The sequence below is a fragment of the Pseudomonas sp. PD9R genome (assembly GCF_019200975.1).
Lineage (GTDB): Bacteria > Pseudomonadota > Gammaproteobacteria > Pseudomonadales > Pseudomonadaceae > Aquipseudomonas.
Window position 1 is genome coordinate 57,672 of sequence record NZ_JAHTMR010000004.1, and the last position, 57,671, is coordinate 115,342.

Here is a 57,671-nt window from a genome sequence, read left to right on the forward strand (position 1 = left end):
ACTCTCCATAAGTTCGGCGATGCGCTCTTGCTTCTGACTGCCCTTGGTCGCCAAGCCGAAACCGATATTTGCGGCCACGGTCATGTGCGGAAACAGGGCACCATCCTGGGGAACATAGCCAATCAGGCGTTGGTGCGCTGGCACTTCATGGGTACTGTCAACCAAGGTCTGGCCATTGAGCGAAAGGCGGCCGATATCGGGAAACTCGAAACCGGCGATCATTCGCAACAAGGTGGTTTTTCCCGAGCCTGAGGGGCCGACAATCACCGTACGGCTGCCGGTGGGCACCGACAGGCTGACGTTATCCAGGGCCCGTTGGGATCCGTAGGATTTGGAAATCGAATGCAGTTCTAGAGCGTTCATCGGCCAGCCGTTTTTTTCGATTGGTGGTAGAGAAGTCCGGTTAGCGGAAGCGACAGGACAATCATCAACAGCGCATAGGGCGCTGCGGCGGCGTAATCGATTTCGCTGGTCATGGCCCAGAACCCGGTCGCCAACGTACGCGTGCCGTTCGGCGCGAGCAGCAGGGTGGCGGTCAGTTCATTGGTGATCGCCAAAAACACCAGCGCGGCACCCGCGGCAGCGCCCGGTGCGGCCAGGCGCAGGGTGATCAGCCATAACGCCCGGGCAGGCGAGCGGCCCAGGCTGCGGGCGATGTTTTCCAGTTCCACCGGTGCCTGGGCGATACCGGCACGCAGGCTCACCAGTGCACGCGGCAGGAACATCAGCAGATACGCCAGCAGCACGGTGATTGTGGTCTGGTAGATCGGCCGCGCGAAATGGATAGTCACGGTGACCAATGCGAGTGCCACGACGATGCCTGGCAGCGAACTGGTAATGTAGTTGCAACTTTCCAGCAGACGTTGCAACCGGCCAGGCGAGCGGATCGACAGCCAGGCAATCGGAATGGCTGCGCAGGTGGTCAAGGCAGCGCCTGCTATACCGAACTGCAGCGTTTGCTGTAGCGCCGGCAACAACTCCGGCAGGTCCCAGACCTGCGCGCCACCGGCAATCAACCATTTGCCCAAGGTGATCAGCGGCACGCCCAGCGCCAGAATGCAGGTGACGACCTGCAAGGCCAGCGCCAGTACCGTAGACGTCGTGCTCAGGCAAACAACTCGTTGTTCACGGGCACTGCCTGATCCGACGCGGGCGTAACGCGCATGGCCCCGAGCGGCCGATTCTGCCGTCAACATGGCCAGGCAACACAGCGCCAGCACGCCGGCCAGCAGGTTGGCGGCAGGCCCGTTGAAGGTGGATTTGAACTGATCGAAGATCGCCGTGGTGAAAGTGTCGAAACGGATCATCGCGTACAGGCCGTATTCGGCCAGCAAGTGCAAGCCAACCAGCAAGGCGCCGCCGCAAATGGCCAGGCGCAACTGCGGTAGCACCACGCGGAAAAACACCGCCCAGGGCTTGAGTCCCAGTGATTCGCCGACGTCTTCGATAGCCGGGTCCAGTCGCCGCAGGGTCGCGGCAACCGGCAGATAAAGAAACGGGAAGTAAGCAATGACCGAGACCAGTACCCCGGCAAACAACCCGTGGATCGGTGGCACCAGGCTGACCCAGGCATAGCTGTGAACGAACGCCGGCACCGCCAGTGGCGCGGTGGCCAGCAAGGACCACCAACGCCGTCCCGGTAGGTTTGTGCGTTCGGTCAGCCAAGCCAGCGCCACCCCCAGTGCCACGCACAAAGGGATGGTGATGATCACCAGCAATACCGTGTTGACCAGCAACTCGCCGACCCGGGGCCGGAACACCAGCGGCACCAGGGCGGCCCAGCCGGTTTGCAGGTACACGCCGATGACGAACGCGATGGGCAGCAGCGCCAACAACGAAACCAGCACCGACAAACCGACCACCCACGCGCCACCACGGCTCGCGAACAGGCCGCGTGATCGGCGACGCAGGTTGGCGGGTATCGATTCGGCGACACCCGCCGGCAGGGTTTCAGGCATCAATTAAAGCAATCCGGCCTGAGTCATCAGCTCCACGGCTTTTTTACTGTCGAGCTTGGAGGCATCGACGGTTGGCGCGTCCAGCTGCTGCAAAGGCACCAGTTTAGGGTTGGATTGAGCGTCCTTGCCGACAGCGTATTCAAACGATTTGCCATTCTTGAGAATGGCCTGGCCATCCTTGCCGGTGATGTACTTGAGGAACGCCTGGGCTTGTTCCTTGTGTTGGCTGGAAGCCAGGACGCCGCCACCGGAGATGCTGACAAACGCGCCTGGGTCTTTGTGTTTGAAGTAGTGAAGGGCGGTGTTCTTGCTGTTTTCGCCGGTCTTGGACTGATCGACCAGGCTGTAATAGTGGTAGATCACGCCGCTTTCGATTTGCCCGGCATTGACCGCTTTAAGTACCGAGCTGTTGCCGCGGTAGGCGGTGAAGTTGGTTTTCATCGCTTTCAACCAGGCAAGTGTCGCGGCTTCGCCCTTTTGCTCCAGCATGGCGGCGACGATGGCCTGGAAGTCGGCACCGCCCGGCGACGCGGCCCAACGACCTTTCCAGCTCGGGTCGGCGAGGTCCATGATCGATTTCGGCAGGTTGGTTTCCGACAGTTTGCTCGGGTTGTAGACGAATACGGTGGAGCGCGCGGCGATCCCTACCCATTTGCCGTGGGCCGGGCGGTAGGCGGGGTCGACTTGCTCCAGGGTGGCTTTGTCGACCGGCGCAAACAGACCTGCGTTGTCGACCAGAACCATGGCCGGGGAGTTTTCGGTCAGGAACACATCCGCCGGCGAAGCGGCCCCTTCCTGCACGATCTGATTGCCCATTTCAGTGTCATCACCATTGCGCAGGGTGACCGGAATACCGGTTTCCTGGGTAAAACCTTCAACCCAGGACTTGGTCAGGCCTTCGTGCTGCGCGTTGTAAACCACGATGCCGACGGTGTCCGCTGCATACGCGTGGCCGGCACTCATGAGGGCGGTGGCCAGCAAGGCTTTTTTCAGGAAAGACGGGATACGGGAAATCATGCGGTGGCAGCTCCGGTTTTTTTAGAATCGAGCACGTAGAGTCGACGCGGGAAGGTCGTCGATGAGTGTAGAACAATACGAATCATTTGCATGTTTAAGGCGGGCGAATGTAGAGAGAAGAATGAGAAAAAAACGTCAAATAAACGGTTAATTCGTGTCATCGCACTGCAATATTGCGCACTTGAAACGCAAAAAACCGAGAGGCCTGCCAAGCCTCTCGGTTTTTTTGTATCTGTCGCTGTCAGGGCTGGCTTTGCGGGAAGATCAGAATCTGCAAATTACCGCGCTGATAACGCTGGCCGTCGATAGGGAGTTGCTCGACTTCCTGAATCTCATCGACGCTGTTGATCCGCATCACCACACCGACCGAACCCTTTTTGCGAGCCTCGATCATCCATTGCCCGACGTCCTCTTTGGTTACTTTGCGCGATACCATGGCCGGGTCGTCGAGGCCGTATTTCAATTCGCCGACGACATTATAGAGATCCACCTGTGGCCGCTTCACAAGCCAGGACACCGCCGAGGCTGCCCCCAGATCATTACTGAGCAACGACGTTGTCTGCTTCAGGCTATCCAGATGCTCTGCGATAAAACGGTCGGGCATTTTGCTGTCGACCATCTGGCCCGGCAATGCCGCCGGCAACAGCGCGACCAGTAGCCAGATACCGAGGGCCGGCATCGCCCAGAGCTCTAATGGACGCAGGATTTGCAAGGCGTTGGCAATAATCCAGCCGACCAGCACGATGTACACCATGGACAGGCTGAACATCTCGGTATTTTCATAGACTTCTTTGGTGGCTTGCAGGTACAGCAACGCTATCAAGGCGCTGGTGGCGATGACGACATTGAGCCAGCCGTTGAAGCGGATCGTCTTTCCCTGCGCCTGTTTCAGCAGCTCTGTCACTGCATGGCCCATCAGCAATGCCAGGGGCAACAGGCACGGCATGATGTAGGTCGGCAACTTGCCACTGCTCACGCTGAATACACCCAATGGCAACAACAGCCAGAGCAAAAGAAAGGCGAAGACTGGCTGGCGTTTGCTCTTCCATGCCTGGATGAATGTCGTCGGCAACAACGCAGCCCAAGGCAGGCTCGATACCACCAGCATTGGCAGGTAGAACCACCATGGGCGCGCGTGTTGCGCGTTATCGGCGGCGAAGCGCCGCACGTGCTCATTCCAGAAGAAGAAATGCCAGAAGTCCGGCTCCTGATGATTGATCGCCAGTACCCAGGGCAGGCAGACCGCTGCTGCCACGGCCACCGCCAATGCTCCGTAACGTAACAACTCGCCCTGACGGCGTTGCCACAGCATGTAGGGCAGGGCGATCACTACCGGCAGTAGCCAGGCAAGAAAACCTTTGGTCATGAAGCCCAAGCCGCAGGCAAATCCCAACAGTACCCAGGCACCCAACCGACCGCGTGTGGTACGGCTGTCGATGGCAAACCACAACGCGACCAGGCTCAGGTTGACCCAGAACGTGAATTGCGGGTCCAGGTTGGCATAACCAGCCTGGCCGGCAATCAGCCCGAAACTCATGTAAAACAGCGCGCAGGCGAAGCTCTTGCGTGGGTCGTTCCAGAATCGGCGGCCAATCAGATAAGCCAGCCAGACACTCAGGCCCGTGCTTAGCGCTGATGCGATGCGCACTCCGAACAGGTTGTCGCCGAACACCGCCTGCCCAATGGCGATCAGCCAGTAACCGGCGATGGGTTTTTCGAAGTAGCGAATACCCATGAAGTGCGGCGAGATCCAGTCGCCGCTGAGCAGCATTTCCTGGCTGATCTGCGCATAACGGGTTTCGTCGGGAATCCACAAGCCATGGGTCATCAGCGGTAACAGGTAAAACGTCACGAATGCCAGCATCAACGCGCACAGCGTCCAGCGTTCCGTCAGCGGTAGTGTTCGGGTGTAGCGACGGGACAAGCGGCCAGCAGATTCGGGCAACGGGGGAATGGACGTCATGACTTGGCCTTGGCGCGGAAGAAGTTGCTGGGTTCTGCAAATTAGTTGTTTGCGCGCAATTTGAATCTGCGCCAGTACATTGCAGTAATCATTCAATTAATGGTGTGGGTTAAATGGCTTACTTCACAACTACTGCGTGCCAGTCTTCGGCATTGATTATGCCCAGCACTTGAAGCTGGCCATCGTCTGCAATGTGGACAAATAACGAACTACCATACTCACTGGTAGCGGCGTGTTTGAAACCGGTCTGGGCTTCAAAGTCACCGATACAACCGCTATGCGTCACCAGCACCAGATTGTGCCCGGCACGCTTGTGCGCCACGACGTCGTTGCGCAACGTGCTGCCACAACTGGCCAGCCACTCCTGGGTTTGCGCGTCTTTGCCAAACATGTAGTGTGCGGTTTGCACCGTGCGGGTAACCGGACTGGTCAAGACCTCAGCCTGCGTCATCCCCAGGCGCAAAAAGCCTTGACCTACCGCCACGGCGGAGTCGCTGCCGATGCGGGTAATGCCGTCAGCAGGCCCCAGGCACGGGTGGCTGGAACGGTCGCAGCGCTCGGCATGGCGAACCAGAACCACCACCTCGCCAGCCTCCCATTGCTGCAACAGTTGAGCCCTGACGTGCGGGTCAACGCTCGCCAGGTTGGCGGGCGATCTCGGCCACCAGGCAAAACCTGTGACCAGCGCAATGACCAGCAAGGCGCCGACGATGACTACCAGTACTTTCAAGAGCCGCTGCGCCTTTGCAGGGCGGGGCGAACGTGCGTTCGATGTGGCGTTGACCAAGTTTTTTCCACCTGCCGGGGCGCATTTGAATGGTTGTAAAAGAACAGAATTCAAACAACGCTAAATGCTCGCCCTGAAACTAAGATGAGCGAATTAGATGCAGGAGAAACTAAAACTCTGCGGGTGGCGGAGGGGTGAAATGAATGTGAAAAAATTGCAATGACGGATAAGAGGGTTACTTAGTTAGTTATTGGTAACTTTTATCTTTTACTTGATTATGCAAGATGGGCTCAGCGACGATCGAGTCGTCGCTGAGCAAAGCGGAAGAAGTGAGGGGGCTCAGACCGATGGGCAACCAGAATGCGCGCCTGAAGCGCCTTGGCTGATCAGCGCAGCCAGGCGTTTAACGTTGGCCTGTTGTGCCACCACCAAATCATCGATGGATGACCCGGAAGGGGTCTGTAGTGTGCTGCGGCACGTCATCAAAATGTCCTCTCCACTGCGCAAACGCCATTTCACATCAATCAGCCCGTACTGCCCGGGAATCGAATCGAAGCGCTGTACCTCAATGCGCACTGACACTTTGCGTTGCGGGTTGCTGTTGACCATCTGATCGCGCAGGGCGCTGCGCAATTCATCCACCAGGCTCGCACCCCACCATTCGGTTTCGAGGATCGCCATGCCTGTATTGCCCTGGCGCACAACAATCTGTGGGCGATCGACCTGGGGCGGGACAATCAGGCTTTCGATCTGGATATCCGTCGTTGCCCTTGTATTGCCGCTCATCTGCGCCGGGGTCAAGGTGTGGAACTGGATCGGATCACTGCGGCAAGCGGCGAGCAATGACAACGTAGCGATCAGCGCAATCTTCAGCGGAAAAGCCATGGGTGATGCTCCTGTGGTCATTTGCTCGGTGGTCCTTGCATATCCATTGGCGCGGCATTGTCGGGGCGGCCGCGAATCAGCGATTCCGGATGCCGTCCCAGGTAGTCCGCGAGGTCACGCAAGGAGCGCGATGTACGCCCCAACTCTTCCAGGGTCTGGTTCAGCTTCTCCCGTTGGGGCGAATCGTCGGCAAGGGTAGAACCGGCCGATTTCAGCGTCGTATTGGCCGATTGCAGGGTCTTGCTCAAGTCCGACAGTGTGTTTTGCACGCCGGGCAGGGTCTTGGCGTTGAACTGCCCCAGACTTTTACGCAGTTCCACGAGGTTGCCGTCGAGGTTACCGGCAATACGTTCCACCGGCAGTTTGTTGATCCTGTCGACCATGGCTTCAAGTTTTTCCTGCAATTGCTCCAGGCTGCCAGGGACGGTGGGAATACGGATCGGGCGAGCGTTCTGATCGAAAACGACCTTCTCTGCTTTGGGGTAGAAGTCCAGGGAGATATAGAGCTGGCCGGTCAGAAGATTACCGGTGCGCGCCTGGGCGCGCAGGCCGTTTTCGATGAGCGTACCGACCACACGTACCGAGCCAGCTTCATCGTTGGGGTCATGATTCAGCGTCTCGAGCATTTTGGTGTGCGCCCGGCCCAGCCTCTGCGGATAAATGACTACACCAACGTTAAGCGGGAAACTGCGGGTCTGCTCGTCAAAATCCAGATTGACCGACACCACCCTGCCGATTTCCACACCCCGAAACTCGACCGGCGCATCAATCTTGAGCCCACGCAGCGCCTGATCGAAGCGCAAGGTCATGAACTGCGCCTTGCCATTGGGCGGGGCCAGGGCGGTTTGCTGGTCTTCGAACAGTTCGTAGGCATACTCTTCGGCGGCCGGCTTATCGTTGGGGTTGTAGTCGGGTGCGCGGAAGGCAATGCCGCCCACCAACAAGGCCGATAACGACTCGGTCTTCACCGCAAAACCATTGGCACCAACGTTTACGTCAATTCCGCTGGCGTTCCAGAAACGGGTGTTTTCGGTGACATAGGCATCATTGGGGGCGTGGATGAACAACTCAATGTTGACGCCTTTTCCGTCTGGGTCCAGCGCGTAGGCCACTACCTGGCCTACCGGAATCTTGCGGTAGTAGACCGGCGACCCAATGTCCAGTGACCCCAGATCCTGCGTATGCAAGGTGAAGCGTTTGCCCGGCTCGCCATAGGTAATGGGTGGCGGGTTTTCCAGGCCATTGAAATTTTTCGAGCGCCCATTGGCCTGGCCGATGTCAGCGCCGATGTAGTCCCCGGACAGCAGGGTGTCGATGCCCGACACCCCGCCAGCACCGATGCGCGGGCGCACCACCCAGTATTGCGAATCTTCGCGGGTGAAACTCTCCGCCTGTTTGGCCAGTTTGATCGTGGCGTTAACGCTCTTCTGGTCGTTACTCAGTTCCACGTCGGTGACTTGGCCGATCACCACGTTGCGGTACTTGACCTCGGTCTTGTTGGCGGTCAGGCCATCACCGGTCTTGAAGGTGATGGTGATGGTCGGCCCTTCCTGCAGCATGCTGTGCACCACCAGAGAAATGCCCACCAGTACGGCGACAATCGGCACAATCCAGACCAGCGATACGCTGAAACGGCTTGTCTTGACGGGGGCCTGACCAGGATCACGCGGCCCTTCAATGGCTTGTTGCTTCATCCTTGACCTCCTCAAAGTGTGGGTCTTCCTGCGCCCGATCCCAGATCAGTCGCGGGTCGAAACTCATCGCTGACAGCATGGTGAACACCACCACCAGGCCAAAGAACAGAATCCCCGGGCGCGGCTCGATATCGGCCAGCGCTTGAAACTTCACTAACGAGGCCACCAGGGCCACGACGATCACGTCGAGCATCGACCAATAGCCGATGACCTCGACGAAACGGTACATTTTTGACCGTTCCTTGAGTGCCCATTGGCTGTCACGCTGGACGGTCACCAACAACAGCGTCAGTGCGACGAACTTGATGCCGGGCACGGCGATACTCGCGATGAAGATGATCAGGGCGATGTCCCAGGCACCGGCCTCCCAAAACTCCAATACACCGCTCATGATCGTACTGTCGGCACCGTTGCCGACCATTTTGGTGTTCATTACCGGCAACAGATTGGCCGGTACGTAAAACGCCAGCGCCGTGAACATGTAGGCCCAGGTCCGGGTCAGGGAGTTGGTTTTGCGCCGGTGCAGCGGGGCATCGCAGCGCTCGCACTCGTGCGGCTGATGGGTCATGTCACACGCCATTCCGCAGGTGTGGCACAGGCAGAGGTTGAGTTCGCTGGCGAGGGGAGGCCTTTTCATATGATTTCCCACAGTTCACGGACATCGCGCCCGGCAATGCGGATCATCATCAGGCTGAGGATCGCCAGGGCAAACAGCCCGATACCGGGCAGGACGTCGAGCAAACCCGCCAGTTTGATCACCGCGACCATCGCTCCCAACAGACAGACCTCCAGCATGCTCCAGGGCCTCAGGGTTTCCAGCCAGCGCATGCAGAATTTGAACCCCGGCGAGCGGCGGTTGGAGAGGGCGAAACTCAGGACCCAGATCAGCAGCACCAGCTGGAATATCGGTGCGATGATCATCGCAATCGCCGCCACCATGGCTATGAACGTGATTGGCCCCAGACTCAGCGCCATTACCGAGTCCCAGAGCGTCGCGCTGTTTTTAAGGCCTTTGAGGCTGATGCTCATGACCGGATAGAAATTGGCGAAAATCCATAGCACCAGCGCGGTAAAGGTCAATGCCAGGCGCTGCTGCACGGTCAAACCGTTATAGCGCTGAAGCACGCCACCGCAGCGTGTGCAGAGTGTTTTTTGATGTTTGGCGAGCGTGACTTTTTCGTACACACAGTCGCAGTGCTCGCAGATGATCAGTGGGTCAGTCGTCGCCATTGGCCAAGCTCGACAGGATGCAGGAATTGATGAGCACCTCCTCAATATAGAAGTGACTCGCAATTGAGCAAATCGAAAGGCTGAACAAGGGGATGATCTTCATGTAGGAGTTGCCGAAGGCTGCGATCCTTTGATCTGGTTTTTAAAAACAAGATCAAAAGATCGCAGCCTTCGGCAGCTCCAACAGAGGTTTCAGCCGAGGACTTCACGCATGCGATACCAGAGCATGCCGAGGGCCAGCAGTGGCGAGCGCAGCGCACGGCCGCCGGGGAAGGTCATGTGCGGAACGGCGCTGAACACATCGAAACCTTTGCTGTGACCCGCATGGATGGCTTCGCCCAACAATTTGGCGCACCAGTGCGTCACGTTCAGGCCGTGCCCGGAGTAACCCTGGGCATAAAACACGTTGGGATGCTGGTTCAGGCGTCCGACCTGAGGGAAACGATTGGCCGAGATGCCAATCCTTCCGCCCCATTGATAATCAATGCGCACGTTCGCCAGTTGCGGGAAGACCTTAAGCATCTGCGGGCGCATATACGCCTCGATGTCCCGAGGATCACGCCCGGAATAATGGCAAGCTCCGCCGAACAGCAGGCGTCGATCCGCCGAGAGCCGGTAGTAATCCAGGCCGACTTTCTGATCGCACAGCGCCAGGTTGTTCGGGATCAACTGCGCGGCAACTTCCGCCGACAAAGGTTCGGTGGCCACGATGTAACTGCCCGCCGGCAGTACCTTGCCGCTGAGTTTCGGTTCGAGTTCTTCCAGATGCGCGTTACAGGCCAACACCAGGCTGCCGGCACGCACCGAACCGCCCGCACAGCGCACCTGGACAGTGCTGCCATGGATCAATTCCAGTACCGGGCTCTGCTCGAAAATCTGTACGCCCAAGGATTGTGCGAGTCGGGCTTCGCCGAGCACCAGGTTCAGTGGGTGCAAGTGGCCCGAGCCCATATCGACCAGCCCACCGGCATACACACCGGAGTTGACCACCTGTTCGCGGATCTGCTGAGGTTCCACCAGCCGTGTTTCATGGGCGTAACCGGACTCTTTGAGCGCCGCCTGTTCGGCCTTCAGCCCGGCGAACTGCGCCGGGGTGTTGGCCAGTTCGCAAAAACCCCAGCGCAGGTCGCAATCGATACCGTGCTCACGGATGCGCTGACCCACCAGTTCCACCGATTCAACGCCAGCGCGCTCCAGATAGCGTACGCCCTCGGCACCGACATGCTTGGCGAAACCGCTGACATCATGGCCTATCCCGCGAATCAGCTGCCCACCGTTGCGACCGCTGGCACCCCAGCCAATGCGCCGCGCCTCCAGCAGAATCACCGAGAGTCCGCGCTGGGCCAGTTCGATTGCCGTGTTGACGCCTGTAAAACCACCGCCAATCACACAGACATCCGCAACCAGATCGCCTATCAGCTCAGGCCGGGGCGTCATGCCCTTGGCCGAGGCGGCGTAATAGGAGTGTGTATGTTCCTGGGTGTGCTGATTCATTTGTTGGACTTCACTTTGCTCCAGGACCGGGTCATCAGGCGCATGATCGACTGCGGCGGTGTGGTCGAGATGTAGAGCTTGTCGAGTACTGCCTGGGAAGGGTAAACCTCAGGGTTATTCACCAGTTCCGGGTCCATGAACTGCTTGGCGGGCGGGTTGGGGTTGGCGTAGCCGACCGAAGCGCTGACCTTGGCAATCACTTGCGGGTCAAGCAGGTAGTTAATGAACGCGTGGGCTTCTTTCGGGTTGCTGGCGTCAGCCGGAACGGCCAGCAGGTCAAACCACAAATTGGAGCCTTCCTTGGGAATGGCATAGGCGATGTTCACGCCGTTCTTGGCTTCCTTGGCCCGGTTGGCGGCCTGGAACACATCGCCCGAGTAACCGAACGCCACGCAAATGTCGCCGTTGGCCAAATCCGACACGTACTTGGACGAGTGGAAATAGGTGACGTACGGGCGAATGCTCAACAACTTGGCTTCGGCTTTTTTGAAGTCTTCAGGGTTTTCACTGCGCGGGTCCATGCCCATGTAGTTGAGTACCGCCGGGAACACTTCATCCGCCGAGTCCATCATCGACACGCCGCACGCGCTCAGCTTCTTGATGTTTTCCGGCTCGAACAGCACGGCCCAGGAGTCGATGTGGTCGATGCCCAGCACTTGCTTGACCTTGTCGACGTTGTAACCGATGCCGTTGGTGCCCCACAGGTATGGTACGGAGTGCGAGTTACCCGGATCGTTTTTCTCCAGCAAGGCGAGCAGTTTCGGGTCGAGGTTTTTGAAGTTCGGCAGTTGTTCGCGATCCAGTTTCAGGAATGCGCCGGCCTTCACCTGGCGGGCCAGGAAGTGGTTGGATGGCACCACTACGTCATAGCCGGTGCGCCCGGCGAGCAGTTTGCCTTCCAGGGTTTCGTTGGAGTCGAAGACGTCGTAGATCACCTTGATCCCGGTTTTCGCCTGGAAGTCGGCGAGGGTGGTCTCGCCGATGTAATCGGTCCAGTTGTAGACACTGACCTGTGGCTGAGCCTGGGCAACTGCGCTGAACACTACGGCCAGCGCGACCGGGACCACGGATTTCAATAGACGCATTCGACACCTCTTGGATTTATTGGATTTTTTTTGTGCGCGTGCCCTCTGTAGGAGCTGCCGAGTGAAACGAGGCTGCGATCTTTTGATTTTCAAAAGCAAGATCAAAAGATCGCAGCCTCGCTTCACTCCGCAGCTCCTACAGACCGACCGCAGCGAGGGGGGTTAGACGCTCAGCAACAGGAACTCACGCTCCCACGAGCTAATCACCCGCTTGAAGTTCTCGTGTTCGGCGCGTTTGACCGCGACGTAACCCCGCACGAACTTGTCACCCAGGTAACGGCCGATGTTTTCGCACTCTTCCATTTGCGTCAGCGCGTCTTCGATGGTGATTGGCAGGCGCAGGTTGCGGCGTTCATAGGCGCGACCTTGTACGGCAGCGCTCGGTTCGATGCCTTCGACCATGCCGATGTAACCGCATAACAGGCTGGCGGCGATGGCCAGGTACGGGTTGGCGTCAGCACCTGGCAAACGGTTTTCCACGCGCATCGCGTCCGGGCTGGAAGTCGGTACGCGCAAGCCGACGGTGCGGTTTTCTTCGCCCCATTCGACGTTGACCGGTGCCGAGGTGTCCGGCAGGAAGCGGCGGAACGAGTTGACGTTCGGCGCGAACATCGGCAGCACTTTGGGGATGTATTTTTGCAGGCCGCCAATGTGATGCAGGAACAACTGGCTCATCTGGCCGTCGGCGTCGGCGAAAATCGGCTGGCCGGTGGCGATGTCGACCACGCTCTGGTGAATATGCATCGCGCTGCCGGGCTCGTCGCCAATCGGTTTGGCCATGAAAGTCGCGGTCACGTTGTGCTTGAGCGCCGCTTCACGCAGGGTGCGCTTGAACACGGTGATCTGGTCCGCCAGGTCCAGCGCGTCGCCGTGACGGAAGTTGATTTCCATCTGCGCCGGGCCGTCTTCGTGGATCAGCGTATCGAGGTCCAGGCCCTGAAGTTCGCACCAGTCATAGACGTCTTCGAACAGTGGATCGAATTCGTTGGCGGCATCGATGGAGAACGACTGACGTCCACTTTCCGCACGGCCCGAACGGCCCAGCGGCGCCTTCAACGGCAAATCCGGGTCTTCGCAACGCTGGGTCAGGTAGAACTCCATTTCCGGCGCGACGATTGGCCTCCAGCCTTTGTCGGTATACAGCTGCAGGACTTTTTTCAGCACGTTGCGAGGCGACAGTTCGATCGGGTTACCGAACTTGTCGAAGGTGTCGTGGATCACGATGGCGGTCGGCTCGATGGCCCATGGCACTACGTAAACGGCGTCGGCATCGGGCTTGCAGACCATGTCGATGTCAGCCGGGTCGAGCAGGTCGTAGTAGATGTCGTCGTCGACAAAGTCCCCGGTTACCGTTTGCAGAAGGACACTTTCCGGCAGGCGCATGCCTCGCTCATGCAGGAACTTGTTGGTGGGTGCAATTTTGCCGCGTGCAATGCCGGTCAGGTCGCTGACAACGCACTCGACTTCGGTAATCTTGTGATCTTTCAGCCAAGTGAACAGCTGATCGAAAGGGACATTCATAAAGACCTCGTTATTGGTTTTATTAACGCCAGGAGAGGCCAGTTTCATCCGCCGGACACTTCCCCTGTAGCGCGTTGACGTCTATCTTGGGCGAGCCTTGCGGTTCCATCTATCCACTTTAATCAGCACAAAGCGCACCAAAAGAGTGCGCAAGGTCACCCATGACAACGTGCAATTCATTACAGGTTCAAGCGTTCAATACCGCCGATGTCGCCGAGCAAATCCGCGCCACACCGGGTTGGGTCCAGCATTACCAGCAGATGTCGCCGGGGCATTTCGCGGGGTTGGTGCGTTATCTGGACTTGCAGGGTGTAGAGATTTACGAAGAACACATGAACACCCGGGTCGAGCAGAATTTCAGCGCGCCGCAAGGTTCACTCGCGTTTTGTTTCGATCGCAGCGACAACGCGCTGTATGTGTTGAATGGTGAAAGCCGCAACATCTGGATCACCCCGGAGAACTATCAGGAAATCGCCGTGGTATTCGGGCCGGCGTTTGTCCAGCGCCATGCGTTGGACGTTGCCAGGCTTGAAGGTCTGTTCATGGCGCCGCTCAATTCGCAGCAGAACGCGCTGTTCAGTCGCTGGCTTAGCGGCACCCTGACGCGGTTGTCACAGACCTTCGACCCGCCAAGCCGCGAGGCACTGACCGAGCAGTTGCTGGACGATTGCCTGTTCATCCTCGACAACGCTTGCGTCTGTCTGGACCAAGGCGCGCTGCAGCGCCGGGCGGGGGAGCGCGCGATCATGAAACGGGTAGGGGAATGGGCGGCGGATACGCCTGAAGAACAGCTCAACCTGCTGGAGTTGTCTCAGGTTGCCGGGGTTTCACTGCGGCAATTGCAACACGCCTTCAAGACCTACACCGGCATGGCGCCGACCCAATGGCTGCGCCTGCGCCGACTCAACAGTGCCCGCCGCGAATTGCTCAGCCGCACGCCATCACAAACCACCGTGGCCGAAGTGGCGATGCATTGGTCGTTCTGGCATTTGGGGCGGTTTTCCAGCAACTACCGCGCACTGTTCAAGGAATTGCCGAGCGACACCCTGAAACGCGCGAGCGTCGTGCAACCGAGTGGACGCGGACGCCGTTAAAAGGTCGGCGGGGTAATCACCCAGATCACCACCGCATCGACTTCGCCGGGATTGCCGTAGCGGTGCGGCTCCTGGCTGGAAAAGCTGAAGCTGTCGCCTTCATTGAGTTGAAAGTGACGATCGCCCACCCACAATTCGAAACTGCCCGACAGCAGATAACCGGCTTCTTCGCCTTCGTGGCTGTAGCTTTGCTGGCTGTAAGTGCCAGGCGGAAATCGCGAGTGGAGCATTTCCAGTTGGCGATTGGGGGTTGGGGTCAGCAGGTGATCGACGATGCCGTCTTCGTAATGCACGCTCAGGCGAGCGTTTTTGCGCACCACCACGCCGTCGTCTTCAGGGGCGGTGTTGGCTTCGCTGGCGAAGAACCACTGGATCGTTACCCCGAGGCTGCGGGCAATGTTGAACAACGCCGGAATCGACGGGTAGGCGAGGTTGCGTTCGAGTTGGCTGATGTAGCCGGCGGTCAGTTCGCTCTGTTGCGCCAGTTCCGCGAGGGTCATGCTCCGGCGTTTGCGCAGGCCGCGAATCCGCGTGCCGAGAAAATGCGGTTCGGCGGTGCCGGTTGCGGGCTGTGACTTGCTGTTGTTGCTCATGGAAAATTCCGAACCGTGGGACTACGCCCCTGTAGGAGCTGCCGAAGGCTGCGATCTTTTGATCTTGATCTTCGGCGGTCTTTAGATCGCTAAAAAGACGAGGTCAAAAGATCGCAGCCTTCGGCAGCGCCTACAGGGTGAATGTAAGGTCCCGGAGTATAAACAGGCTTAAAGCTCCCACGCGACTTTCAGGCCCTCATAAATCGCTTCTTCGGCGGTACGCGGTGCCAGGCAATCGCCGATACGTCGAAACTCCACCAACCCTTGCAGCTCCGCACCGAGGGTATCCACCGGTTGATGCCCCTGGCACAGCACCAGCGTGTCGATGTTTTCCAGCAACATCGGTTCGCCGCTGGCGGTGTGTTGCAGGTACACGGTGTTGTCATCGCAACCGTACAACCGGGCGTAAGGCGTAATCGGAATGCCCAGTTTGTGCAGCTCACCAGCCAGTTGATCGCGCACGTACAGTGGCAGGTTTTCCCCGCAATGGGTGCCGTTGACCGCGAGTTGTACCTGATGGCCGGCGCGGGTCAGGCGCTCGGCGATGCCGGGGCCGATCCAGTCACAACGCCAGTCGACCACCACCACCGAACGGCCGATTTGCACCTCGTCACGCAGCACCTGCCAGGCATCCACCACCTGCAATTCACCACCGCGTTCGAACTGCGGCCAGTAAGGTTCGGCACCGGTGGCGACGATCACCATGTCCGGTTTTTCCTGCTCCACCAAGGCGCGATCAACACGGGTGTTGCGCACCACGCGCACGCCGGCCAATTCCATTTCTCGTTGCAGGTTGGTGCTGGCACCGCCGAACTCGCTGCGCCGGGGTAGCAATTGCGCCAGAAGCACCTGGCCGCCCAGTTGCGAACTGGCTTCGTACAGCGTCACTTCATGCCCGCGTTGCGCCGCCACGGCCGCCGCTTTCATCCCGGCAGGGCCACCGCCGGCAATCATGATGCGTTTGCGTTTTGTCGTTGTTTGCCGCTCGCCGAAAATTAACTCGCGACCGGTTTCCGGCGCCTGGATGCAGGAAATCGGCAGGCCTTTGTGGAAGTGGCCGATACAGGCCTGGTTGCAGGCAATGCAGGCCCGCACATCTTCGACATGCCCGCTGTCGGTCTTGTTGGGCATTTGCGGGTCGCAGATCAGCGCCCGCGTCATGCCGCAGACGTCGGCCTGGCCACGGGCCAGAATCAGTTCGGCTTCCTGCGGCTGGTTGATGCGCCCGGTGACGAATAACGGAATGTCCAGGCCCGCCTTGAAGGTGCCGGCCTCCTTGGCGAGATACGCCGCCTCAATCGCCATCGGCGGCACGATGTGCACGGCACCACCGAGTGATGCAGAGGTGCCCGCGACGATGTGCACATAATCCAGTTGAGCTTGCAGCGATTGCACGGCGGCCAGCGATTCGTCTTCAGTCAGGCCTTCTGGGTCGCGCTCGTCGGCAGAAATGCGCAGGCCGACAATGAACTGTTCGTCGGTACTGGCCCGAATCGCGTCGATGACTTCCCGCAGGAAACGCAGGCGCTGCTCCAGGTCGCCGTTGTAGCCATCGGTGCGACGGTTGACCCTTGGGTTGATGAATTGCGCCGGCAAGTAACCATGACTGGCGACCACCTCGACGCCATCGATTCCAGCCTGATGCAGACGTCTGGCGGCAGCCGCATAGCCGGCAACGATCTCGTCGATCATTGCTTGATCGAGTTCACGAGGCATCACCCGAAAACGTTCGTTGGGCACCGCCGAAGCGGAGTAGGCCACGGCCAGCAAGCCATCGCTGGACTCCATGATTTCCCGCCCCGGATGAAACACCTGCGACAACACCACGGTGCCGTGGGCATGGCAGGTTTGCGCAAGTTTGCGATAACCCTCGATGCAGGCATCGTCGGTGGCCATCAGCACGTGGGAGGTGTACCGCGCACTGTCGTGCACGCCGGCCACTTGCAGGACGATCAATCCGGCACCGCCTTCGGCCCGCGCCCGGTGATAGGCGATCAACTGATCGTTGACCAGATTATCGGTGGGCATCGAGGTGTCGTGACCGCTGGACATGATGCGGTTTTTCAGGCGCTTGCCGCGGATCTGCAACGGTTCGAACAGGTGTGCAAAAGCAGGGGTCGGGCTCGGCATGTTCCGGGTACTCCAGGCAGGCTGACCTGTAGGAGCGAGCCTGCTCGCGATAGACGTTAACGATAACGCGTGTTGTCTGGATGAACGCGTTGCCCTCAGGTCCATCACGAGCAAGCTCGCTCCTACAGAGGTGTCAGGATTTCAGCGTTGTTATTATTGCGCTATAGAAATTTACCTGTAGTAAAAAATCAACTTGTTTTTTTACTATGGCTTGCAGTAGTTTCGTTTCGAGCCCGCTCCCGGGGCGAACCTCACCAACAATAAAAAAGGGCGAAACGGGCACGAGTCCGGCTAGCACCTGTACGAGGAACCACTGATGAAATCGAATACGCTCAAGCACGGTTTTTATCCCTTGGTGCTGAGTCTGGCCATGGGCCTGGGCACCGCTCAGGCCGGGTCGGAAATGGTCATCGTCGCTTACGGCGGAGCCGGACAAAAAGCCCTGGATGCGGCGTTTTTCCAGCCCTTCAGCGTCGTGGATCAAAGCAAAGTGATGCAGAGCGAGTACAACGGCGAAATGGCCAAAATCAAAGTCATGGTCGATACCGGCAACGTCGATTGGGACGTGGTGCAGATCGAAGGCCCGGACCTGATGCGCGGCTGCGAAGAGGGCATGTACGAGCGGCTGGACTGGACGCGCCTGGGCCATACCGATCAGTTGATTCCCGAAGCGGCGCAAGATTGTGGTTCCGCGGCAATGGTGTGGAGCGTGGCCATCGCCTACGACACCGACAAACTGGCCCAGGCGCCAACCTCTTGGGCGGATTTCTGGGACGTGCAGAAAACCCCCGGCAAACGCGGACTGCGCAAGCGCGCGGTGTACAACCTGGAGTTCGCCTTGCTGGCTGACGGGGTGAAAGTCGAGGACGTGTACAAAGTGCTCAATACGCCGCAGGGCGTGGATCGGGCGTTTGCCAAGCTCACACAACTCAAACCGTATATCCAGTGGTGGGAAGCCGGGGCGCAACCGCCGCAATGGCTGATGGCCGGCGATGTGGTGATGACCTCGACCTACAGCGGACGCATCGCCGCTGCTGCGCAAAGCGGCAGTCATCTCGGCCTGGTATGGCCCGGCAGCCTCTATGGGATGGACTACTGGGCGATCATCAAGGGATCCAAACATGTCGATCAGGCCAAGCGTTTCATCGCCTTCGCCAACCAGCCCGATCCTCAGGTCAACTTTGTGCAATTGATCCCTTATGGCCCGACCAACACGCAAGCCGCCGCACGGCTGGACGACAAGTTGGCGAAGTGGGTGCCGACGGCGCCACAGAACCTCAAGGGTGCGTTGTCGATGGACGTCGGTTTCTGGGTCGACCATGGCGAAGAGCTTGAAGAACGCTTCAACGCCTGGGCCAGCAAATAACCGATTCTGGCTGGACGTCCGAGCACGTCCAGCCGTACTGTCTGCCCAGCCGTCCAGCCTGGAGAACCCCAACAATGAATAAGATCGCGAGCCATCTGCCTGTGCGCAGCGCAACCGAACAGCGCCTGCGTGAAGAACTGACAGCCTGTTATCGCTTGATTGCGCACTTCCGCATGACCGACCTGATCTTCACCCATATTTCGGTACGCCTGCCGGGGCCGGAACATCACTTTTTGATCAACCCCTATGGGCTGATGTTCGATGAGATCACGGCGTCCAACCTGGTGAAGATCGACCTCCAGGGCCACGCCGTGGAATCGTCGCCGTACCCGGTGAACCCGGCCGGTTTTGTGATTCACAGCGCCATTCACGCTGCCCGTGAAGACGCGCAATGTGTGCTGCACACTCACACCAAGTCCGGTTGCGCGGTCGCCGCGTTGAAGTGCGGGTTACTGCCGGTGAATCAGATTTCCATGGAGTTCTACGGTCGGGTCGCTTACCACGACTACGAAGGCGTGGCGCTGGACTTGAGCGAGCAACAGCGACTGGTGCAAGACATCGGCGACAAGCCCGTATTGATGCTGCGCAACCACGGCTTGCTGACCGTTGGCGAAACCGTGAGCCAGGCGTTTTTGCGCATGTATTACCTGGAGAAAGCCTGCGAGATTCAGCTGGCTGCGCAAGCCGCCGGTGAATTGGTGCTGCCGTCGCACGAGGTTTGCGCCCACACCGAGCGTCAGTTCAATGACCCCGGCCGGCCGCTGGAAGAAGGCGAGCTCAACGACCCGGATGCGATGCAATTGGCCTGGGCGGCCATGTTGCGGTTGCTGGATCGGGTGGCGCCGGGGTATCGCGATTGAATCCATCGTGAGCAGCACGCTTGAAATGTAGGAGCTGCCGCCGGCTGCGATCCTTTGATGTTGATTATTCAAGAATCAGAAGATCGCAGCCTGCGCAAGCTTCTACATGAGATTTGTGGTGCCACTGGTTATTCGGCAAGCAACCGACTGGAGACTTGCCACGCTCTTGCTGTACAGTCGTTCAGCTCGCAACCACAAACGAGCCCCAATGACGAATCCAGGAGCGTGTCGCCGATGAATCAGGAAGCCCGTTTTTCCCGCATGGAACCGGAGTTGCGCAAGGCCAATCTGATCGAGGCGACGCTGGTGTGTCTCAAGCGCCATGGCTTCCAGGGTGCGTCGATCCGCAAGATTTCCGCTGAGGCGGGCGTTTCGGTGGGGCTGATCAGCCATCACTATTCCGGCAAGGACGAACTGGTGGCCGAGGCCTACATGGCGATCACCGGACGGGTCATGACCCTGCTGCGCGATGCCATGGAACAGGCGGCGCCCAGCGCTCGCGAACGGTTGTCGGCATTTTTTCGCGGTTCGTTCTCCGCCGAATTGCTCGACCCGCAACTGATCGATGCCTGGCTCGCGTTCTGGGGCGCGGTTAAAACCGCCGAGGCGATCAACCAGGCGCACGATCATTCCTATGGCGAGTACCGCGGTATCTTGCGCAAGGTGCTGACAGAACTGGCGCAGGAGGAGGGCTGGGAAAACTTCGACGCCGACCTCGCGGCCATCAGCCTCAGTGCGTTGCTCGATGGCTTGTGGCTGGAGTCCGGGCTCAACCCCGGCACCTTTACCCCAGAGCAGGGCATGCAGATTTGCGAGGCTTGGGTCGATGGGTTACAGGCCGGTGGCCGTCAGCGCTTTTGCATGAAGACAACGTGAGTGCAGACGAGCAGCTGTTGATCACCTGTTCAGCTATGGCTACTCTCTGGCGCTGATGCAGCAAAACACTCTAATAAGAAATACGCCTTCGGGCACGTGCAGGACACCAAGTAATGACGCCTCGGGTACTGATCGTCGATGACGATCCGCTGATTCGTGAACTGTTGCAGGCCTACTTGTCCCAGGAAGGCTACGAGGTCCATTGCGCCGCCACGGCGGAACTGGCCGAAACCTTTCTGGCCGGCCAGACCGTTGACCTGGTCATGCTCGACATCCGCTTGCCGGGCAAGGACGGCCTGACGCTGACCCGCGAACTGCGGGTGCGGTCGGAAGTCGGGATCATCCTGATCACCGGGCGCAACGATGAAATCGACCGCATCGTCGGCCTGGAATGCGGCGCCGATGATTACGTGATCAAACCCCTCAATCCACGGGAACTGGTGTCCCGGGCGAAAAACCTGATTCGTCGGGTTCGTCACGCACAGACGCCTGCGCCGGTTGCAGCCGCCTCCAAACCGGTCAAACAGTTCGCCGATTGGGCGCTGGATACCGACCGCCGGCGCCTGATCGACGCGGCGGGCGGCGAAACCCTGCTGACCCACGGCGAATACCAACTGCTCAGCGTGTTCCTGCGCAACAGCGGCCACACCCTGAGCCGCGACCAACTGATGGACCAGATCCGCAACCGTGAGTGGGTACCCAACGACCGTTCCATCGACGTGCTGGTCGGACGCTTGCGCCGCAAGTTGCATGACGACCCGGCCGAACCGCAATTGATCATCACCATTCACGGCGCGGGCTACCTGTTCACTGCCAGCCTGGCGGCCTGATGACCGTGGGGCGACTGCTCTGGCTGCTGCTGGCGCTGCTGGCGGGCAATGCGCTAGCAACGGAAAAGGTTCGCTATTGCGATTATCCGGTGTACCCGCCGATTTCCTGGAGCGACGGCAAACAGGTCCGAGGCCTGGCGCCGAGCGTGGTGAAAAAACTGTTCGGTGAACTGGGCTACGAAGTCGAAATCGTGGTGCTCGGCAACTGGAAGCGTTGCCTGCTCGACGCCGCCGAAGGCCGGGTCGACGTGGTGCTGGCCTACAGCACCGTGCAACGGGAGCAGAGCATGCTGTTTTCCTCGGTGCCAGTGCTGCGTGAAGAAGTCGCGCTGTTCATCAATCGCCAGCATCCGGTGACGTTCGAACGCCTCGAGGACCTGGCCAAATACCGTGGCGGATTGCTGTTCGGTGAAAGCTATGGCGTGGAGTTCGATCGTATGGTCGCGCTAAACAACAACATCGAATGGGTCTCCGACAGCCGCCAGAATTTCGGCAAGCTGATTCGCGGGCGCATCGACTTCATCACCCAGGAACGCCGCACCGGCCAGCTGTACATTGAGAACCTGCCCGGGGCGCAAGACATCGTGGCGCTGCCCACCGCCCTGAGCGTGGACTATCTGCGGGTCGCGGTTTCACGTCTTTCGCCACTGGCCACCCGCATGCCGCAGATCAACGCGCAGTTGCAGCGCATGGTCGATGCTGGCGACATCGAACGACTGCTCAATGAAAGCGAAGTCACTTACCGCGACATGATCAACCTGCCGGCGAACGAGCAATGATTCGCGCCCGTCCCGGTGGATTGTTGCGACGCCTGTTGCTGTTCATCCTGCTGTTCAGCCTGTGCTTCACCGTACTCGCCAGTACGGTGCAGTTGTACATCGAATATCGCCGGGAAATGCGTGATATCGACTCGCGCATGGAACTGATTCGTGCCGGCTATTTGGCGAGTCTGGAGCGCAGTCTGTGGGACTTGAACCAGGAACAGTTGAACGTGCAGTTGCGCGGTCTGGTGGATTTTTCCGACGTCGCGCGGGTGCACCTGACCAGTCCGGACTACGACTTGCTGCAAGGTAATCCGGACCCGGTCGGGCCGTTGCGCATCGAGCGTTTTGCCCTGGATTATCAACCGCCGTCTGGCCCGTTGCGCCACCTTGGGGAACTGGAAGTCAGCACCGATCTGGGCGCGGTGTATCAGCGTCTGTATGCCACCGGGTTGACCAGCCTGTTGTGGATGGGCGTGTTTCTCTGTGGTCTGGCCGTTGCGCTGTCCGGATTGTTTTACCGTTTGGTGACCCGTCACCTGCAAGTCATGGCCGTGTTCGCCCGGCGCATCGCCGCCGGGGAATGGCAAGAGCCGTTGCGCCTGGAGAAGCACCGTGGCGTTTTTCAAGATGAAATCGACACCGTGGCTTACGCGCTGGACGACATGCGTCGGGCAATCCTCAGCGACATCGACCGCCGGGAAACCGATCGCCTGGCTTTGCAGGACAACCGCGATGAATTGCTGCGCATGGTGCAACGCCGCACCGCCAGCCTGATGCGCGCCAAAGATGAAGCCGAAGCGGCCAACCAGGCCAAGTCGCGGTTTCTGGCGACCATGAGTCACGAACTGCGTACGCCGCTCAACGGCATCCTCGGCATGGCCGAATTGCTGCGCGGTGCCAGCCTGGACGAACGTGACGGCAAACGTCTGGATGCGCTGCACAAGGCCGGCGAAGGATTGCTGACCATCCTTAATGAAGTGCTGTATTTCGCCAAACTGGAGGAGGGCACCAGCCTTCCCGAACCCGTTGATTTCTCGATTCGCCAATTGCTCGACGAAGTGCTGACGCTGCTGGAACCCAAGGCGCTGGACAACGACACGGTGCTGCTGTGCCGGGTCGACCAGCGGGTGGCCGAGCATCACCACGGTGCCGAGCAATTCTTGCGACAGGTGTTGAGCAACCTGTTGGCCAATGCGATCAAGTTCACCGAAGGCGGCGAGGTCCGCGTCGAAGTGGCGTTGCTGACTCAGCCTGAAGAGCAGCGAGGGCAACTGCTGCGGGTGAGCGTCACTGACAACGGCATCGGCATAGCCCCGGCGATGCAGGCGAAGATTTTCGAACGCTTCACCCAAGCCAGCGAAGAGGTGTCGCAACGCTTCGGCGGCACGGGTTTGGGGTTGGCGATCTGTAAGCATCTGGTGGAGCAGATGGGGGGCAGCATCGGCGTTACCAGCGAAGTCGCGCAGGGCAGTTGCTTCTGGTTCGAACTGACGTTGCAGCCCGCCATTGGCCAAATGCCCGTCGCACCGCTCGCTGTTGCGGGGCCGGCGTTGAACGTGCTGGTGGTCGAGGACGTAGCGCTGAACCGGGAAGTGGTCCAGGGTCTGCTGCAACGGGACGGGCATCAGGTCTGGCTGGCGGAAGAGGCCGAGCAGGCATTGGCGCTCTGCGCCGGGCAGGTGTTCGATCTGATTCTGTTGGATGTGCACCTGCCGGGTCTTAGCGGCGTTGTGTTGTGCAAGTTGATCCGCCTTAACCTGGGGCCGAATCGCCAGACGCGCATCTTCGCCCTCACCGCCAGCGTTCAGCCGGCGTTGGTGCGCGGTTACCTCGACGCGGGCATGGACGGCATCCTGGCCAAACCGCTGAAGCTGGACAACCTGCGCCAGGCCCTGGCCGGACAAGTGCCGATTCCAGAGCCGGTGCGGGAGGACGACGCCATCGAATGGCCATTGCTGCAAACCCATCGCAGCTTGCTTGGCGAACAGAAGGTTCAGGGCTTGCTGGCGGTGTTGCGCGATTCGATCCTGCAACACCGTGAGACGCTGAGGGAGGCCATTGAGGCCGACGACAGCACCGAGGTCGCGCACCTGGCCCATCGTTTGGCTGGCAGCAGCGACTCCCTGGGTTTTCGTGCCTTGGCCAATAGTTTGCGATTGCTGGAAGAGGCGGCGCTGGCTAGCGACGAATCGGCGATACGCGCACTGGCAGCACCGGTGGATGCGCAGCTTGAGCGCTCGCAACAGGCGCTGGACGAGTTGCTGGCGCGCTGACGTACAAGTTTGTTACGACTTTTTACATCTTTGATCTATACGTACAACGCGACCTTACATGGCTTTCCAATAATCGACGTAACCGCCGCAGCGCGGTCTTCGAAGCTTATTGGAGATAATAATAATGAATTGCCGTAAAGCTGATCCTTCCTTGCGCCATGACGCTCTGTCTTGCGCCGCGCCCCTCACAGACTGCTGAGGTGCCGACATGAGTGAAAACATCGATCGTAAAGGCATCCAACTGACCCGCGCCCTGAAAAGCCGACACATCTTCATGCTGTCGCTGGGCGGTGTGATCGGCACCGGGTTGTTCATGGGCTCCGGCGTAACCATCAATCAGGGCGGCCCGGTGGGGGCAATTCTGGCCTACTTGTTCGCCGGGTTCTTGATGTACCTGGTGATGGTCTGCCTCGGTGAACTGTCGGTGCAGATGCCGGTGTCCGGTTCGTTCCAGACCCACGCCACCCAATTCATCGGCCCGGCCACGGGCTTCATGATCGGCTGGGTGTACTGGATGAGCTGGGCCACCACTGTCGGCCTGGAGTTCACTGCCGCCGGCATGCTGATGACCCGCTGGTTCCCGGCGGTGCCGATCTGGTACTGGTCAGCGCTGTTCGTGGTGGTGCTGTTCGGCATCAATGCCATGGCAACCCGCGCATTCGGTGAGGCGGAATATTGGTTCTCGGGGATCAAGGTCGCGGCGATTCTCGGTTTCATCGTCGTAGGTGTGCTGGTGATTTTCGGCGTGATGCCACTGAGCAGTGGCGCACCGGCGCCGATGGCAACCAACCTGATCGGCGATTCATTGTTCCCCAACGGCATGTCGGCGGTGTTCGCGGTGATGATGACCGTGGTCTACGCCTTCCAGGGCTGCGAGATCATGGGCGTGGCCGCCGGCGAAACCGATCAGCCGGAAAAGAGCATCCCGCGTGCCGTGCGCAACGTGGTGTTCCGCGTACTGATCTTCTATGTACTGGCAATCATCGTGCTGTCGGCCATCGTGCCGTGGCAGCAGGCTGGCCTGATGGAAAGCCCGTTCGTGCAAGTGTTCGACATGGTCGGCATTCCCTACGCCGCGGACTTGATGAACTTTGTGATCCTGACCGCGATTCTCTCGGTCGGTAACTCCGGCCTGTACGCCTCGACCCGTATCCTGTGGGCGATGTCGAAAACCGGCATGGCACCGAAGAGTCTTTCGCCGTTGAGCAAGCGTGGCGTGCCATTGCGCGCCTTGAGCATCACGTTGTGCTTCGCCCTCGTGTCATTGATGACCAGTTTTGTCGCGGCAGACACCTTGTTCATGGTGCTGATGGCGGTGAGCGGCATGTCCGGCACCGTGACCTGGATTGTTATCGCACTGGCGCAATACAAGTTCCGCAAAGCCTACCTGCGTGACGGCGGCAAACTCAGCGACCTGAAATACCGCGCCCCGTGGTTCCCGGTGTTGCCGCTGATGTGCATCGCGCTGTGCTGCTCGTTGTTCGTATTCCTGGCCCTGGATGAAACCCAACGGCCGTCGCTGTACTGGGGCTTTGGCTTTATTGCCCTGTGCTATGGCGCTTACTTTGTGTTCCATCGCAAGCGCGAGGCGGTGTTGGCGCCGAGCATGCCGACCGTGTAACGGTTGGCGGCAAGCAAAAAAACGCGACAGCCAACTGTCGCTTTTTTTTATGCCCGGATTCAAACCGGAAGATCAAAAGATCGCAGCCTTCGGCAGCTCCTACAGGGAAACGCAAACCCCTATGTAGGAGCTGCCGAAGGCTGCGATCTTTTGATCTTGATGTCCACAGTTGTTCAAAGTTGTAACAAACCAACCGCAACACACGCTTGCCAAAAAAATAAAACTAATAAAAACAACACGTTGAATGTGTTTTTCAGCTGTTACAGCTCATTTCATTCTCCGATTGCCGCCTTACTGAACACTCGTTTAGTATGGCCGCAAGTCGCAACACCTCAAGACAACCAAAATAATTCGAGGCCCCCATGACTACTCATGATTCTTTGCTCAGTCAGGTCGAAGCAGGCGTTGCCTGGATCACCCTCAATCGCACCGCTCAGCGCAATGCGCTGGACATTCCGACGCTGAAAAACATCCACGCGTTGCTAGACGCACATAACGCCGATCCTGCAGTGCGTGTGGTCGTGCTGACCGGCAACGGTCGCAGTTTCTGCGCCGGTGCCGACCTCGATGAGTGGGCCGCCGCCGAAGCACGCGGTGCATTGGAAAGCTACGGCTGGACTGAAACCGCCCACGCCCTGATGACTCGCCTGTACACCCTGGAAAAACCCACCATCGCCGCCATCAACGGCACCGCCGTCGGCGCCGGGATGGACCTGACCCTGTGCTGCGACCTGCGCATCGCCGCGCAGTCGGCACGCTTCAAGGCCGGCTACACCAGCATGGCCTACTCGCCGGACGCCGGTGCCAGTTGGCACTTGCCACGCCTGATCGGCACCGAGCAAGCCAAGCGCTTGCTCTTCCTTGACGAATTGTGGGGCGCCGACCGTGCCCTCGACGCCGGCCTGGTCAGCGATGTCTGCGCCGACGATCAGTTGCTGACCGTCGCCAGCGAACTCGCTGCACGCCTGGCCGCCGGGCCGACTTTCGCCTTTGCCCAAACCAAAAAACTCATGCGTGAAGGCGCCGATCGCAGCCTGCCGGAGCAACTGCAAGCGGAACTCGCCGCCGGCCTGCTCTGTGGCCGCAGCGAAGACGGCAACGAAGCCCTGCGCGCCGCCATGGAAAAACGCCCGGCGAATTTCGTCGGTCGCTAAACCCGGCACACCTCTTTCAGCACACGAACAACAGGTAGCACCATGAATTTCCAACTGACCCAAGAACAAGAAATGTTGGTGGACGCGGTACGCAGTTTCGTCACCAAGGAACTGCTGCCTCATGAAGACGAAGTCGACCGTGCCGACGAAGTCTCCCCGGAACTGGCGGCACAGATTCGTGGCAAGGCGATTGCCGCCGGTTTCTATGCCTTCAACATGCCGGAAGAGGTGGGCGGTGGCGGTCTGGATTACCTGTCCCAGGCACTGATCGAGCGCGAGCTGTCGAAAGTGTCCTGGGCGCTGCATGTGTTTGTCGCACGGCCATCAAAAATCCTCATGGCCTGCACCGGCGACCAAATCAACGACTACCTGTTGCCCTGCATCCAGGGTGAGAAGATCGACTGCTTTGCACTGACCGAGCCGGGTGCCGGTTCCGATGCCAACGCGATCAAGACCCGCGCAGTACGTGACGGCGACGACTTCATCCTCAACGGCAGCAAGCACTTCATCAGCCACGCTGGCCACGCCGATTTCGCCATCGTGTTCGCCGTGACCGATACCTACGAGAAAAACGGCAAAAAGCGTAATGCCGTGACCTCGTTCCTGGTCGACCGCAACACCCCGGGCATGACCATTCGCCGTGGGCCAAAGTGCGTGAGCAACCGCGGCTACCACACCTTCGAAATGTTCTTTGACGACTGCCGCGTACCGGCCTCCAAAGTGCTGGGTGAAGTCGGCAAGGGTTGGGACGTGGCCAACGCCTGGCTGACCGCCGGCCGGGTGATGGTCGCTGCCAACTGCGTCGGCCAGGCGCAACGCGCGCTGGACGTAGCGCTTCAATGGGCGGCGGATCGCAAGCAATTCGGCCAGCCGATCGGCACCTATCAAGGCGTGTCGTTCAAATTGGCGGACATGGCTACGCAGATTCGTGCAGCCGAACTGCTGACCCTGCACACCGCATGGAAAATGGATCAGGGCACCATGACCGATGGCGAGGCCGGCATGGCCAAGCTGTTTGCCAGTGAAGTGCTGGGACGCGCGGCCGATGAGGCGGTGCAGATTTTCGGCGGCATGGGCCTGATGGACGAAGGTCCGGTGGAACGCATCTGGCGCAACGCGCGGATCGAACGGATCTGGGAAGGCACCTCGGAAATCCAGCGCCACATCATTTCCCGCGAGCTGTTGCGGCCGCTGCTGCGCTGATTGCCCCGGAGAACTCCCATGTCTCAAACCATTCGTGACAACCTCAAACGCATGCTCGCGCCACGCCATGTGGCGTTTGTCGGCGGCCGCAGCATGGCGCGCGCCCTCAAGCGCTGCGCCGAGGGCGGCTACCAGGGACAAATGTGGCTGGTCAATCCGCAACACGACACCCTTGAAGGCGTGCCGTGCGTGCGCAGTATTGCCGAGCTGCCATGCGGCCCGGACGCGGTGTTCATTGCGACCAACCGTGACCTGACATTGACCTGCGTTGCCGAACTCGCTGCCATCGGCACCGGCGGCGCTATTTGCTACGCCTCGGGTTTTGCCGAAACCGGCGCCGAAGGCCAGGCCCTGCAACAACAATTGATTGAAGCCGCGGGCAACATGGCCTTGCTCGGCCCCAACTGCTACGGCCTGCTCGACTACCTGCACAGCTCCGCGCTGTGGCCGGTGGCCCACGGCGGCAAAGCGGTGGAGAAGGGCGTAGCAGTGCTGACCCAGAGCGGCAACTTCGCCTACAACCTGTCGATGAGCGACCGCTCGCTGCCGGTGGCCTACATGGCCTCGGTCGGCAATCAGGCGCAATTGGGCGTGGCTGAATTGATGGACGTGCTGCTCGACGAGCCACGGGTCACCGCCATCGGCCTGCACCTCGAAGGCCTGAAAAACGTGCCGGGTTTCGCCCGCGCCGCGCACAAGGCGCTGGAGAAGGGCATCCCGATCATTGCCTTGAAAACCGGCGTATCGCAGATCGGCGCCGAACTGGCCTTGAGTCACACCAGTTCGCTGTCTGGTTCCGATGCGCTGTACGACGCACTGTTTGATCGCCTCGGTGTGATTCGCGTCAGCGGCCCGGTGAGCTTTGTCGAAACCTTGAAGGCCGCCGCCTGCGGCAATCTGCCGGCGGGCAATAGCCTGATCGCCCTGGCCTGTTCCGGTGGCGATGCAGGGCTGATCGCCGACTACGCCGAATACAACGACCTCGGCCTGCCCAAACTCGACGACGGACAAGTCGGCGAATTGGCACAGGTGCTACCGACCTACGCCAACCTGGTCAACCCGCTGGATTTCACCACGGCAATCTGGGGCGATGGCGACGCATTGAATCGCATGCTCGACAGCGCCCTGCGCACCGAGGCCGACGCGGCGATGCTGGTGCTCGACTACCCGGCGGAATTCACCGGCGAACGCAAAGAATGCGACTTGCTGCTGGACCTGTACTGCAAGGCGCTGGTGCGTCACGGCAAGACCGGTTTTGTCACCTCGGCGTTCCCGGAGTTGCTACCGGCTCATGCTCGCGAGCGTTTGCATGCGCAAGGCGTACCGGCCTTGCAAGGCGTTGAAGATGGTTTGGCGGCCTGGGGCCGTATCGCCGGTTATCAGCGTAATCGCCAGGCGCTCTTGGCGCTGGGTGAATCGGCACTGGTGCCGCTGTGCCCGCAAGCCCTCGGTGGCGAAGGCCAGTTGCTCAATGAGTGGGACTCCAAGCAGGCTTTGAAAGCGTTTGGTCTGCCAATCCCCAACGGCGCGCTCAGCACGCCAGGCAACGCATTGAAGGATGCCAGCTCACTCGGTTATCCGCTGGTACTCAAAGCCGTCAGCGCTCAACTGCCACACAAAACCGAAGCCGGTGCCGTGGCGCTGAACCTCAAGGACGACACAGCCCTGAGCGCGGCGCTGGAAAAAATGCGCGTGAGCATCGCTGCTTATGCGCCAGACGTGGCCTTCGATCAACTGCTTCTGGAACCAATGGCCAAGCCGCCGTTGGCCGAGCTGATCGTCGGCATCAAGCGCGAAAACGATTTCGGCCTGGCCCTGGTGATTGGTGCTGGCGGCATTCTGGTGGAGTTGCTCAAGGACAGTCGCAGCCTGCTGCTGCCGACCACCGACGGTGCGATTCGCCAGGCCTTGCTGAGCCTGCGCAGTGCCGCGTTGCTGCAAGGCTTCCGCGGTCGCGAGGCGGCGGATCTCGACGCCTTGGTCACGGCCATCCGCGCCGTGGCTGACTACGCCTGCGAAAACGCCGCGCAGTTGCTCGAACTCGATGTGAACCCATTGTTGGTCGGTGCCGATGGCACGACTGCGGTCGATGCGTTGATTCGCCTCGGCCATGCGTGAGGACATGAACATGCAAAGCAAAACCTTGACCGGTGGCCAGGCGCTGGTGCGTCTGCTGGCCAACTACGGCGTCGACACCGTGTTCGGCATTCCCGGCGTGCACACGCTTGAGCTGTATCGTGGCTTGCCCGGCAGTGGCATTCGTCACGTGCTGACCCGCCACGAGCAAGGCGCCAGTTTCATGGCCGACGGCTACGCACGGGTCAGCGGCAAACCCGGCGTGTGCTTCATCATTACCGGCCCCGGCGTGACCAACGCCGCCACCGGTATCGGCCAGGCTTACGCCGACTCAATCCCGATGCTGGTGATTTCCAGCGTCAACCACACCGCCAGCCTCGGCAAAGGCTGGGGCAGCCTGCACGAATGCCAGGACCAGCGCGCCATGACCGCGCCGATCACTGCGTTCTCGGCCGTGGCCCTGACCGCCGAAGACCTGCCGGAACTGATCGCCCGAGCCTATGCGGTGTTCGACAGCGAGCGGCCGCGCCCGGTACACATTTCCGTGCCGCTGGACGTGCTGTCGGCACCGATTGCCCGTGACTGGAGCAACGAAGTCGTTCGTCGTCCGGGTCGTGGCCCCGCATCTGCTACTGCGCTGGATCAAGCGGTGGCCAAGCTGCACGGCGCAAAGCGACCGATGATCATCGCCGGCGGTGGCGCCTTGAACGCCGCTTCAGAGTTGCAAGAAATCAGTACTCGACTGGCCGCGCCGCTGTTCACCAGTGTTGCGGGCAAAGGCCTGCTGCCGCCGCACGCGCCATTGAACGCGGGTTCGTCGCTGTGCGTTGAGCCCGGCTGGAACCTGATCGCCGAAGCCGACGTGGTGCTGGCGGTTGGCACAGAAATGGCCGACACCGATTTCTGGCGCGAGCGCCTGCCACTCAACGCCGAATTGCTGCGAGTGGACATCGATCCACGCAAGTTCAACGATTTCTACCCTTGTGCGGTGGCGTTGCACGGCGATTCACAACAGACCCTGAGTGCGTTGTTGGAGCGCCTGTCGCCTGACGTGCGTGATGCCGGTGCAGCGATTGCATCGGTCGCAGCCCTGCGTGACGCGGTGAAGACTGGTCACGGCCCATTGCAGTCGATCCATCAGGCGATTCTGCAGCGCATTGCTGCCGAACTGCCGGAAAACGCTTTCATCAGCACCGATATGACCCAACTGGCCTACACCGGCAACTACGCCTTTGACAGCCTGGACATCCGCAGCTGGCTGCACCCGACTGGCTACGGCACGTTGGGTTACGGCTTGCCGGCCGGGATCGGCGCCAAGTTCGGCGCGCCGCAACGCCCGGGTCTGGTACTGGTCGGCGACGGCGGTTTTCTCTACACCGCGCAGGAACTGGCGACGGCAGTCGAGGAACTGGACAGCCCGCTGGTGGTGTTGCTGTGGAACAACGACGCCCTGGGGCAGATTCGTGACGACATGATCGGCCTGGATATCGAGCCCATCGGCGTGCTGCCGCGCAACCCGGATTTTGCCGCCCTCGGTCGCGCCTTCGGTTGCACGGTGACTCAGCCGCAGAACCTCACGGAACTGCAAACTGACCTGCGCCACGGCTTCAACCGCAACGGCGTCACCCTGATCGAACTCAAGCATGCCTGCGTTCGCTGACGTTCAACCTTTGTGTAGAGGGATAGAGCCATGCGCTTTTCCGATCTGACTCAACGTATCGCCGGTGACGGTGCCGCCGCCTGGGATATTCATTACCGTGCGCTGGCCAAGCGGGAGCAGGGCGAAGACATCCTGCTGCTGTCGGTCGGCGATCCGGATTTCGACACGCCGCAGCCGATCGTGCAGGGTGCCATCGACAGTCTGTTGTCCGGCAATACCCATTACGCCGAGGTACGCGGCAAGCGCGCCCTGCGTGAAGCCATTGCCAAACGTCACCAACAACGCAGCGGCCAACAGGTCTCGGCAGATCAAGTCACGGTGCTGGCCGGGGCGCAATGCGCACTGTTCAGCGTGGCCCAGTGCGTGCTCAATCCGGGCGATGAAGTCATCGTCGCCGAACCGATGTACGTCACCTACGAAGCCGTATTCGGTGCTTGCGGTGCCGTTGTCATCCCCGTGCCGGTGCGTTCGGAGAACGGTTTCCGTGTACTGCCGGAAGATATTGCCGCACGCATCACCCCGCGTACCCGTGCATTGGCGCTGAACAGCCCGCACAACCCGTCGGGTGCAAGTCTGCCGCGACGCACCTGGGAGGCGGTCGCCGAACTGTGCATCGCCCACGACCTGTGGCTGGTTTCCGATGAGGTCTACAGCGAACTGTTGTTTGAAGGCGAACACGTCAGCCCGGCGAGTCTGCCGGGCATGGCTGAGCGCACTGCGACCCTCAACAGCCTGTCGAAATCCCACGCCATGACCGGCTGGCGCGTCGGCTGGGTGGTGGCGCCGCCATCCCTGTCCGCGCACCTTGAAAACCTCGCGCTGTGCATGCTCTACGGTTCGCCGGATTTCATTCAAGACGCTGCCGTGATCGCACTGGAAAGCAACCTGCCGGAACTGGAAGCGATGCGCGAAGCCTATCGCCAGCGCCGTGACCTGGTGTGCGAAAGCCTGGCCGATTGCCCCGGCGTGCGCGCGTTGAAACCCGATGGCGGGATGTTCGTGATGGTGGATATTCGCGAAACCGGGCTCAGCGCCCAGGCATTTGCCGACCGCTTGCTCGATCACCACGGTGTCTCGGTGCTGGCCGGCGAAGCCTTTGGGCCGAGCGCTGCCGGTCACATTCGCCTCGGGTTGGTGGTGGGGGCAGCGCCGTTGCGTGATGCCTGCCAGCGCATCGCCCGTTGCGCCGAAGCATTAATGGAGGCTCAGGTACATGCTTAACCACACGTCACTCTTTATTGATGGTCGCTGGCAAACCCCATCGGGGCAGGGCATCGCCGAGGTGATCAACCCGGCCACCGAAGAAGTCGCTGGCAGCGTCCCGCTGGGCGATGAGCGCGATGTCGACAGCGCCGTCGCCGCTGCACGCAAAGCCTTTGCTTCATGGGCACGCACGCCTTCCAGCGTGCGTGCCGGTTACATCCGCGCACTGGCCGAACAACTGCGGGCCCGCGCCGACGAAATGGCCGCGGTGATCACCACCGAACTGGGCATGCCAGTGCAGTGGAGTCGCTCGGTGCAAGTGGACGGGCCGATCATGGGGCTGGAGCAGTACGTCGAACTTGCCGGTTTGATGGATGAAGTGCGTGAAGTCGGCAACTCGCTGGTGGTCCGCGAGGCGGTGGGCGTGTGTGCGTTCATCAACCCGTGGAACTACCCGCTGCACCAGTTGATCGGCAAGCTCGCTCCCGCCTTGGCCGCCGGTTGCACAGTGGTGGTCAAGCCGAGTCAGGACACGCCGCTGCATGCGTTTTTGCTGGCACAGATGATTGAAGACATCGGGCTGCCGGCCGGCGTGTTCAACCTGGTCAGCGGACCGGGTTCGAAGGTCGGCGAAGCCCTGGCCAAGCACCCGGACGTGGACATGGTGTCGTTCACCGGTTCCACCGGCGCGGGGGTGCGGGTTGCGCAAGCGGCTGCACCGTCGGTGAAGCGCGTGTGCCTGGAGCTCGGTGGTAAATCGGCGTTGTTGATTGCCGAAGATGCCGATCTGGACGCGGCGGTGCGTTACGGCGTGCAGGACGTGATGATCAACTCCGGGCAGACCTGCACCGCGCTGACTCGCATGCTGCTGCCGGCCAGTCGTTATGCCGAGGCGCTGGAGATCGCGCTGGAAGAAACCCTGAGCCTGCGCATGGGTGATCCACTCGATCCACAGAGCTTTCTCGGTCCGATGTGTTCGGCCGGGCAACGCCGCACGGTGCTGGACTACATCAAGATCGGTCAGGAAGAAGGCGCACGTCTGCTGTGCGGTGGCGACTCGGCCTCGTCGTTCGAGCGTGGCTTCTATGTCAGCCCGACGCTGTTCGCCGATGTCGACAATTCCATGCGCATCGCCCAGGAAGAAATCTTCGGCCCGGTGCTGTGCCTGATTCCCTACGACGATGAGGCACAGGCAATTGAGATTGCCAACGACTCGCCGTTCGGCCTGTCCAGCGGCGTCTGGGCCGGCAGCACCGAGCGTGCCCTGCAACTGGGCCGGCAACTGCGGGCAGGCCAGTGCTTTCTCAACGGCGCGGCATTTAACTATCAGGCACCGTTCGGCGGCTACAAGCAGTCGGGCAATGGCCGGGAGTGGGGGGAAGAAGGGCTCAACGAATTCGTCGAAGTGAAGGCGATCCAGGTGTGACGGTTAACGTTTCAAAGGGTATTAGCACCGGGCCTTGGCCCGGTGTTTTGCGTGGTTTTGAACGGGTATTTCATTAGCTTTTATCAGGGGCAATGCAATGAGCGATAACAAAAACAAGATTACTCAAGCGAACCACGAATTCAGTTTTCCGCGTCGAGACTTCTTGAAATACAGCGCAGCGGCTGCAGCAGTGGCCGGGGCGTTCTCCATGGGCCTGCCGTACGGTGCGTTTGCCGAAGAAGCCACGCCGAAAGCCGGCGGCGTACTGCGCCTGGGCCTGGCAGGTGGCAGCACCACCGACTCCAAGGACCCGGGTTCGTGGGCCGATACCTTCACCTTCGTGGGTTTCTCGGCGGTCTATAACACCCTGACCGAAATCGCCGTCGACGGCACGGCGATCCCGGAACTGGCTGAAAGCTGGACCTCGACCCCGGACGCCCGCGTCTGGACTTTCAAGCTGCGTCAGGGTGTGACTTTCCACAACGGCAAGACCCTGACCGTTGATGACGTGGTGGCTTCGATCCAGCATCACCTCGGGGAAAAATCCACCTCGGCGGCCAAGACCGTGTTGGGTGATGTGGCCAAGGTCAGCGCCAGTGGCAGCGACAGCGTGGTGTTCGAACTGCATTCGGGTAACGCCGATTTCTCTTACGTGGTCGCCGATTATCACGTGGTGATCATGCCGAGCAAGGATGGCGTGGCGGACTGGCAGGCCGGCGTCGGCACGGGCGGTTATCGCCTCAAGGACTTCGAACCGGGCGTGCGCATGACCCTGGAACGCAGCCCCGATTACTGGAAGCCGGGCCGCGCGCACTTCGCCAGCGCCGAGCTGATCGCCATCGCCGATGGTGCCGCGCGGGTCAACGCGCTGGTCACCGGCCAGGTGGACGTGATCAACAAGGTCGACCTGAAAACCGTGGCGCTGCTCAAGCGCAATCCGAACCTGGTCATTGAAGAAACCAAGGGCGCGCAGCACTACACCTTCCCGATGCTCACCGACAGTCAGGCGTTCCTGAACAACGATGTGCGCATGGCCATGAAACACGCGATCAACCGCGAAACCCTGCTGGCCTCGGTGCTGCACGGCTATGGCCTGGTCGGTAACGATCACCCGATCCAGCCCGGCAGCCGCTTCATCAACACTGCGCTGGAACAACGCACCTACGATCCGGACAAGTCGCGTTTTTACCTGAAAAAGGCCGGCATGGATTCGCTCAAGGTACGCCTGCAAGCGTCCGACGCGGCTTACACCGGCGCCGTCGACGCTTCGGTGTTGTTCAAGGAACAGGCGCGTGCGGCCGGGATCGAGATCGATGTGGTGCGTGAACCGGCCGATGGTTTCTTTTCCAACGTCTGGAACAAGCAACCGTTCACCACCTCGTTCTGGTACAGCAGCCTGACCGCCGACCGCATGTTCAGCATCGGTTACGCCAAAGGCGCGGCGTGGAACGAAACCCACTGGGACAACCCGCGCTTCAACCAGTTGCTCAATGCCGCTCGTGGCGAGATGAACGATCCATTGCGCCGCGAGATGTACAACGAAATGCAGTCGCTGTGCCGCGATGAAGGCGGCGCGATTGTGCCGCTGTTTGCCAGTTCGGTGGCAGCCCGTTCCAACCGCGTCAACCACGGCGGCCAGACTGCGCCTTACGGCGAACTGGATGGCCTGCGGGTGATCGAGCGTTGGTGGCAGGCGTAAAGAGTGCCGTTGCAGGAGCGAGCTTGCTCGCGATGGAGCTTAACGATAACGCTGGAAACCTGAATCACCCCAGTGCCCTCAGGTTTTTCGCGAGCAAGCTCGCTCCTACACAAGGCTCCCCGATCCATCTCAAGGAACTGCACGATGAAGAGTATTTTCAAGCTGTTGGCGCAGCGTTTGGCATTGGGGCTGTTATCGCTGTTTGCGGTGTCAGTGATTATTTTTCTCGCGGTCGGCATGCTGCCGGGCGATATCGCCCAGGCCATGCTCGGCCAATCCGCTACACCGGAAACCGTGGCGGCGTTCCGTGCGCAACTGGGCCTGGACATGTCGCCATTGGTGCGCTTCGGCCACTGGATGTGGAATCTGTTACACGGTGACCTCGGCGTGTCGCTGGCCAACCAGCGGCCCATCGCCGAACTGGTTGGCAGTCGTTTGGGCAACACCTTCAGCCTCGCGTTGCTGGCAGCGTTGGTATCGGTGCCATTGGCGTTGCTGCTGGGGATGCTCGCGGCGTTGTATCGCAACAGCTGGTTCGACCGCTTGCTCAACACCTCGGCGTTGAGCGCGGTGTCGTTCCCCGAGTTCTTTGTCGCCTACATCCTGATCCTGGTGTTCGCGGTGAAGCTCAACTGGTTCCCGAGCATTTCCAATATCGCGCCGGACGCGACCCTCGGCACGATACTCGACCGCTCGGTACTGCCGGTGGCGACGCTGAGCCTGGTGGTGATTGCGCAAATGATGCGCATGACCCGCGCCTCGCTGATCAACCTGCTGGCCAGCCCGTACATCGAAATGGCCCGGCTCAAGGGCATCAGTCAATCGCGAATCATCTTTCGCCATGCCCTGCCGAATGCCTTGGCACCGATCGTCAACGTGGTGGCGCTGAACCTGGCGTACCTCGTGGTCGGCGTGGTGGTGGTTGAAGTGGTGTTTGTCTATCCGGGGCTCGGCCAGTTGCTGGTGGATTCCGTAGCCAAACGCGACATCCCGGTGGTGCAGGCCTGCAGCCTGATCTTTGCCGCGACTTACATCCTGCTCAACACCAGCGCCGATGTGCTGTCGATTGCCAGCAACCCACGCCTGATGCATCCGAAGGGGTAGACCATGAGCTTGTTTAAACAATTGGTCCGGGCGCCGCTGAGTGCGAAGTTCGGATTGCTGGTGATTGTTGTGTACGTCCTGGTAGCGCTGTTCGCCCCGGTGTTGGCACCGTTCGGCGAAACTCAGGTGGTGGGTGATGGCTTTGCGCCGTGGGGCGGGCAGTTCCTGTTGGGCACCGATAACCTGGGGCGCGACATGTTCAGTCGTCTGGTGTACGGCGCGCGCAATACGTTGGGCATTGCCTTCCTGACCACGGTATTGGCGTTCCTGCTCGGTGGCCTCAGTGGTCTGGTCGCGGCGATCAAGGGTGGCGCGGTTGATCAGGGGCTGTCGCGGGTGGTGGACATCCTGATGGCGATTCCGCAGCTGATCTTCGCCTTGCTGATCCTCAGTGTGGTCGGCACCACCGCGACTTCGCTGGTGTTGGTCATCGCGCTGCTGGATGCGACCCGGGTGTTTCGTCTGTCTCGCGCGGTGGCCATGAACGTGGTGGTGCAGGACTTCGTCGAAGCGGCGCGCCTGCGCGGTGAAGGCCTGTGGTGGCTAGTGACCCGCGAAGTATTGCCGAACGCGGCGGCGCCGTTGATTGCCGAATTCGGCCTGCGTTTTTGCTTTGTGTTTTTGTTCATCAGTGCGCTGTCGTTCCTCGGCCTGGGCATCCAGCCGCCGACCGCCGACTGGGGCAGCATGGTGCGCGACAACGCCGTACTGATCACCTTTGGCGACATCAGCCCGTTGCTGCCCGCCCTGGCCGTGGCGTTGATCACGGTCAGCGTCAACTTCGTCGTCGACTGGATGCTGCACAAATCCAGCGGCCTCAAGGAATGCTGAACATGACGACATCAAAACCTTTGCTGGAAATCCGCGACCTGCACATCGAAGGTCATTACGAAGACGCCTGGCATCCGCTGATCAAGGGCATCGACCTGACCCTGCAACGCGGCGAAGTGCTGGGGCTGATCGGTGAGTCGGGGGCGGGTAAATCGACCCTCGGGTTGTCGGCGATGGGCTACACCCGTGATGGTTGCCGGATCACCGGAGGCTCGGTGCATTTCGACGGTATCGATCTGCTCAAGGCCAAACCCGAAGCGCTGCGCAAGTTGCGCGGCTTGCGCATCGCCTATGTGGCGCAGAGCGCAGCGGCTTCGTTCAACCCGGCCCATCGTTTGATCGATCAGCATGTGGAAACCGCTGTGAAAAACGGAGGCATGAGCCGTTCCCAGGCCATGGCCGAAGCGGTGGAATTGTATCGAGTGCTGCGTCTGCCCAATCCTGAGCAGATCGGCCAGCGCTACCCGCATCAGGTCTCCGGTGGCCAGTTGCAGCGGGTCATGACCGCCATGGCAATGGCCTGCCACCCGGACCTGATTATCTTCGACGAACCGACCACCGCGCTGGACGTCACCACCCAGATCGAAGTGCTGGCGGCGATTCGCGATGCGGTCAAGACCTACGGCAGCGCGGCGATCTACATCAGCCACGACCTGGCGGTGGTGGCGCAAATGGCCGACCGCATCATGGTCCTGCGCCACGGCAAACTGGTGGAAGAGGCCGAGACCCGCAAGATGCTCGGTGACCCGCAGGAGGAGTACACCAAGTCACTGTGGGCGGTGCGCAGTTTCCGCACCGAACCCAAGCCGTGCCCGCAAGCCGAAAAACCGCTGCTGGAATTGCGCGGCAGTTGCGCCAGTTACGGTCATCAACCGGTGCTGCATGACGTGTCGTTGAAGCTGTATCGCGGCCAGACATTGGCTGTGATTGGCGAATCCGGCAGCGGTAAAAGCTCCACGGCACGCTTGATCACCGGGCTGCTGCAGCCCACTGCTGGTCAGGTGTTGTACGACGGTGAGCCGCTGCCGGCGGACTTTCGTCAGCGCAGCAAGGAGCAATTGCGCCGCGTGCAGATGATCTACCAGATACCCGATACCGCGCTGAACCCACGCCAGCGCATCGTCGATATCATCGGCCGGCCGTTGACGTTTTATCTCGGGCTCAAGGGCAAGGCCATGCGCGCGCGGGTTGCGGAGCTGCTGGAGATGATCGAACTGGACCCGGCAACCTTCATGGAGCGTCAGCCACGAGAACTGTCCGGCGGGCAGAAACAACGCATCTGCATCGCCCGGGCATTGGCCGCCGATCCTCAGCTGATCATCTGCGACGAAGTCACCTCGGCACTGGACCAACTGGTAGCCGAAGGTGTACTCAAGCTGCTCAACCGTATTCAGCAGCAACTGGGCGTCGCCTATTTGTTCATCACCCATGACGTCGCCACCGTGCGTGCGATTGCCGATGAAGTGTTGGTGATGCAACGGGGCAGGGTGGTCGACCATGGCTCGCGCAGCCAGATTTTCACCCCGCCGCACCAGGACTACACCGGGTTGCTGTTCTCGTCCGAACCGCAAATGGACCCGGACTGGCTCGACCAATTGCTGGCCAGTCGCGCTTCACAACATTCAACCCATACGCTGGAAAAAGTCTAAGGAATCACCATGAAAGTACTGATCGTTCATGCTCATCCAGAGCCACAATCCTTCACCGCTGCCCTGCGTGACCAGGCGGTTGCGACCCTTGAAGCCCAGGGCCATGAAGTGCAGGTCAGCGACCTGTACAAGATGAATTGGAACCCGGTGGCCAGCGCCGATGACTTTTCGTCGCGGGAAAACCCCGAGTACCTGGTCTATGCGCTGGAGCAACGCCTGGGTGTCAAAAGTCAGTCGCTGGCAGCGGACATTCAGGCTGAACTGGACAAACTGCTGTGGGCCGACCTGCTGATTCTCAATTTCCCGATCTTCTGGTTCTCCGCCCCGGCGATGCTCAAGGGCTGGATTGACCGGGTGCTGGTGTCCGGCATCTGCTACGGCGGCAAGCGTTTTTACGATCAAGGTGGCTTGAGCGGAAAAAAGGCGCTGGTCACCGTGACGCTGGGCGGCCGAGAGCACATGTTCGGTGAAGACGCGATCCACGGTCCGTTGCAGGACATGCTGCGGCCAATTCTGCGTGGCACGCTGGCCTACGTTGGTTTCGATGTGCTGGAGCCGTTCGTGGCCTGGCATGTGCCGTACATCAGCGCCGAAGCCCGCCAACAGTTCCTGGTTGATTACAGCCAACGCCTGCAACACCTGAGTGACGAACAACCGCTGGCATTTCCGAAGCTGTCGCAGTTCGATGAACAGCTCTACCCACTGACCCAGCCCGCCATCGCCTAAAAACACTACAAACCCTGTAGGAGGCCGCAGGCTGCGATCTTTTGATCTTGGTCTTTAAAAAGCAAAGTCAAAAGATCGCAGCCTGCGGCAGCTCCGACAGAGGTTATGTGTTCACCGCGAATCCCCGCTGGATTGTTCTGAATACGCAAACACTGAAGTCGCCGAGAATGGAATTGTTGGTGTGGTGGCGGGCTTGTAGCCTCCATCACGCCGAACACCACGATCTGCCAACGATTGGGTGGAGCTCTAGCCAGGGCTCATCAAGACAGACACGTCAACGTCATACCTTGCTTTCGGCCTTTTGCCCCTTCGGGGGTTTGGCGCCTAATAAAAATAAGGAAGGCAGGTATGAGTATTCGTGCATGGGTTTGCGCAGCAACCCTGTTCGCGCCCGTTCTGGGTGTCGACGTATTGTTTCCCTCCATGGCTTCGGCAGCAGACGACCCGATGGGCTCGCTGGTGCGCAGTGTGTTCGGCGACAGCCTTGAGCGCGAACATGGCATCAAAGTCTACGGCTGGGCCCAGGCAGGTGTGATCTACAACAACAACGGCACGGATGACGTCAGCAAGCAGAGCTTTTTCAATACCGACGAAGGTGTGAACCTTAACCAGTTCGCCCTGGCCGTGGAAAAGAAACCCAAGAGCAATGTGGTCGGCCGTGTCGGGCCGTTCCCCGGGCCTATGCCGCAAGAGGCCGATTGGGGTTTCAACGTCACGGCGGTGTACGGCAAGGATGCGCGCTACTTCAAGACCTACGGCTGGGACGAAGACCTCAGCGCCAATCGCAGCAACAAACCCGAAGAGCCCGCGCTGACCATCGCGCAGGCCTACGCCGACTTCTACTTCCCGGTACTCGGCGGTTCAGACCTGATGTTCGGGATTTTCCATACGCCGCTGGAAAACGAAATCGGCTTCGCCTTGCCATCACCCGCGCCGACTGACTTCTATTCGCACACCTATTCCTTCATGCACGGCCCGGCCAAACACGCCGGTGCGCTGTACTCGTTCAAGCTGCCTTCGGCACCGGGTGAAAGCATGCTCGGCTTCGAACTGGGCGTGGTGCAAGGCTGGAACAACCTGCAAGACCCCAACCACTCACCGGATGCCATCGCCAACGTGCGCTGGCGCTCGGCTGACTTCAGCACCTGGATCGACTGGGAAAACATCTACGGCAACGGCGCAGGCGACAGCTTTGCCGATTGCAGCTGCGGCTCGCCATTGCCAGCCGGCACCAAGGACGACGACTACAAACGCCTGGCGTCGTACCTGACCCTGTCGCAGGTACTCGACCCGAACAACCGCGTGGCGCTGGAGTTGAACTACGGCAAGCAGGAGCAGGGCGCCTTCGCCGGTTTCGCCAATAAAAACGATGCGACCTGGTACGGCACGGACATCAACTGGTATCACAAGCTCACTGAAACCCTGACGTGGAACAGCCGCGCCGAGTGGTTTTATACCGACGCACCGGTGCACGTGATGATGGCGAATATCGACCCGCATACCGGTATCCCCGATCCGACCTGGGGCAGTTTCTACGGCGTGACCACTAACGTGGCCTGGACACCGACGCCTAACGTGCGCCTGCGCCCGGAACTGCGCTACGACATCCATTCCGGTCCCGGTCGCGATGCCTATGCCGATGGACAGGAAGACTCGCAAGTGGTCGCTTCCTTCGACGTCAGCTTCTTCTTCTAAACCGACTTAATCGTTCGTCCCTGAGCTTGCGTGCGGCTCGATCCACACGCTGTGACCTTGTTCGACCGGGCTTTGGCGGCACGCCGCCACATTGGAGTTCTTTCATGACAGACAACAACGATAACAACCTGTTTGGCCGCGACTTCTCGCGCCGTGATTTCCTGCGCAGTACTGGCGTTGCCGCCGGTGGTGTCGCGCTGGCGAGCATGCCGTTCAACTTCGCCATCGGCAGCGAGCGGGTGATCAAGCTTGGCTATGTCAGCCCACAGACCGGGCCCTTGGCGCCTTTTGCGGCGGCCGACAACTACATCATCGAATCGCTCAAGCAAGCACTGAAAAACACGATCACCGTGGGGGGCAAGGCGTATCGCCTGGAAGTCATCGTCAAGGACAGCCAGTCCAACCCTAACCGCGCGGCTGAAGTGGCGAGCGAACTGATTCTGTCGGATCAGGTCGACCTGATGCTGGTGTCATCGACCCCGGAAACCACCAATCCGGTCTCCGACCAGTGCGAGATCAACGAGATCCCTTGCATCTCCACGGTTGCGCCATGGCAGCCATGGTTCTTCACTCGCGGTGGCAAACCCGATCAAGGTTTCGAGTGGACTTACCATTTCTTCTGGGGGCTGGAGGATGTCATCGGCGCTTATAGTTCGATGTGGGGTGCGATGCCGTTCAACAAAGTCGTCGGCGGCCTGTTCCCTAACGATGGCGACGGCAATGCCTGGGGCGATCAGAAGCTCGGGTTCCCGCCGGTGCTGGCGCAAAAGGGCTTTCAACTGATCGATCCCGGTCGCTTCCAGAGCCTGACCGACGACTTCTCGGCGCAAATCGCCGCGTTCAAAAAGGCTGACGTCGAAATCGTCACCGGCGTGGTCATTCCCCCCGACCTGAGCACCTTCTGGACCCAGGCTCGCCAGCAGGGCTTCAAACCCAAAGCGGTGTCGGTGGGCAAGGCGCTGCTGTTTCCCACCGCAGTGGAAGCGCTGGGCAAGGCCGGTAACAACCTGTCGACCGAAATCTGGTGGAGCCCGACGCACCCGTTCAGCTCTTCATTGACCGGCGCCAGTGCCGGGCAACTGGCCCAGGGTTTCACCCAGGCCACCGGCAAGCAGTGGACGCAACCGCTGGGCTTCGTGCACGCGCTGTTCGAACTGGCGGTGGACATCCTCCAGCGCACCGAAGAAATCGGTAACCCGAGTGCCGTGCGCGAGGCCTTGGTCAAAACCAACCTCAACACCGTGGTCGGGCCGATCAACTGGCATGGCGGGCCGGTGAAAAACGTCGCCAAGACGCCACTGGTCAGTGGCCAATGGCGACTGGGCAAAGACAACAAATACGACCTGATCGTGACCAGCAATGCCACCGCACCGGCGATCCCGCTGGGCGGTGAGATGCAGGCCATTACGTATTGATCGCGCAACAACAAGCAGGTGCACCATGCAACAGCCACTTCTGCAAATGACCGATGTGCACAAAAGCTACGGTTCGGTGAAGGTCACGGACGCCATTGATCTGACCCTGCAACCGGGTGAAGCCTTGGGCATCATCGGCCCCAACGGCGCGGGTAAAAGCACGCTGTTCAACCTGATCGCCGGCGGCGTGGCGGCCGACAAAGGCACGATCCATTTCGAAGGCCGCAATGTCACTCAAGTGCCGGTGTTCAAGCGTTGTCAGCAAGGCATCGGGCGCTCCCATCAGATCCCGCATCCGTTCGTGAAAATGACCGTGTTCGAGAACCTGCTGGTGGGCGCGACCTTCGGTGCGAAATTGCGCGACAAGGAAGCCAGCCAATGGTGCGCACAAACGCTGGAGCTGACCGGCCTGATGCGCAAGGCCAACGTGCTGGCCGGTTCGCTGACCTTGCTCGACCGCAAGCGCCTGGAAATGGCCCGCGCCCTGTCGACCCGACCGCGCCTGCTGTTGCTGGACGAAATCGCCGGCGGCCTGACCGAACCGGAATGCCTGGCGCTGGTGGAAACCATTCAGGGCATCCACAAGTCCGGTGTCGCGATCATCTGGATCGAGCACATCGTGCACGCCTTGCTGGCAGTGGTCAGCCGCCTGACGGTGATTAACTTCGGTGCCAAGCTGGCCGAAGGCGAGCCGCGCAGCGTCATGGCCGACCCACGGGTCCAGGACATTTACATGGGCATCGGGAGCTGACGCATGCTGACCATTGAAAAACTCTGCGCCGGCTACGGCGATTTCCAGGCACTGTTCGATATCAGCCTGACCCTTGAAGCGGGCGAAACCGTGGCGATCATCGGTTCGAATGGCGCGGGCAAATCGACCTTCCTGCGCTCGCTGGCCGGGCTGATCAAAAACCAGCCCGGCGCTATCACTTTCAAGGGCCAAGCCATCGGCGATCTGGCGGCGAATCAGGTGTTGGAGCGTGGCATCGCCTTGGTGCCGGAAGGTCGAAAGCTGTTTCCGTCACTGAGTGTCGAGGAAAACCTGCTGATTGGTGCTTATAGCAAACGCCCCGGCCCGTGGACGCTGGCGCGGATCTACCAGCTGTTTCCAGTGCTGGAAAAACTGCGCAAGCGACCCGGCACCGCACTGTCTGGCGGCCAGCAGCAAATGGTCGCGATTGGTCGAGGCCTGATGGCCAACCCGCACCTGCTGTTGTGCGACGAAATCAGCCTGGGGCTGGCACCGACCACGATCAAGGACATCTACGCCGCGCTGCCTTCGATCAAGGCCGATGGCACCACGGTGATTCTCGTCGAGCAGGACATCAATCAGGCGCTGAGTGTCTGCGACCGTTTCTATTGCTTCCAGGAAGGGCGCGTGTCCCTCACCGGTCGCCCAGGGGATGCGGACAAAGCACAAATCAAAGCCGCGTACTTCGGGATATAGAGATGGAATGGCTCAATACTTTGCTTCAAGGCGTATTGCTCGGTGGCCTGTACGCGATGTTCGCGGTCGGGCTGTCGCTGATGTTCGGCATCATGCGCCTGGTCAACATCGCCCACGGTGACTTCATCGTGCTGGCGTCGTACTTGGCGTTGATGGTGGTCAATCATTTGGGGTTCAGCCCACTGGCGAGCCTGCTGATCGTGGTGCCGCTGATGTTCGGGTTCGGCTATCTGCTGCAACGGCTGTTACTCAACCGAACGCTGGGCACGGATATTCTGCCGCCGCTGCTGGTGACCTTCGGCCTGTCGATCATCGTGCAAAACGTGTTGCTGGAATTCTTCAGCGCCGACAGCCAGAAACTGTCCCAGGGTGACCTTGAAGTCGCCAGTGTCGGTTTCGGCAGCCTGAGCGTCGGCGTCATGCCGCTGATCGTGTTTTGCAGTGCCTTGCTGATCATCGGCGGCCTGCAATTGCTGTTCTACAAAACCTCCGTGGGCCGGGCGTTTCGCGCCACTTCCGATGACCAGCACACTGCGCGGCTGATGGGCGTGAATAACGCGCACATCTTCGGTCTGGCCATGGCGCTGGCGATGGCGGTGGTGTCGATTGCCGGGGTGTTTCTGGCGATTCGTACCAGCTTCGACCCGACGGTGGGGCCGGCGCGTCTGTTGTACGGGTTCGAAGCGGTGATCATCGGTGGCCTGGGCAGCCTGTGGGGCACTTTGGCCGGCGGGGTGATTCTGGGTGTCGCCCAGGCGATCGGGGCAAAAATCGATCCCGGCTGGCAGATCCTCGCCGGCCATCTTGTGTTTCTGCTGATCCTGGTCGTGCGCCCGCGTGGCCTGTTCCCCCGGAGTGTCGACTGATGAATGCGTTAAATAATCCCGCGCTCGACTATCGCGTACAACGCATGACCACCAGCAGCACGGTCGGGCTGTCATTGCTGGGTTTGTGCGTATTGGTGTTGATCAGTGCGCCGTTGTGGGCGGACCGTGCAAGCCTGCGGCTGGTGGTGGAATTCGCCTATTACCTGGCCTTGGCGCAGATGTGGAATTTGCTCGCGGGCTACGCCGGCATGGTCTCGGTCGGGCAACAGGCGTTCGTCGGTCTGGGTGGCTATCTATTGTTTTTGTTAGCCAGCCAATTCGGCATCCCGCCATTGTTCGCGGTTTTACTCTCGGGCGTACTGGTGGCGTTGTTGGCAATTCCCACGGCGTTGATCGTGTTCCGGCTGCGCGGCGCCTATTTCGCCATTGGTACCTGGGTGGTGGCAGAAGTTTTTCGCCTGGGTTTGGCGCAGATGAGCAGCCTTGGTGGCGGCTCGGGGCAAAGTCTGCCGGCAGCGATTGTGCGGCAGATCGGCAATGACCGGGACGGCCGCGAAACGCTGATCTACTTCACCGCGCTGGCCATCGCCATCGGCGCGGTGGCCGTGGTGTTCTTTCTGCTGCGCTCGCGACAGGGACTGGCGCTGGCATCGATTCGCGATTCGGAACCGGCGTCCGGCAGCCTGGGGGTCGACACGTTCCGCACCAAGCTGATGGTGTATGTGCTGGCCGCCGGTTGCACCGGCGTGGTTGGCGCACTGATCTTCCTGCAAAAACTGCGAATCTCGCCGGATGCGGCGTTCAACCTGCAGGACTGGACGGCAGTGGTGATCTTCATCGTCATCATCGGCGGCATCGGCACGCTGGAGGGGCCGCTGATCGGCACGTTGATCTACTTCGTGTTGCGCGGCTGCCTGGCGCAGTACGGCGCGGTGTACATGATCATCTTGGGTCTGGTCGCCGTGGTGATGATGCTCAAGGCGCCGCAAGGCGTATGGGGGCTGATCAGCGAACGGCTGGGCTGGCAGGTGTTCCCGATGCAGCGACGGCTGTCGGTGCCGCCCAAGCCATAACGGGGTGGATGTAAAACCACAAACCCTGTAGGAGCTGCCGAAGGTTCGGGCCGCGTTCGGACGATCTTTTGATTTTGTTTTTTAGAGCAAGATCAAAAGATCGCAGTCTTCGACAGCTCCTACAGGGGACGGGGGGCAAAAATATCTGCAGTGGAGTGCGAGGTGCCGACAGGCTAACCTCGCTGTTCATATAAGAACAAAAACATCCAGAGAGCCTGTCCCATGGATCGTTTACTCAGTGTCGAAGCCTTTGTGCGAGTGGCCGAAACCGGCAACTTCGCCAGGGCGGCCCAGCAACTGGGGGTGACCCGTTCGGTCATCACCCATCGCATCCAACAGCTGGAACAGTTCGTCAATGCGCCGCTGTTCCATCGCAGCACACGCCACGTGCGGCTTTCCGAGGTCGGCGAGACCTACTACAAGGAATGCGCGGACATGGTCGCGAGTTTCAATTCGCTGACCGAACACATGCGTGAACTACGGGCCAAACCCACCGGCAAACTACGGGTGCAGATGTTGCCGGGGTTTGCCATCGGTCACTTCGGCCGAATGCTGGCCGAGTTCACCCGGTTGTACCCGGACATTGAAGTCGACGTGATCGTCAATGATCGCGTGGTCGACCCGATCGAAGAAGGCTTCGACGTGGCGTTCCAGATGTTCCCGCCGATGGCCGAAACCCTGATCGAGCGCAAGCTGTTCAGCGTGCGTCGATTGTTCTGTATGTCGCCCGATTACGCCGGCGAGTTTGGCGTGCCGACCCATCCCCAGGAATTGCTGCAACACAAGATCGCCTTGTACGAGGGCTATCCGTCGCGCAATCGCTGGATTTTCACCCGCGAAGATGAACAGGTTGAACTGAGCCTGCCGGGCCAGGTGCGATCGAATTCGGTGCATTTGCTGCGCGATTACGCCTCGACCGGGGTGTGCATTGTCTGCCTGCCGACGCTAGTGGCCAGCGATGACCTGCTCAGCGGGCGGCTGATTCCGGTACTGCCGGAGTACGCGTTGTCATCGTTCAACTTCTCGGCGGTGTACCCCGCGACCCAACGGCGAGCCTTGAAAGTACGGACGTTGATCGATTTCCTGGTGGAAAATTTCGGCGACGAACCCTGCTGGGACAAGCCATTGCTGGAGCGCGGCTGGATCCGCTGACAAACGCCGGGCCCCTGTAGGAGCTGTCGAGTGCAACGAGGCTGCGATCTTTTGACTTTGTTTTTTTCAAGAGCAAGCTCAAAAGATCGCAGCCTCGTTGCACTCGACAGCTCCTACACAACTTCCGCAGTGTTTGCGTTTCGCAAACACTGTTGTCGCCGGCTCCCTAATTGTTCCGGGATCAGCTCGGACGTACTGTTGGCTCACTGTTACTACAACAACAAAACGGTGAAAACCATGAGTAGCGCGGCAATCGAAACAGTCTTCGGCTCGTTGGATAAATACAGCAAAGGGTCGGTTGAGCTCATCAGCGGCAAGGCCAGCCATTACGCCTTTTCGAACATTTTCGAAGTGGCGGAAAAATCCCTTCCTTACGAAAAAGTCGTGGTCGGCCTCAACCTCGGCTACGTCATTGAAACCTTGCGCGCCGAAGGCCAATCGCCTTGGTACACCGCAGCCCACGACGAGTTCGCCATCGTCATGGACGGTGAAGTACGGGTGGACTTCCTCAAGCTCGATGCACCTTTGAAAGACGGCGAGGGCACTCACCTGGCCGGTGAACAGCCAGCGGGCAAACCGATGGGTTACGTACTGCTCAAGCGCGGCCAACAGTGCCTGCTGCCAACCGGCACTGCGTATCGCTTCGAAGCCAGCCGCACGGGCGTGATCCTGCAGCAGACCATCAAAGGCCCCTTGTCGGTCGAGAAGTGGGCAGACATCTGCTTCAAGTGATCAGCATCGCTGCCTCCCACCAAGAGCTATCAAAGAATAAGGAATCCCGTCATGGCCATGCTTGAAACTGCTGCCGATACCCAACTGTTTGCCGACGACGAAGTCCAGGCCAGCGCACCCCATGCCGTCACCGGCTACCGCTCATTCAAACTCGGCGCCTTTGAACTGTCGCGCGACGAGTATTTCGCCCGTATCACCTGGCCTGCCAAAGGCGAGACCCGCTCGCACCTGATTCCGGTCGACGCCTTTTTGCGCGCCATGATGCGCGACGTGGCCTGGGGCTTCTTCTATGGCTGGGTCAACTTCGACCACGTCATCGGCACCCGCAACTACTACGGCAAAGTTGACCTGTACGCCGGCACCTTCAATGGCACGCTCAAGGCCGCGGGCGTCAACTACACCGAAAACTTCGAAACGCCGCTGATCATGGCGACCTTCAAGGCCATCCTGCGCGACTGGACCAACGCCACTTTTGACCCGTTCGCCGCGCCGGAAGAAACCGGTACCGCGTTCGGCCGCAAGAACGGTGACAACATCGAAGCCATCGAGCGTTTCCGCATCGCCACCAAGCGCATGCCGGGCCTGCTGGACGATTCGCCGCTGCGTAACGATTTGCCGATCAATCGCCAGTTCATCGACGTGTCTCAAGATGAGCCGGAAATTCACGCCGCCGAAGGTTTTGAAGGTCAGCTGCATGCTTTCAGCCTGTTCAAGTACTTGTCGCGCTCCGACGTGACCTGGAACCCATCGGTGACTTCGGTGTGCAAGGCCAGCCTGTTCTGCCCCACCACTGAAGAATTCATCTTGCCGGTGTTCCATGGCAACGACCGCATTGAGTGGTTCTTGCAGATGTCCGATGAAATCATCTGGGACGTCGGCGACAAGGACGATGGCAACCCGCGCGCCCGCATCACCATGCGTGCCGGCGATATCTGCGCGATGCCAGCGGACATTCGCCACCAAGGCTACTCGACCAAACGTTCGATGCTGCTGGTCTGGGAAAACGCCACGCCGAACCTGCCGCAACGCTACGAAAGCGGCGAGCTCAAGCCGTACCCGATCGAGTTCTAAGACGTCGTGTCTTGCCCGGCGTCGCGTCGGGCCATGCTCTCAGCACATCATTCAAACACTGCGCCAGCGGCGCGGTGCGAGGAAAATATTATGCAAAATCAGCTCTATATCGATGGCCGCTTCGTCGATGCGGTTGCCGGCGGCACCATCGACGTCGTGTCGCCCCATGACGGTTCGTTGATCACCCGTATCGCCGCTGCCGAAGCTGCCGACATCGACCTCGCTGTCGCCGCCGCCAAACGCGCATTTCCGGCCTGGTCTGCCTTGGGCGCCGCCGAACGCGGGCGCTTGTTGCTGAAACTGGCGGACAAGATCGAAGAATGCAGCGAAGAACTGGCGCAGCTTGAATCCCTGAATACCGGGCACCCGATTCGCGATTCCCGTGGCCTCGACGTACCGCGCACCGCTGCTTGCTTCCGCTACTTCGGCGGCATGGCCGACAAGATTGAAGGTTCGGTGATTCCAGTGGAAGCCGGGTTCCTCAATTACGTGCAGCGCAAGCCGATTGGCGTGGTCGGGCAGATCGTGCCGTGGAATTTCCCGCTGATGTTCACCAGTTGGAAAATGGGTCCGGCGCTGGCGGCGGGTAACACGATTGTTATCAAACCCTCGGAAATCACCCCGTTGTCGACCCTACGCATCGTCGAGTTGATGACCGAAGTCGGCTTCCCCAAAGGCGTGGTCAACGTGGTGCCGGGGTACGGCCACACTGCCGGCCAGGCGCTGGCGGAACACCTCGACGTGGGCAAGATTGCCTTTACCGGTTCGACCGCCACCGGGCGCCGGATTGTTGAAGCGTCGAAGAGCAACCTCAAGCGCATTCAGCTGGAGCTGGGTGGCAAGGGCGCCAACATTGTGTTCGAAGACGCGAACCTCGAAGCGGCGGTCAACGGCGCGGCCTGGGCGATCTTCCACAACCAGGGGCAGGCGTGCATCGCCGGCTCGCGACTGATTCTGCATAAAGATATCGCTGACCAGTTCCTTGAGCGGTTCATCGCACTGGCCAAATCCATTCGCCTGGGCGACCCGATGGACCCCGAAACCGAAATGGGCCCGCTGACCTCGGCGCTGCACCGCGACCGCGTGCTGGCCTATATCGACATCGCCATCGAGCAGGGCGGCAAGGTCCTCGCGGGCGGCAAGGCGCCGGACGACAAACGATTGGCCAATGGCTTTTATGTCGAGCCAACCGTTGTTGAGGCCAAGCCCAGTGACCGTGTCTGCCAGGAAGAGGTGTTTGGCCCGTTTGTCACGGTTGTGCGCTTCAGCACCGATGAAGAAGCCCTGGCCATCGCCAATGATTCCGAGTACGGCCTGGGCAGTGGCCTGTGGACGCAGAACCTGACCCGTGCGCACAAAATGGCCAATGCCATTCATGCCGGCATGTGCTGGATCAACTGCTACAAACGCGTCAGCCCCGGCAGCCCTTTTGGCGGTGTCGGTCAATCCGGTTATGGCCGTGAGATGGGTTTTGAAGCGATCCACGACTACACCGAGGCCCGTTCGGTCTGGGTCAATGTCGACGCAAAAATCCCGCCGCACTTCAAACGCTGAGGCCTGCCATGAATCCTTTTATCTACCAAAGCCTGCCGACCCGTGTGGTGTTCGGCTGGGGCAAGCTGTCGGCGCTGGCTGAAGAAATCGAACGCCTGGGTGCCCGACGTGCGCTGATCCTCACCACGCCTGAGCAGCAAGGGCTCGGCGAGCAGGTCGCGGCGTTGCTGGGTGATCGTGCGGCAGGCGTTTATGCCAAAGCGGTGATGCACGTGCCGCTGGAAGTGGCGCAGGCGGCGCGTACCGAGGCGGCGCGTCTGGATGCCGATTGCTGCGTGGCCATTGGCGGCGGTTCAACCATCGGTCTGGGCAAGGCGATTGCCATGGATTCCGGGCTGCCGATTGTCGCAGTGCCGACCACTTACGCCGGTTCAGAGATGACGCCGATCTACGGCCTGACCGAAAATCGCTTGAAGAAAACCGGGCGTGATCCGCGTGTTCTGCCCAAGACCGTGATCTACGATCCGCAGTTGACCCTGACACTGCCAACGCAGATTTCGGCCTGCTCGGGCATGAACGCCATGGCTCACGCGGTGGAAGCGCTGTACGCGCAGGATGCCAATCCGATCATCGGCTTCATGGCTGAAGAGTCGATTCGCTCTCTGGCGCTGGCGTTGCCGGGCGTGGTCAAGAACCCTGATGATCCCGAAGCGCGCAGCCAAGCGTTGTATGGTGCGTGGCTGGCGGGCATTTGCCTGGGCTCGGTCGGCATGGCCTTGCACCACAAGCTTTGTCACACACTGGGCGGGACGTTCAATTTGCCTCACGCCCAAGCGCATGCAATCGTTCTGCCTCACGCCGCGCATTACAACCGTGAAGCGGCGGCGGGGCCGTTGCAACGGGCCGCGCGGGCACTCGGTGGCAGCGAAGCCAGCGAAGTCGGCGCGTTGCTGTACGCGCTGAATCAGAAACTGGGTATTCCCTTGGCGCTGGCGGAGATTGGCCTGCCTGAAAACGGCCCGGCCGAAGCGGCGCACATTGCCTGTGCCAGCCCTTACTACAATCCACGGCCGTTTGAACAAGGCCCGATCGAAGCGCTGCTGACCCGCGCTTACAAAGGCCTGGCGCCCGCCTGATACGCCCATTTTCGTCGGAACAACAACAATGACCGATCAAGACAAAGCCACAGAAAAACTGATCTCCGAGAATGCGGTGAACAGTTTCAACGACGCGCCCGGTGCGCGTTACAAACAGATCATGCAAAGCCTGGTTCGGCACCTGCACGCGTTTGTCAGCGATGTCGAACTGACCGAACAGGAATGGTTTGAAGGCATTCGTTTTCTGACCGACACCGGCCACAAGTGCGACGGCCTGGTGCGCCAGGAATTCATTTTGCTGTCGGACACCCTCGGCGTGTCGATGCTGGTCGATGCGATCAACCATCGGCACAGTGTAACGGCTACCGAAACCACGGTGTTCGGCCCGTTCTACATCGACGGCATGCCTGAACGAGCGTTCGGCGAAAACATGGCCTTCACGCCGGGCGAGACAGCACTGGTGCGCGGCCGAGTGGTCGACACCCAGGGCAATGCACTGGCCGGTGCCGTGCTGGACGTTTGGCAAACCGCCGAAAATGGCATGTATTCCGGCCAGGACACCGAACAGCCGTTCGGCAATTTGCGCGGGCGCTATCGCACCGATGCCGATGGCTGTTTTGCGATTCGCACGATTGTCCCGGTGGCCTATCCGATACCGACCGACGGTCCCGTTGGACGCATGCTGGACGCCGCCAACCGTCACGCTTGGCGACCCGCGCACCTGCATTTCATGGTCGATGTGCCGGGCTATCGCAAACTGGTGACCCACCTGTTCAATCACGATGACCCGTACCTGGAGTCCGATGCCGTGTTCGGCGTCAAACAGTCGTTGCAGGTGATCTACGAAGACCGCGCAACCCACGATGACTTGTCCGCAAGGCTCGATATCGAATTGCCGTTCAAGCGTGCGTGTTACGAATTCGTCATGGAAACCGTGTGAATCATGGGCCAGTTCTTTTTGGTATTCGCCACTGACCACCCGGATTCGCTGGCCTTGCGTCAGCGCTTGCGGCCCAGTCACCAAGCCCATTTGCGGGCGACCGAAGCGCACCGGGTCGTTGTGCGCCTGGGTGGCCCGACGCTGGATGATGCCGGAGCGTCGATGAACGGTACGCTGCTGGTCATCGAGGCCGGCAGCCTGCCGGAGGTGGAAGCGTTCATTCAGGACGACCCGTATGTTCAGGCCGGGTTGTTTGCCAGTATCCAGATCCGTCCCTGGCACTGGAGCCTCGGCAATCCCGAGTTGCGCGGCTGACCATGACGCTCATCACGTTGTGCCAACTTGACGACATCGCCGACGGTGGCGCCCTTGGCCTGCCGCAGCATCAGCAGTTGCACCCGGCCGGTCTGGTGGCGGTGCGTCAGGGCGAGCAGGTGTGGGTCTACATCAACCGTTGTCCGCATTTCTCGGTGCCGCTGGACTATCGCCCGCAGGAGTTTTGCACCTATCGCGGCAAAGTCCTGATGTGCGCGCATCACAGTGCGATGTTTCGATTCGACGACGGGCATTGCATTGATGGGCCTTGCAAAGGCGCGCAGCTGGAGGCGGTGCCGGTGCGCTGGGTCGAAAACCGTTTAGTCATGGAGGTTGAGCAACGGGTGGGGGAGGAGGGCTGATCTACACTCCTTGGGTGATTCACGCCCGCCCGGAGGTCGTCATGAAAAGGTTGTCACCCATCAGCCTGTGCGTTGCATTGTCGGTTTGCTGTGTCCAGGGATGGGCCGAAACGGTGGTGCCGATCAAGGGCCAGAATTCGCAACAAACCCAGTTGGACATCAACGACTGCCACAACATCGCCGCCAGTCAGGGTACATCGACGGCACCGCCGCCGTCCGGTGGACGGCTCAAGGGCGCTGCCGTCGGTGCAGCTGCCGGCGCGACCGGTGCCGAAGTACGGGGTCGCCAGCATGACGAGTTTTATAATGGTGTCGATGACGATGTGAAGCAGGACTATCGGCAGAACCGCGCCAAACAAACCGCTGCGGCGGGTGCCGTGGTCGGTGGGGCGCGCCAGCGTCAGGATCGGCGCGAGCAGCAGAAAACCAGCGCCTCGACCACATCGACGGCCTATACCAGTTGCCTGCAGGGCAAGGGCTATCAGGTCACCCCCTGAACCGCGGGACCAAGGCTTGCCCGCGATAGCGATCTCCCGGACGCCATCGCGAGCAGCCTCACTCCCACAGTGATTTCTGTTGCGCAAAAATTTTGCGTACACCTGGTTACCAATCCCTGAACCCATCCTCTCGACGTAATCACGCCAAGACTGTCGTAAAAACGACCTGTTTACGCTGAACGCGAACCTTCATCAGTTTTCTGTTGAACGAGTGTTCAGCTTGGACTATGTTCGTTCCACCTTCTCTCCCGGCTGGTTGCGGGCTTGCGTTTCTTCATTTCGAACGAGGCACTGGCATGCGGTTTTCACCCTTTGTTGAGCGGATCTCAGGTCAAGGCGTTGCCGCCTGGGATATTCACTACGCCGCCTTTGACGCACGACGCGATGGTGAGGATGTGATCATTCTCAGCGTCGGCGACCCGGATTTCCCCACGCCTGATTTCATCACTGACGCCGCCATTCAGGCGCTGCGCGAAGGTGACACCCACTACACCGAAATCGCCGGTCGTCAGGCGTTGCGCGAAGCCGTTGCCGCTCGCTACGGCAAGCTGTTCGACCGTGAACTGCAAGCCGAAAACGTGATCACCGTGGCGGGAGCGCAGAACGCACTGTTCGTTGCCTCGATGTGCCTGCTCAGTGCCGGTGACGAAGTGATTGCCCTCGACCCGATGTACGTCACTTACGAAGCAACGCTCAAAGCCTCCGGCGCCTCGCTGGTCCGTGTTCAGTGTTCCGCAAACGATGATTTTCGCCTTGATGCGGCGGTGCTGGCCAAGGCCATTACCCCGCGCACCAAGGCGATTTTCTTTTCCAACCCCAACAACCCCACCGGTGTAGTGCTCAATCGCGAAGAGCTGCAAGCCATTGCCGAACTCGCCATTGCCCATGACCTGTGGGTGGTCGTGGATGAGGTGTACGAGAGCCTGACGTTCGAGCGCGAACACCTGAGCCTGGCGTCATTGCCGGGTATGGCTGAGCGTTGCGTGGTCATCGGCAGCCTGTCGAAATCCCATGCCATGACCGGTTGGCGCATCGGCTGGATCGTCGCCGCCCCGGCCTTGGTCGCGCATGCCGAAAACCTGGTGTTGAGCATGCTTTACGGCTTGCCGGGGTTTGTCATGGAAGCGGCGCTCAAGGCTGTGGAGTCCCATGATGAAGTGACCCACGGCATGCGCGACATCTATCGCCGGCGTCGTGATCTGGTGGTGGCGGGATTGTCGGATTGCCCTGGCATTGAAGTACTGAAACCCGATGCCGGCATGTTCGTGCTGGTGGACGTGCGCGGCACTGGCCTGACTTCGTTGGAGTTCGCCTGGCGCCTGTTGCGCGAGGCGCGGGTTTCGGTATTGGATGCCGCCGCCTTCGGCGAACCGGCTCAGGGTTTTGTGCGGTTGTCGTTCACCCTCGGTGAAGAGCGCCTGGCGGAAGCTTGCCAGCGGATTCGCGATTTCGTCCTGGTGCTGAAAGGCGAAGCGCCACGGCCGGTTATCAGCCGTGTGACTTGCGAAGCAACGGTCGCGCCGAGCGCGGCACGGACCATGATTGAAGTCGAGCACTTGCACAAACGCTTCGGCAATATCGAAGTTCTGAAGGGCGTGTCCCTGACCGCCCGCGAAGGCGAGGTGATCTCGTTGATCGGTGCCAGCGGCTCGGGCAAAAGTACCTTGTTGCGTTGCATCAATATGCTCGAAGTGCCTGATCAGGGCCGGATTCTGGTGGATGGCGAAAGCATCCACCTCAACCAGACCCGTCCTGGCCTGCCGTTGGTGTCTGACGCCAAGCAATTGGTTCGAATCCGTTCCAGCCTGGGCATGGTGTTTCAGAACTTCAACCTCTGGCCCCATCGCACAGTGCTGGAAAATCTCATCGAAGCGCCAACCCAGGTTCTGCGTGAAAGCCGTGCCGAAGCCACTGAACGGGCCGAAGCCTTGCTTGAGCGCGTAGGGCTTGCGGCCAAGCGCAACGAGTACCCGGCGTTTCTTTCCGGGGGACAGCAACAACGGGTGGCTATTGCCCGGGCCCTGGCCATGCGGCCTAAGGTCATGCTGTTCGATGAACCCACCTCGGCACTCGACCCTGAATTGGTCGGGGAAGTGCTGCGGGTGATCCGCTCTCTCGCCGAAGAAGGCCGGACCATGATTCTGGTGACTCATGAAATGGCCTTTGCACGCGATGTCTCATCCAAAGTCGCCTTCCTGCATCAAGGGCTGATCGAGGAAACCGGCTCGCCGGACGAAGTGTTCGTACACCCACGCAGCGAACGTTGCCGACAATTCGTCAACGCTCATCAAACTCGCTAACACATAAAAAGACGGGAAAAATCATGGGAAATCGACGTTTTGCACACTTGTTGACCGGCGCGGCCTGCTTATTGCTGGCCGGCATGAGCGCGGCACAGGCTCAGCCTATCCGCTTCGCGGTAGCAGCCGAACCCTATCCGCCGTACACCGAGAAGCAGGCCAACGGTGAATGGAAAGGTTTTGAAGTCGACCTGATCCACAAGCTGTGCAGCGAAATGAAGGCTGAGTGCGAGATCAAGGAAGTGGCGTGGGACGGGATCATTCCGTCGCTGCTGGCAAAGAAGATTGACGTGATTTTTTCCTCGATGTCGGTGACCGAAGAGCGTGAAAAACAGATCGCGTTCAGCAAGGCTTATTACGACTCGGTGATTGCGATTGTCGGGCCGAAGGGGACTTCCGTGACCAAGTACCCGGATGACCTCAAGGGCAAGACCATCGGCGTGCAGAACTCGACAGTCAGCGCCAGCTACCTGAAGACTTACTACGAAAAAATCGCCGACGTTAAGTACTACGACACCCAGGATTCGGCCAACGCCGACCTG

At 60.1% G+C, this 57,671-nt stretch carries 50 protein-coding genes (2 of these 50 cut by a window edge); 36 read left to right on the top strand and 14 right to left on the bottom strand.

Annotated features, from left to right (window positions below; translation table 11 throughout):
• The 12 genes from KUF73_RS10415 to KUF73_RS10470 all read right to left on the bottom strand — a co-directional run.
• Nucleotides 1-363 carry the 5' portion of an ABC transporter ATP-binding protein gene (locus tag KUF73_RS10415; protein ID WP_218437964.1) on the bottom strand. It extends 708 nt beyond the left edge of the window, so 363 of the gene's 1,071 nt are visible here — the first part of the coding sequence; its start codon is at nt 361-363; the stop codon falls past the left edge of the window.
• On the bottom strand, nt 360-1,958 hold the full coding sequence (locus KUF73_RS10420; RefSeq protein ID WP_218437965.1) for an iron ABC transporter permease: 1,599 nt from the start codon (nt 1,956-1,958) through the stop codon (nt 360-362). Before KUF73_RS10420 ends, KUF73_RS10415 begins: the two co-directional genes overlap by 4 nt.
• A gap of 3 nt (nt 1,959-1,961) precedes the next feature.
• Nucleotides 1,962-2,975 carry an iron ABC transporter substrate-binding protein gene (locus KUF73_RS10425; RefSeq protein WP_218437966.1) on the bottom strand — a complete coding sequence of 338 codons (1,014 nt, stop codon included), beginning with the start codon at nt 2,973-2,975 and terminating at the stop codon, nt 1,962-1,964.
• Nucleotides 2,976-3,216: 241 nt separating this feature from the next.
• A complete protein-coding gene (gene arnT, locus KUF73_RS10430) occupies nt 3,217-4,938 on the bottom strand; it encodes a lipid IV(A) 4-amino-4-deoxy-L-arabinosyltransferase (protein WP_218437967.1) in 1,722 nt (573 codons plus the stop codon).
• Nucleotides 4,939-5,056: 118 nt separating this feature from the next.
• On the bottom strand, nt 5,057-5,725 hold the full coding sequence (locus KUF73_RS10435) for a histidine phosphatase family protein (protein ID WP_371135443.1): 669 nt from the start codon (nt 5,723-5,725) through the stop codon (nt 5,057-5,059).
• Between the two features lie 279 nt (nt 5,726-6,004).
• Nucleotides 6,005-6,550, bottom strand: a complete 546-nt coding sequence (locus tag KUF73_RS10440) for a membrane integrity-associated transporter subunit PqiC (protein ID WP_218437969.1) — start codon at nt 6,548-6,550, stop codon at nt 6,005-6,007.
• Nucleotides 6,551-6,567: 17 nt separating this feature from the next.
• Nucleotides 6,568-8,244 carry an intermembrane transport protein PqiB gene (locus KUF73_RS10445; protein WP_218437970.1) on the bottom strand — a complete coding sequence of 559 codons (1,677 nt, stop codon included), beginning with the start codon at nt 8,242-8,244 and terminating at the stop codon, nt 6,568-6,570.
• A complete protein-coding gene (locus tag KUF73_RS10450) occupies nt 8,225-8,881 on the bottom strand; it encodes a paraquat-inducible protein A (protein WP_218437971.1) in 657 nt (218 codons plus the stop codon). Before KUF73_RS10450 ends, KUF73_RS10445 begins: the two co-directional genes overlap by 20 nt.
• Nucleotides 8,878-9,474 carry a paraquat-inducible protein A gene (locus KUF73_RS10455; protein ID WP_218437972.1) on the bottom strand — a complete coding sequence of 199 codons (597 nt, stop codon included), beginning with the start codon at nt 9,472-9,474 and terminating at the stop codon, nt 8,878-8,880. The genes KUF73_RS10450 and KUF73_RS10455 overlap by 4 nt, the downstream gene beginning before the upstream one ends.
• A gap of 192 nt (nt 9,475-9,666) precedes the next feature.
• Nucleotides 9,667-10,968: an FAD-binding oxidoreductase gene (locus KUF73_RS10460; protein WP_218437973.1), complete on the bottom strand. Its 1,302-nt coding sequence runs from the start codon at nt 10,966-10,968 to the stop codon at nt 9,667-9,669.
• On the bottom strand, nt 10,965-12,053 hold the full coding sequence (locus KUF73_RS10465; protein ID WP_218437974.1) for a polyamine ABC transporter substrate-binding protein: 1,089 nt from the start codon (nt 12,051-12,053) through the stop codon (nt 10,965-10,967). Before KUF73_RS10465 ends, KUF73_RS10460 begins: the two co-directional genes overlap by 4 nt.
• A gap of 162 nt (nt 12,054-12,215) precedes the next feature.
• Nucleotides 12,216-13,574, bottom strand: a complete 1,359-nt coding sequence (locus tag KUF73_RS10470; RefSeq protein ID WP_218437975.1) for a glutamine synthetase family protein — start codon at nt 13,572-13,574, stop codon at nt 12,216-12,218.
• A 161-nt stretch (nt 13,575-13,735) separates the two neighbouring features.
• Between KUF73_RS10470 and KUF73_RS10475 the strand changes: the two genes are divergently transcribed.
• Complete coding sequence (locus KUF73_RS10475; RefSeq protein WP_218437976.1) at nt 13,736-14,668, top strand: helix-turn-helix domain-containing protein; 933 nt, start codon at nt 13,736-13,738, stop codon at nt 14,666-14,668.
• On the opposite strand, the gene KUF73_RS10480 is transcribed toward KUF73_RS10475, so the two are convergent.
• Together KUF73_RS10480 and KUF73_RS10485 are read right to left on the bottom strand one after the other, a co-directional pair.
• Entirely contained in the window at nt 14,665-15,261 is a 597-nt protein-coding gene (locus KUF73_RS10480) for a cupin domain-containing protein (RefSeq protein ID WP_218437977.1), read from the bottom strand. The genes KUF73_RS10475 and KUF73_RS10480 overlap by 4 nt on opposite strands.
• 168 nt (nt 15,262-15,429) lie before the next feature.
• Nucleotides 15,430-17,391: an FAD-dependent oxidoreductase gene (locus tag KUF73_RS10485; RefSeq protein WP_218437978.1), complete on the bottom strand. Its 1,962-nt coding sequence runs from the start codon at nt 17,389-17,391 to the stop codon at nt 15,430-15,432.
• A gap of 316 nt (nt 17,392-17,707) precedes the next feature.
• On the opposite strand from KUF73_RS10485, the gene KUF73_RS10490 reads away from it, so the two are divergent.
• The 35 genes from KUF73_RS10490 to KUF73_RS10660 all read left to right on the top strand — a co-directional run.
• Nucleotides 17,708-18,757, top strand: a complete 1,050-nt coding sequence (locus tag KUF73_RS10490; RefSeq protein ID WP_218437979.1) for an ABC transporter substrate-binding protein — start codon at nt 17,708-17,710, stop codon at nt 18,755-18,757.
• A gap of 74 nt (nt 18,758-18,831) precedes the next feature.
• Nucleotides 18,832-19,617 (top strand): class II aldolase/adducin family protein, encoded by a 786-nt coding sequence (locus KUF73_RS10495; protein ID WP_218437980.1) that lies wholly within the window; start codon nt 18,832-18,834, stop codon nt 19,615-19,617.
• A gap of 234 nt (nt 19,618-19,851) precedes the next feature.
• The gene (locus tag KUF73_RS10500) at nt 19,852-20,493 is read left to right on the top strand and encodes a TetR family transcriptional regulator C-terminal domain-containing protein (protein ID WP_218437981.1); all 642 of its coding nucleotides are present in this window, start codon (nt 19,852-19,854) and stop codon (nt 20,491-20,493) included.
• 113 nt (nt 20,494-20,606) lie between these two features.
• A complete protein-coding gene (locus tag KUF73_RS10505; protein WP_218437982.1) occupies nt 20,607-21,323 on the top strand; it encodes a response regulator in 717 nt (238 codons plus the stop codon).
• A 5-nt stretch (nt 21,324-21,328) separates the two neighbouring features.
• A complete protein-coding gene (locus KUF73_RS10510) occupies nt 21,329-22,102 on the top strand; it encodes an ABC transporter substrate-binding protein (RefSeq protein ID WP_218438231.1) in 774 nt (257 codons plus the stop codon).
• Nucleotides 22,099-24,360 (top strand): ATP-binding protein, encoded by a 2,262-nt coding sequence (locus KUF73_RS10515; RefSeq protein WP_218437983.1) that lies wholly within the window; start codon nt 22,099-22,101, stop codon nt 24,358-24,360. The genes KUF73_RS10510 and KUF73_RS10515 overlap by 4 nt, the downstream gene beginning before the upstream one ends.
• 208 nt (nt 24,361-24,568) lie before the next feature.
• Nucleotides 24,569-25,981 carry an amino acid permease gene (locus KUF73_RS10520; protein ID WP_218437984.1) on the top strand — a complete coding sequence of 471 codons (1,413 nt, stop codon included), beginning with the start codon at nt 24,569-24,571 and terminating at the stop codon, nt 25,979-25,981.
• 362 nt (nt 25,982-26,343) lie between these two features.
• Nucleotides 26,344-27,135 (top strand): enoyl-CoA hydratase/isomerase family protein, encoded by a 792-nt coding sequence (locus KUF73_RS10525; RefSeq protein WP_218437985.1) that lies wholly within the window; start codon nt 26,344-26,346, stop codon nt 27,133-27,135.
• Between the two features lie 42 nt (nt 27,136-27,177).
• A complete protein-coding gene (locus tag KUF73_RS10530) occupies nt 27,178-28,338 on the top strand; it encodes an acyl-CoA dehydrogenase family protein (RefSeq protein ID WP_218437986.1) in 1,161 nt (386 codons plus the stop codon).
• An 18-nt stretch (nt 28,339-28,356) separates the two neighbouring features.
• The gene (locus tag KUF73_RS10535; RefSeq protein WP_218437987.1) at nt 28,357-30,456 is read left to right on the top strand and encodes an acetate--CoA ligase family protein; all 2,100 of its coding nucleotides are present in this window, start codon (nt 28,357-28,359) and stop codon (nt 30,454-30,456) included.
• Nucleotides 30,457-30,466: 10 nt separating this feature from the next.
• Entirely contained in the window at nt 30,467-32,074 is a 1,608-nt protein-coding gene (locus tag KUF73_RS10540) for a 5-guanidino-2-oxopentanoate decarboxylase (RefSeq protein WP_218437988.1), read from the top strand.
• 30 nt (nt 32,075-32,104) lie between these two features.
• Nucleotides 32,105-33,295 (top strand): pyridoxal phosphate-dependent aminotransferase, encoded by a 1,191-nt coding sequence (locus KUF73_RS10545; RefSeq protein WP_218437989.1) that lies wholly within the window; start codon nt 32,105-32,107, stop codon nt 33,293-33,295.
• Entirely contained in the window at nt 33,288-34,703 is a 1,416-nt protein-coding gene (locus tag KUF73_RS10550; protein WP_218437990.1) for an aldehyde dehydrogenase family protein, read from the top strand. Before KUF73_RS10545 ends, KUF73_RS10550 begins: the two co-directional genes overlap by 8 nt.
• Nucleotides 34,704-34,800: 97 nt before the next feature.
• A complete protein-coding gene (locus KUF73_RS10555) occupies nt 34,801-36,402 on the top strand; it encodes an ABC transporter substrate-binding protein (RefSeq protein WP_218437991.1) in 1,602 nt (533 codons plus the stop codon).
• 144 nt (nt 36,403-36,546) lie between these two features.
• Complete coding sequence (locus tag KUF73_RS10560; RefSeq protein ID WP_218437992.1) at nt 36,547-37,506, top strand: ABC transporter permease; 960 nt, start codon at nt 36,547-36,549, stop codon at nt 37,504-37,506.
• 3 nt (nt 37,507-37,509) lie between these two features.
• A complete protein-coding gene (locus tag KUF73_RS10565) occupies nt 37,510-38,337 on the top strand; it encodes an ABC transporter permease (protein WP_218437993.1) in 828 nt (275 codons plus the stop codon).
• 2 nt (nt 38,338-38,339) lie between these two features.
• Nucleotides 38,340-39,986, top strand: coding sequence for an ABC transporter ATP-binding protein (locus tag KUF73_RS10570; protein WP_218437994.1), 1,647 nt, complete (start codon nt 38,340-38,342; stop codon nt 39,984-39,986).
• Nucleotides 39,987-39,995: 9 nt separating this feature from the next.
• Nucleotides 39,996-40,712 (top strand): NAD(P)H-dependent oxidoreductase, encoded by a 717-nt coding sequence (locus tag KUF73_RS10575; protein ID WP_218437995.1) that lies wholly within the window; start codon nt 39,996-39,998, stop codon nt 40,710-40,712.
• 348 nt (nt 40,713-41,060) lie between these two features.
• Nucleotides 41,061-42,407, top strand: a complete 1,347-nt coding sequence (locus KUF73_RS10580; RefSeq protein ID WP_218437996.1) for an outer membrane beta-barrel protein — start codon at nt 41,061-41,063, stop codon at nt 42,405-42,407.
• A gap of 104 nt (nt 42,408-42,511) precedes the next feature.
• A complete protein-coding gene (locus KUF73_RS10585) occupies nt 42,512-43,822 on the top strand; it encodes an ABC transporter substrate-binding protein (protein WP_218437997.1) in 1,311 nt (436 codons plus the stop codon).
• Nucleotides 43,823-43,847: 25 nt separating this feature from the next.
• The gene (locus tag KUF73_RS10590) at nt 43,848-44,573 is read left to right on the top strand and encodes an ABC transporter ATP-binding protein (protein WP_218437998.1); all 726 of its coding nucleotides are present in this window, start codon (nt 43,848-43,850) and stop codon (nt 44,571-44,573) included.
• Nucleotides 44,574-44,576: 3 nt separating this feature from the next.
• Nucleotides 44,577-45,269 (top strand): ABC transporter ATP-binding protein, encoded by a 693-nt coding sequence (locus tag KUF73_RS10595; protein ID WP_218437999.1) that lies wholly within the window; start codon nt 44,577-44,579, stop codon nt 45,267-45,269.
• Nucleotides 45,270-45,271: 2 nt separating this feature from the next.
• On the top strand, nt 45,272-46,135 hold the full coding sequence (locus KUF73_RS10600) for a branched-chain amino acid ABC transporter permease (protein ID WP_218438000.1): 864 nt from the start codon (nt 45,272-45,274) through the stop codon (nt 46,133-46,135).
• Nucleotides 46,135-47,169: a branched-chain amino acid ABC transporter permease gene (locus KUF73_RS10605; RefSeq protein ID WP_218438001.1), complete on the top strand. Its 1,035-nt coding sequence runs from the start codon at nt 46,135-46,137 to the stop codon at nt 47,167-47,169. Before KUF73_RS10600 ends, KUF73_RS10605 begins: the two co-directional genes overlap by 1 nt.
• Nucleotides 47,170-47,391: 222 nt before the next feature.
• Nucleotides 47,392-48,321 (top strand): LysR family transcriptional regulator, encoded by a 930-nt coding sequence (locus KUF73_RS10610; RefSeq protein ID WP_218438002.1) that lies wholly within the window; start codon nt 47,392-47,394, stop codon nt 48,319-48,321.
• Nucleotides 48,322-48,558: 237 nt separating this feature from the next.
• Nucleotides 48,559-49,053, top strand: a complete 495-nt coding sequence (locus tag KUF73_RS10615) for a hydroxyquinol 1,2-dioxygenase (RefSeq protein ID WP_218438003.1) — start codon at nt 48,559-48,561, stop codon at nt 49,051-49,053.
• Nucleotides 49,054-49,104: 51 nt separating this feature from the next.
• Entirely contained in the window at nt 49,105-50,124 is a 1,020-nt protein-coding gene (locus KUF73_RS10620) for a hydroxyquinol 1,2-dioxygenase (protein ID WP_218438004.1), read from the top strand.
• Nucleotides 50,125-50,214: 90 nt separating this feature from the next.
• Entirely contained in the window at nt 50,215-51,678 is a 1,464-nt protein-coding gene (locus tag KUF73_RS10625; protein ID WP_218438005.1) for an aldehyde dehydrogenase family protein, read from the top strand.
• An 8-nt stretch (nt 51,679-51,686) separates the two neighbouring features.
• Nucleotides 51,687-52,754: a maleylacetate reductase gene (locus KUF73_RS10630; protein WP_218438006.1), complete on the top strand. Its 1,068-nt coding sequence runs from the start codon at nt 51,687-51,689 to the stop codon at nt 52,752-52,754.
• Between the two features lie 28 nt (nt 52,755-52,782).
• The gene (locus tag KUF73_RS10635; RefSeq protein WP_218438007.1) at nt 52,783-53,655 is read left to right on the top strand and encodes a dioxygenase; all 873 of its coding nucleotides are present in this window, start codon (nt 52,783-52,785) and stop codon (nt 53,653-53,655) included.
• 3 nt (nt 53,656-53,658) lie between these two features.
• On the top strand, nt 53,659-53,970 hold the full coding sequence (locus KUF73_RS10640) for a YciI family protein (RefSeq protein ID WP_218438008.1): 312 nt from the start codon (nt 53,659-53,661) through the stop codon (nt 53,968-53,970).
• 2 nt (nt 53,971-53,972) lie between these two features.
• Nucleotides 53,973-54,332 carry a Rieske 2Fe-2S domain-containing protein gene (locus tag KUF73_RS10645; RefSeq protein ID WP_218438009.1) on the top strand — a complete coding sequence of 120 codons (360 nt, stop codon included), beginning with the start codon at nt 53,973-53,975 and terminating at the stop codon, nt 54,330-54,332.
• Between the two features lie 41 nt (nt 54,333-54,373).
• The gene (locus tag KUF73_RS10650) at nt 54,374-54,829 is read left to right on the top strand and encodes a YMGG-like glycine zipper-containing protein (RefSeq protein ID WP_218438010.1); all 456 of its coding nucleotides are present in this window, start codon (nt 54,374-54,376) and stop codon (nt 54,827-54,829) included.
• Nucleotides 54,830-55,125: 296 nt separating this feature from the next.
• The gene (locus KUF73_RS31555; RefSeq protein ID WP_218438011.1) at nt 55,126-57,129 is read left to right on the top strand and encodes an aminotransferase class I/II-fold pyridoxal phosphate-dependent enzyme; all 2,004 of its coding nucleotides are present in this window, start codon (nt 55,126-55,128) and stop codon (nt 57,127-57,129) included.
• 23 nt (nt 57,130-57,152) lie between these two features.
• Nucleotides 57,153-57,671 carry the 5' portion of a transporter substrate-binding domain-containing protein gene (locus KUF73_RS10660; protein WP_218438012.1) on the top strand. 264 nt of this gene lie beyond the right edge of the window, so 519 of the gene's 783 nt are visible here — the first part of the coding sequence; it begins with the start codon at nt 57,153-57,155; its stop codon lies beyond the right edge, outside the window.

Excerpts from the sequence above, each read along its gene's own strand:
- KUF73_RS10420 (WP_218437965.1), bottom strand. The coding sequence starts at position 1,958 with ATGCCTGAAACCCTGCCGGCGGGTGTCGCCGAATCGATACCCGCCAAC.
- KUF73_RS10425 (WP_218437966.1), bottom strand. The coding sequence starts at position 2,975 with ATGATTTCCCGTATCCCGTCTTTCCTGAAAAAAGCCTTGCTGGCCACC.
- arnT (WP_218437967.1), bottom strand. The coding sequence starts at position 4,938 with ATGACGTCCATTCCCCCGTTGCCCGAATCTGCTGGCCGCTTGTCCCGT.
- KUF73_RS10440 (WP_218437969.1), bottom strand. The coding sequence starts at position 6,550 with ATGGCTTTTCCGCTGAAGATTGCGCTGATCGCTACGTTGTCATTGCTC.
- KUF73_RS10445 (WP_218437970.1), bottom strand. The coding sequence starts at position 8,244 with ATGAAGCAACAAGCCATTGAAGGGCCGCGTGATCCTGGTCAGGCCCCC.
- KUF73_RS10450 (WP_218437971.1), bottom strand. The coding sequence starts at position 8,881 with ATGAAAAGGCCTCCCCTCGCCAGCGAACTCAACCTCTGCCTGTGCCAC.
- KUF73_RS10455 (WP_218437972.1), bottom strand. The coding sequence starts at position 9,474 with ATGGCGACGACTGACCCACTGATCATCTGCGAGCACTGCGACTGTGTG.
- KUF73_RS10460 (WP_218437973.1), bottom strand. The coding sequence starts at position 10,968 with ATGAATCAGCACACCCAGGAACATACACACTCCTATTACGCCGCCTCG.
- KUF73_RS10465 (WP_218437974.1), bottom strand. The coding sequence starts at position 12,053 with ATGCGTCTATTGAAATCCGTGGTCCCGGTCGCGCTGGCCGTAGTGTTC.
- KUF73_RS10470 (WP_218437975.1), bottom strand. The coding sequence starts at position 13,574 with ATGAATGTCCCTTTCGATCAGCTGTTCACTTGGCTGAAAGATCACAAG.
- KUF73_RS10475 (WP_218437976.1), top strand. The coding sequence starts at position 13,736 with ATGACAACGTGCAATTCATTACAGGTTCAAGCGTTCAATACCGCCGAT.
- KUF73_RS10480 (WP_218437977.1), bottom strand. The coding sequence starts at position 15,261 with ATGAGCAACAACAGCAAGTCACAGCCCGCAACCGGCACCGCCGAACCG.
- KUF73_RS10485 (WP_218437978.1), bottom strand. The coding sequence starts at position 17,391 with ATGCCGAGCCCGACCCCTGCTTTTGCACACCTGTTCGAACCGTTGCAG.
- KUF73_RS10490 (WP_218437979.1), top strand. The coding sequence starts at position 17,708 with ATGAAATCGAATACGCTCAAGCACGGTTTTTATCCCTTGGTGCTGAGT.
- KUF73_RS10495 (WP_218437980.1), top strand. The coding sequence starts at position 18,832 with ATGAATAAGATCGCGAGCCATCTGCCTGTGCGCAGCGCAACCGAACAG.
- KUF73_RS10500 (WP_218437981.1), top strand. The coding sequence starts at position 19,852 with ATGAATCAGGAAGCCCGTTTTTCCCGCATGGAACCGGAGTTGCGCAAG.
- KUF73_RS10505 (WP_218437982.1), top strand. The coding sequence starts at position 20,607 with ATGACGCCTCGGGTACTGATCGTCGATGACGATCCGCTGATTCGTGAA.
- KUF73_RS10515 (WP_218437983.1), top strand. The coding sequence starts at position 22,099 with ATGATTCGCGCCCGTCCCGGTGGATTGTTGCGACGCCTGTTGCTGTTC.
- KUF73_RS10520 (WP_218437984.1), top strand. The coding sequence starts at position 24,569 with ATGAGTGAAAACATCGATCGTAAAGGCATCCAACTGACCCGCGCCCTG.
- KUF73_RS10525 (WP_218437985.1), top strand. The coding sequence starts at position 26,344 with ATGACTACTCATGATTCTTTGCTCAGTCAGGTCGAAGCAGGCGTTGCC.
- KUF73_RS10530 (WP_218437986.1), top strand. The coding sequence starts at position 27,178 with ATGAATTTCCAACTGACCCAAGAACAAGAAATGTTGGTGGACGCGGTA.
- KUF73_RS10535 (WP_218437987.1), top strand. The coding sequence starts at position 28,357 with ATGTCTCAAACCATTCGTGACAACCTCAAACGCATGCTCGCGCCACGC.
- KUF73_RS10540 (WP_218437988.1), top strand. The coding sequence starts at position 30,467 with ATGCAAAGCAAAACCTTGACCGGTGGCCAGGCGCTGGTGCGTCTGCTG.
- KUF73_RS10545 (WP_218437989.1), top strand. The coding sequence starts at position 32,105 with ATGCGCTTTTCCGATCTGACTCAACGTATCGCCGGTGACGGTGCCGCC.
- KUF73_RS10550 (WP_218437990.1), top strand. The coding sequence starts at position 33,288 with ATGCTTAACCACACGTCACTCTTTATTGATGGTCGCTGGCAAACCCCA.
- KUF73_RS10555 (WP_218437991.1), top strand. The coding sequence starts at position 34,801 with ATGAGCGATAACAAAAACAAGATTACTCAAGCGAACCACGAATTCAGT.
- KUF73_RS10560 (WP_218437992.1), top strand. The coding sequence starts at position 36,547 with ATGAAGAGTATTTTCAAGCTGTTGGCGCAGCGTTTGGCATTGGGGCTG.
- KUF73_RS10565 (WP_218437993.1), top strand. The coding sequence starts at position 37,510 with ATGAGCTTGTTTAAACAATTGGTCCGGGCGCCGCTGAGTGCGAAGTTC.
- KUF73_RS10570 (WP_218437994.1), top strand. The coding sequence starts at position 38,340 with ATGACGACATCAAAACCTTTGCTGGAAATCCGCGACCTGCACATCGAA.
- KUF73_RS10575 (WP_218437995.1), top strand. The coding sequence starts at position 39,996 with ATGAAAGTACTGATCGTTCATGCTCATCCAGAGCCACAATCCTTCACC.
- KUF73_RS10580 (WP_218437996.1), top strand. The coding sequence starts at position 41,061 with ATGAGTATTCGTGCATGGGTTTGCGCAGCAACCCTGTTCGCGCCCGTT.
- KUF73_RS10585 (WP_218437997.1), top strand. The coding sequence starts at position 42,512 with ATGACAGACAACAACGATAACAACCTGTTTGGCCGCGACTTCTCGCGC.
- KUF73_RS10590 (WP_218437998.1), top strand. The coding sequence starts at position 43,848 with ATGCAACAGCCACTTCTGCAAATGACCGATGTGCACAAAAGCTACGGT.
- KUF73_RS10595 (WP_218437999.1), top strand. The coding sequence starts at position 44,577 with ATGCTGACCATTGAAAAACTCTGCGCCGGCTACGGCGATTTCCAGGCA.
- KUF73_RS10600 (WP_218438000.1), top strand. The coding sequence starts at position 45,272 with ATGGAATGGCTCAATACTTTGCTTCAAGGCGTATTGCTCGGTGGCCTG.
- KUF73_RS10605 (WP_218438001.1), top strand. The coding sequence starts at position 46,135 with ATGAATGCGTTAAATAATCCCGCGCTCGACTATCGCGTACAACGCATG.
- KUF73_RS10610 (WP_218438002.1), top strand. The coding sequence starts at position 47,392 with ATGGATCGTTTACTCAGTGTCGAAGCCTTTGTGCGAGTGGCCGAAACC.
- KUF73_RS10615 (WP_218438003.1), top strand. The coding sequence starts at position 48,559 with ATGAGTAGCGCGGCAATCGAAACAGTCTTCGGCTCGTTGGATAAATAC.
- KUF73_RS10620 (WP_218438004.1), top strand. The coding sequence starts at position 49,105 with ATGGCCATGCTTGAAACTGCTGCCGATACCCAACTGTTTGCCGACGAC.
- KUF73_RS10625 (WP_218438005.1), top strand. The coding sequence starts at position 50,215 with ATGCAAAATCAGCTCTATATCGATGGCCGCTTCGTCGATGCGGTTGCC.
- KUF73_RS10630 (WP_218438006.1), top strand. The coding sequence starts at position 51,687 with ATGAATCCTTTTATCTACCAAAGCCTGCCGACCCGTGTGGTGTTCGGC.
- KUF73_RS10635 (WP_218438007.1), top strand. The coding sequence starts at position 52,783 with ATGACCGATCAAGACAAAGCCACAGAAAAACTGATCTCCGAGAATGCG.
- KUF73_RS10640 (WP_218438008.1), top strand. The coding sequence starts at position 53,659 with ATGGGCCAGTTCTTTTTGGTATTCGCCACTGACCACCCGGATTCGCTG.
- KUF73_RS10645 (WP_218438009.1), top strand. The coding sequence starts at position 53,973 with ATGACGCTCATCACGTTGTGCCAACTTGACGACATCGCCGACGGTGGC.
- KUF73_RS10650 (WP_218438010.1), top strand. The coding sequence starts at position 54,374 with ATGAAAAGGTTGTCACCCATCAGCCTGTGCGTTGCATTGTCGGTTTGC.
- KUF73_RS31555 (WP_218438011.1), top strand. The coding sequence starts at position 55,126 with ATGCGGTTTTCACCCTTTGTTGAGCGGATCTCAGGTCAAGGCGTTGCC.